We start from the raw sequence: 56,110 nt of genomic DNA, 5'->3' as shown, positions 1-56,110 counted from the left end.
TCTCGCTCGTGAAGGACACCTCGCTCGCGTCGGTGATCCTCGTCACCGAGCTGACCCGCACCGCCCAGCAGATCGCCGCATTCACCTTCGAGTTCCTGGCGATCTACCTCGAGGCCGCGCTCATCTACTGGCTCTTCTGCCTCGTGCTCTCGGCCGGGCAGAGTGCGATCGAACGGAGGCTCGACCGCTATGTCGCCCACTGACGCCCCCGGCGACGACGCTCTCGCCCCGCCCACTCCGGGCGATGACCGGCCGCTGCTGCGGGTCAGCGGCCTGACCAAGAGCTTCGGCGCGAACACGGTGCTCCACGGCGTCGACTTCGACGTGCGTCGCGGCGAGGTCGTGGCGCTGATCGGACCGAGCGGGTCGGGCAAGACCACCGTGCTGCGCTCGCTCAACGGCCTGGAGATCCCGGAGGCAGGGATCCTCGCGTTCGAGGGCGGACCGGAGATCGACTTCGCGAAGCCGGTCTCGAAGGCGGGCCGCATCGCCCTCCGTGACCGCTCGGCGATGGTGTTCCAGCACCACAACCTGTTCCCGCATCGGACGGTGCTCCAGAACGTCATCGAGGGTCCGGTGCACGCGCACAAGGTTCCGAAGGCCGAGGCGATCGCCCGGGCGGAGGCGCTGCTCGATCGCGTCGGGCTGACCGAGAAGCGCGACGCTCTGCCGTTCGAGCTGTCTGGCGGTCAGCAGCAGCGCGTCGGGATCGTGCGCGCCCTCGCGCTCCAGCCGTCGCTGCTGCTGTTCGACGAGCCGACGAGCGCACTGGACTCCGAGCTGGTGGGCGAGGTGCTGCTCGTGCTCAAGGAGCTGGCGGAGGAGGGCTGGACGATGGTCATCGTGACGCACGAGCTCGCGTTCGCCCGGCAGGTCGCCGACGAGGTCCTGTTCTTCGACGACGGCGTCATCCTCGAGCGGGGTGCTCCGAAGGACCTGTTCACGGCACCGACGCACGAGCGCACCCGTCGCTTCATCGATCGGATCCTCCGCCCTTTCGAGGAGTAGTAGGCCGCCTACCCGGTCGGGCGCACCTCGAAGGACCGGTCGCCGGCGGGCGGGGCATCCGTCACCGTCGCCTCGGCGACCCGCGAACCGGGCGGACCCTCGGCCATCCAAGCGAGCACCTCGTCGACCTGCCCGTCGTCGCCCTCGACCTCGGCTTCGACGGTGCCGTCGCGGCGGTTGCGCACCCAGCCGGTCACGCCCGCCTCACGGGCGACCATTCGCATCGTGTATCGGTAGCCGACGCCCTGCACGTCGCCGCGCACGACCACGTGGACCCGTCTCATGCCTCCATCGTGCCGTGGCCGGGGTGCCGATCGCGAGGGGAGGGTGACAGGATGCCTGCATGGGAACCGTCGACGACCTCCTCGCAGACCTCGACCCGGCCGACCGCGAGCCGATCGCGCACCTCTACGCGATCGCGCGCCAGGAGGTTCCCGACGCCGAGCAGGGACTGGGCTACGGGATGCCGGCGCTCGTGTACCGCGGGAAGCCGCTGATCTCGGTGATGCGCGCCAAGAAGCACATCGGCGTGTACCCCTTCAGCCCGGCCGCTGTGTCGGCGGTCGCAGACGCACTGGCGGACCACCCCGGGATCGGGCTCGACAAGGGCACCATCCGCTTCCAGCCCGATCAGCCGCTGCCGGACGACGTCGTGCGCGCGCTCGTGAACGCCCGCAGGGTGCAGATCGAGGGCTGAACGTCAGTGGGGGAGCACCAGGCTGACCCCGAGGCCGATCATCACGACGGCGATCACGGCGTCGAGGATCCGCCAGGCGCGGGGCGTGGAGAGCCACCGGCCGAGGTAGCGCGCGCCGAACGCCAGGCCGAAGAACCAGATGACGCTGGCCGCCATCGCGCCTGCGGCGAAGATCCAGCGCTGGTCTCCGTGGGTGCTGGCGACCGTTCCCAGCAGGAAGACCGTGTCGAGGTACACGTGAGGGTTCAGCCACGTCAGCGCGAGGCAGGCCAGCACCACCGGCAGAAGGCGCGTGCGGGTCGTGGTGGCGGCCCCCGGCGTCGTGGCGCCGGCGGAGCCGGGGGACGCGGCATCCGTCACCGTGAGCGCCTGGTCGGACGGGCGCCACGCGCGCCGCGCCGCGAGGAGCCCGTACACGACGAGGAAGGCGGCGCCGGCCCAGCGGACGACGTCGACGAGCCACGGCACGGCCTGCAGCACGAATCCGATGCCCGAGACGCCGAGGGCGATGAGGACCGCATCGGATGCCGCGCAGATCGCCGCGACCACGAAGACGTGCTCCCTGCGCAAGCCCTGGCGCAGCACGAACAGGTTCTGCGCGCCGATCGCGATGATCAGCGAGAAGCCGAGGCCGAGACCGGCGAGGAGAGTGGGGAGCACCCTTCGACGGTAGGCGCGACATCTGATTCAGTCCAGCTCATCATTCTTCAGGTGCATTAGCCTGACTGTTGATGCGCATTCCGTTCGAACTCGCCGAGACCGTGGCCGTCGTCGTGGACGAAGGCACGCTGGATGCCGCAGCCCGCCGTCTGCACATCACTCCGTCCGCGGTCAGCCAGCGCATCAAGGCGCTCGAGGAGCAGCTCGGGCGGGTCGTGCTCGTGCGGTCCAAGCCGGTCCGGGCGACGGAGGCCGGCGCGGCGGTGATCCGGCTCGCACGCCAGGCCGCCCTGCTCGAGCACGACACGCTCGCCGAGCTGGGAGCCGATCCCGACGACCGGACCCGCACGTCGGTGCCGCTCGCGGTGAACGCCGACTCGCTCGCCACGTGGTTCCTTCAGCCCCTCGCACGGCTGTCGCAGCGGCATCCGGTCGTCTTCGAGCTCCACCGCGACGATCAGGACTTCACCGCCGGACTGCTCGAGGCGGGCACCGTGATGGGCGCGGTCACCTCGCGCGCGACGCCGGTGGCGGGATGCCGCGTCAGCGGCCTGGGAGCGATGAGGTACGAGGCCGTCGCGACTCCGGGCTTCGTCGAGCGATCGCTCGACGGCGACCTCCCGACCGCGCTCGAGACGGCGCCGCTCGTGGACTTCGACCGCAGGGACGACCTGCAGAACGAATGGCTGGCCTCGCAGGGGGTCGATCCCTCGCGGCCGCCCCGGCACTACGTCCCCGCGTCGAGCGACTTCGCGACGTCGGTGCGGCTCGGCCTCGGGTGGGCGCTGCTGCCGCGGTTCCAGTCGCACGAGGCCCTCGCACGCGGCGAGCTGGTGCTGCTGGGCGGCCCGCCGATCGACGTGCCGCTGCACTGGCAGCAGTGGAACCTCCGGTCGCCGCTGCTCGACGCGATCGCCGACGAGATCGTCGCGGAGGGCCGCAGGGTGCTCACCCCGTCGCCGGCGAGCTGACGCTCGGGTCGGTGCGGCGCGCCCCGGGGCGGCCGTCGCCCGCGTGCGGAACGCGCCGCGAACGCCGGCCCGGACGATCAGTCGTCGCTGACGCGGAGCACGATCTTGCCCCGCGTGTGGCCCTCCTCGAGCATGCGATGCGCCGCCGCGGCATCGCCCAGGTCGAACACCCGGTCGATGTAGACCTGCACGGCGCCGGAGTCGAGCAGCCGCCCGACGGTCGCCAGCGCCCCGCCGTCGGGGATGACCTTGTAGTTCGTGGCGCGGACGCCCGCCGCGGCCGCCGCCTCCGCGTACCCCGGCCATGACCCGGTGGGCACCACGATGTAGAGCCCGCCGGGGCGCAGCACGCTCAGCGAGCGGCCGCCGATGCGGTCCTGCAGGTTGCCGACGAGGTCGATGACCACATCGACGTCCGCGATCACCTCCTCGAAGCGCGTGGTCGTGTAATCGATGACCACGGCCGCGCCGAGCTCGCGCAGCCACGAGGCGTTCCGTGCGGATGCCGTCACGGTGACGTGCGCCCCGAAGTAGGCGGCGAACTGCACGGCGAAGTGGCCGACCCCGCCGCTGCCGGCGTGGATGAGGATGCGCTGGCCCTCGTGCGCGTGCGCCGTCTCGACCACGAGGCCCCACGCCGTCAGCGCCGCGAGCGGCACGCCGGCGGCCTCGACGTGCGAGAGCGACGCGGGCTTGCGCGCCACAGAGAGCGAGGGGACGACGGCGTACTCGGCATAGGTGCCGCCCGAACGGGGGAAGGCCGCCATGCCGAACACCGGCGTGCCCGGTGCGAACGGGTGCGAGTCGTAGGGGCTCTTCACGACGATCCCGCTGAAGTCGAACCCGAGGGTGGAGGGGAACGCCGGGATCTGGCCCGAGACGCCCGCCCCGGAGCGGGTCTTCGCGTCGATCGGGTTCACGCCCGCCGCCACGACGCGCACGAGCAGCTCGCTGATCACGGGCGAAGGGACGGGGACCGATGCCGTTCGCAGGGCTTCGGGACCGCCGGCGGCGGGGAACACGACGGCGTCCATCGTGGCGGGCGGGTCGACCACCGTCACGCGCTCGGTGTCGGGGGCGGGGGCTGATCGCAGCGGCCGGAATCTCATCGGTCGCTCCTTCCGCTTGCGCGTCTGCACCGACGGCACTCGTTGCCCCCGATGAGGCCAGTCAACCCCGCGATTGTCTCGCCCGTGTTACGCGGGTGCTACCGGGTCGAGAATCCCGGATCCGCCCGAATCAGCCCCGAAACGGCGGAAGGCCCCCGGGAACCGGTCCCGGGGGCCTTCCGCGTCGCGACTCTCCTACGGCGATTCGCCGGCGGTGAGCGCATGCAGCAGACGCGACAGATTGCGGATGTCGTCGATCGGCCACTCCGCCAGAGCGTGGATCAGCGTGGCCTCCTGAGGCTCCCGCGCCTGCGCCAGCCGTTCCAGGCCGAACGCCGTCGGCGACAGCAGGCTGGACCGCCCGTCGTCGGGGTCGGGAGTGCGTTCGACGAGCCCGAGCTGCTCGAGTTCGCGCACCGTGCGGCTGATCTGCCCCTTGTCGGACATCAGCGCCTCAGCGAGCGTCGAGAGGGTGACCGACTCCCGGCGCACGATCGTGGTGAAGACCTTGTACGCGCCCGGCAGCATCCCGGGGCTCACGCGGTGCGCGTTCTCCGTGATGATCCGCCGGAATCGGTTGATCAGCTCGCCGAACTCCGCCTCCAGGGCGCGCACCGCCTCGGTACGCGCCTCGGGGGTGTCGTCGGAGATCATCGGGATCGACACTAGCGGGAGGGGGTGGATGCCTCGTCCCGCGCGGCGGCGGAGTCCGCGTCCGCGGCATCCGTCGTCGGCACGGTGCCGGTCGCCTCGAGGACCGCCATGCCCTCGCTGACCGAGACGGTGGCGAGGTCGGCCTCGCTCGCCGCGACGCGCTCGCTCGTGGTCATGCGGGTGAGCGGGATGTTCGGCAGGAACAGGATCGCGATGAGGCTGACGACCGCGACCGGCACGGCGATCAGGAACGAGTGCGCGATGGCCTGCGCGTAGATGTCCTCGATGATGACCCGGATGCCTTCGGGCAGTGCCGAGACCTGGGGGATGGTGCCCGACTGCAGTTGCTGGCCGATCGCCGCTCCCTGCTCGCCGAGCTTGGCGAGCGCCGCGCCGATGTCGGCCTTGCGGTCGCCGAACAGCGTGGTCGCCGACGAGGCGAGCGCTGCGCCCATGACCGAGACGCCGATCGTGCCGCCGAGGCTGCGGAAGAACGTGACCCCCGAGCTCGCGACGCCCATCTCCGACGGATTGGCGGTGTTCTGCACGATGAGGACGAGGTTCTGCATCGTCATGCCGACACCCGCACCGAGCAGGAACATGTAGAGCGAGACCAGCGCGAAGTTGGTGTCGTAGTGGATCGTCGACAGCAGGAACGAACCGGCGATGAGCAGCACGCCTCCCACGATGAGCCACGGCTTCCAGTGGCCGTGACGCGAGATCAGCCCGCCGATGACGATGGAGGAGAGCAGCAGGCCGGCGATCATCGGAATCGTCATGATGCCGGCCTCGGTCGGCGTCGCGCCGCGCGCCATCTGCATGTACTGACTGAGGAAGACCGAGGTGCCGAACATCGCGATGCCGGTGGCGATCGACGCGATCACCGCGAGGGTGAAGGTGCGGTTCTTGAACAGGGTCAGAGGGACGAGGGGCTCCTTCGCCCGCAGCTCCGTGACGATGAACAGCGCGATGCCGAGGAGTGCGCCGCCGACCATGAGGATCGTCTCTGTGCTCCACCAGTCGTAGGAGTTGCCCGCGTTGGTGACCCAGATCAGCAGGAGGGAGACCGACACCGAGAGCAGGACGATGCCGAGGTAGTCGATGCGCGCCTTCTGCTTGGGGCGGGCGGGGAGGTGGAGCGTGCGCTGCATGATGATCAGGGCGACCACGGCGAACGGGATGGCGACGAAGAAGTTCCAGCGCCAGCCGAGCGTGTCGGTGATGACGCCGCCGAGCAGAGGTCCGCCGACGGTCGCGACGGCCATGACGGCGCCGAAGAGGCCCATGTAGCGACCGCGCTCACGGGGGCTGATGATGTCGGCCATGATGACCTGGCTGAGTGCGGCGAGCCCGCCTGCGCCGATGCCCTGCAGTGCGCGGAACGCGATGAGCGTGCCGGGGTTCTGCGAGAAGCCCGCTGCGGCGGTCGCGAGGACGAAGATCACGATCGCGAGCTGGATGAGCAGCTTGCGGTTGAACAGATCGGCGAGCTTTCCCCAGATCGGAGTCGAGATCGCGGTGGTCAGCAGCGTGGCGGTGATGACCCACGTGAACGCGGCCTGGTCGCCGTCGAGGTCGTGGACGATGACCGGCAGCGAGGTCGAGACGACGGTCGAGGCGAGCATCGAGACGAACATGCCGAGCAGCAGGCCCGAGAGCGCCTGCAGGACCTTGCGGTGCCGGCGCTTCTCGTCTGCAGTGGCGACCGTGCCGGTCGCCGTGGTGGACGTAGCCATGAATGTCCTTCGGAGAGATGAGGAGGGGATGCGGCGACGTTGGCGCGAGGATCAGTTGACTCAGGTCAACAGTTGAAGTAGGTCAACTATATACCCAATCGTTGACATGGATCAACTATTCCCCGCGCTGCGGCCCGGCGTCGCCGATGAGGCGTCCGCCAGGGCGGGGCGACGGGTCAGTCGGCGAGGGCGAGCGCGCGGAAGGGCTGGCGGGGCGCCGGAGGCTGCGGCATCCGCTCGGCAGGCCGGCCCTTCGTCGTGCGGTGGTACAGCTCGTCGATGAGAGCGGTGGCGAGACGCACCAGCTTGGCGATCTCGGCGTCGTCGCGCTCGACCCACGCGCAGCGCGGCTCGTCGCCGACGGGCACGAAGGCGTCGTGCTGCTCCCACGCGACGAGCGTCCGCTCGGCGCCGAGCACGTGCTGCTGCCACCACACCTGACGCAGATAGGAGCGCGGGATGCTCCGCCACGACTTGTTCGTCGTCTTGATCTCGCACAGGGTGACGCGGCCGCCGACGTCGACCGCGATGCCGTCGGGGGTCGCGAGGTGGCGCTTCTCGACCACGGCGTGGAACAGTGCCGAGGATGGCTCGATGCCGTGCGTCGCCGCGACCCACGCGGCGATCTCGGGCTCGCGTGCGCGGCCATGGGCGGTGTAGGCGTTGCCCGAGAAGCCCGAGCCCATGAGCTTCGCGTCGGCCGCGCGGGCGATCGCGTTCTCGGAGGTGAGGGTCGCGACATCCGTCGCCGTGATCCCGCGCGAGCGCGCCCGCACCCAGGCCACCCGGTCGCGGGAGTCCGCGACGATGCGGGCGGCGAGTTCGGGAGTCACCTTCCGAGGTTACGCCGCCGCGAGGACATGCATCGGCCGCGACCCGCCTGGCCGAGGCATCCCGCGTCCGTTCTCAGGCGTGGCGGTCGAGGAACGCGTACACCTCGTTGTCGTCGACCCCCGGGAACGCGCCGCGGGGGAGCGGCGAGAACATCTGCATGTGCACGCGCGCGCTCGGCCACGCCTTGCCCGACCACCGTGCCGTCACCTCGGACGGGGCCCGGCGGCAGCACGACTCGTCGGGGCAGGTCGAGGTCGCGCGCTTCTGGGTCTCTCGCCCGCGGAACCAGCGGGCGTCGTCGAAGGGCACTCCGACCGTGATCGAGAACTCGCCCTCTGACGTCGTGCCGGTCTGCGTCGAGCACCAGAACGTGCCCGCCGGGGTGTCGGTGTACTGGTAGTGCTCGGTCGTGCGGTTCTGCTCCGAGAACGCCGATCGGGCCGAGAATCTGCGGCACGCGATCTGGCCGTCGACCGCGCCGGTGACGTCCATCGGGAGCGGCAGGTCGTCGTTCTCGTAGACGCGGGTGATGGCGCCGGAGCCGTCGACGCGGAGGAAGTGCAGCGGGATGCCGAGATGCCGCGTCGCAAGGTTCGTCAGGCGCATGCCGGCCGACTCGTGGGTCGTGCCGAACGCGTCGCGGAAATCCTCGACGGCGAGGTTGCGGTCCTTCTTCGCCTGCTGGAGGAACGCCACCGACGCGGTCTCGGGCATGAGGCAGCAGGCCGCGTAGTAGTTGATCTCGAGGCGCTGCTGCAGGAAGTCGGCGTAGTCGGTCGGACGCTTGTGCCCGAGCAGGCGGTGCGCCATGGCCTGCAGGGCCATCGACCGGAGGCCGTGACCGCCGGGGATCGATGCCGGCGGGAGATAGATGCGGCCGTTCTCGAGGTCGGTGACCGAGCGGGCCGAATGGGGGAGGTCGCTCACGTAGATCAGCTCGAAGCCGAGCCGCTCCGCCATGATGCTCACGGTGCGGTGCGTGAGCGCTCCTGACACGTGGCCGGCGGCCTTGAGCTGCTTCTCGGCGAGTCGCTCGATGTCGGGCAGGTAGTTGTCGAGCGCGCGCATCTTCAGCCGCAGCTCGGTGTTGGCGCGCCGCGCCTCCTCCGGTGTGGCGATCGCCTCGCGCTCGCGGCGCTGGAGTTCGCGGTGCAGACCCAGGATCGACTCGAGGGTGTCGTCGGCCATCCCCTTCGTGACCTTGACGGGCGCGATCCCGAGCTGGCGGAAAACCGAGCTCGCCTGGGCGCGCTCGAGCTCGATCTCGAGCGCCGCGCGCCGGTTCGGGGGCTCGGCCGACAGGAGGTGGGCGACCTCGACTCCCGTGGCGGTGGCGATCGCCTGCAGCAGCGACAGCTTCGGCTCGCGCTTGCCGTTCTCGATGAGGCTCAGCTGGCTGCCTGCGACCCCGACCAGCTCGCCGAGCTCGTCCAGCGTGTACCCGTGCGAGATGCGCTGGTGACGGATGCGGTGTCCGAGCGTGGACAGTTCCAACGGCGTAGGCGGCATTCCTTGAGGATAGCGAAAGAATCGCAACTCTTGACGCCCCGATTGTACGGAAGAGGCGGCCGTTGGCGACGAAAGTGGAGGAAGACCACAGATCTGAACGTCGAATCGAGGAGGAGCGACCACCATGGCCCTTGCCGACATCTTCACCCGCCCCGAAGGCTCTGCCCCCGCGCGGCCGGCGGTGACGCGCACCTACGGGGACCGTCCTGCCATCCAGGGCGCCGGGATGGCCGAGCTCGTGGCATGGGTCGGCGAGATCGCCGCGCTCACGCAGCCGGACCGCATCCACTGGGTCGAGGGCACCCGCGCCGAGAACGACGCGCTCCTTCGCGACATGGTCGACGAGGGCAAGCTCATCAAGCTCAACCCCGAGTGGCGGCCCGGGTCCTACCTCGCCCGCTCGCACCCGAGCGACGTCGCCCGCACCGAGGGACGCACCTTCATCGCCTCCGAGCGCGAGGAGGACGCGGGACCGACCAACAACTGGCTCGCCCCCGACGAGATCCGCGCGACGATCACCCCCCTGTTCGAGGGGTCGATGAGGGGTCGCACGATGTACGTCGTCCCCTTCTCCATGGGACCTGTCGGCGGACCGCTCTCGCACATCGGCGTGCAGGTCACCGACAGCGCGTACGCCGTCGCCTCGATCGAGATCATGACCCGCGTCGGCACCGACGTGCTGCGCGAGATCGCCGGCGGGGCGCCGTGGGTCAAGACGGTCCACTCCGTCGGTGCTCCGCTCGAGCCGGGCGAGCAGGACGTCGCCTGGCCCTGCAACGACGAGAAGTACATCGTGCATTTCCCCGAGACCCTCGAGGTCTGGTCTTTCGGCTCCGGCTACGGCGGCAACGCGATCCTCGCAAAGAAGTGCTTCGCCCTGCGCATCGCGTCGGTGATCGGCCGCAACGAGGGCTGGCTCGCCGAGCACATGCTCCTCATCCGCGTCATCGACCCGGCCGGACGCGCGTACCACCTGGCCGCGGCGTTCCCGTCGGCCTGCGGCAAGACGAACCTCGCGATGCTGCGCCCCACGATCCCCGGCTGGCGCGTCGAGACGCTCGGCGACGACATCGCGTGGCTGCGCCCCGGCGACGACGGCCGCCTCTGGGCCATCAACCCCGAGGCCGGCTTCTTCGGCGTCGCACCCGGCACCGGAGAGTCCACGAACGTCACGGCGGTCGAGACGCTGTGGGGCAACACGATCTTCACGAACGTCGCGCTCCGTCCCGACGGCGACGTCTGGTGGGAAGGCCTCACGGACGAGCCGCCGGCAGAGCTCACCGACTGGGAGGGCAAGCCGTGGACCCCGGCATCCGGTCGTCCTGCCGCGCACCCGAACTCGCGCTTCACCGTGCGTGCCGATCAGTGCCCGCAGATCGCCGAGGACTGGGATGCCCCGCAGGGCGTGCCGCTCGACGCGATCCTGTTCGGCGGACGCCGCGCCACGAACGTGCCGCTCGTCGTCGAGGCGACGGACTGGACGCACGGCGTCTTCATGGGCTCGAACATCTCGTCCGAGCGCACCGCCGCCGCCGAGGGCACCGTCGGCGAGCTGCGCCGCGACCCGTTCGCGATGCTCCCGTTCTGCGGCTACAACATGGCCGACTACTTCGGGCACTGGCTCAAGGTCGGTCAGAGGCTGCGCTTCGACCGCGCGCCCCGGGTCTTCCAGGTGAACTGGTTCCGCAAGGGCTCGGACGGCCGCTTCCTGTGGCCCGGCTTCGGCGACAACTCGCGCGTGATCGACTGGATCATCCGACGCCTCGACAACGAGGTGGGTGCCGTCGAGAGCCCGATCGGGCGTCTGCCGCGCACGGAGGACCTCGACCTCGACGGCATCGAGGTGCCGCAGGCCGACCTCGACGAGCTGTTCGCGATCGACCCGGCCTCGTGGCTGCGTGAGGCCGATCTCACCGAGGAGTTCTACCGCACGTTCGACGGCCGCGTTCCGGCGCCGCTGTGGGCGGAGCTGGCCGCGCTGAGGTACCGCCTGCAGCGCGCCTGACGTCTTCGGCGGATGCCCCGGACCCGCGCTGTGCGGCGGGCCGGGGCATCCGTCGTTCCGTGCGTCGCCGGGTGTGCTGCAACTGCGCCTGAGCGGCGGGCCGGGGCATCCGTCGTTCCGTGCGTCGCCGGGTGTGCTGCAACTCCGCCTGTGCGGCGGCCGGGGCGCGCCGCCGGCGGCGTGTCGGAGCGAGGGTGGCGGAGCAGGCGGAGTTGCGGCACGCCGTCGCCTGCGTGTCAGACCAGCAGCTGGTGCTTCGCGAGGTCGCGATAGAGCGGCGTCGAGGCGACCAGTTCGGAGTGCGTGCCCTGGCCGACGACCTGGCCGTGGTCCATCACGACGATGTGGTCGCTGTCGACGACCGTCGACAGGCGATGTGCGATCACGATGAGCGTGCGTCCGGCGGCGACGGCATCGATGGCGTCGCGCATGCGCTGCTCGTTGAGTCCGTCGAGCGACGACGTCGACTCGTCGAGCAGCAGGATCGGGGGAGCGGCCAGCAGAGCCCGGGCGATCGCGAGGCGCTGGCGCTCGCCGCCGGAGAGCATGACGCCGCTCTCGCCGACCGGTGCGGCGAGGCCGAGCGGATTGCGGTCGAGCACCTCGCCGAGGTTGACGGCGCGCAGCACCTCCTCGCATTCGGCGTCGGTCGCCTCGGGCGAGGCCAGGCGCAGGTTGTCGCCGATCGTTCCGGCGAGGGTCGGGGCATCCTGCTCGACGTAGCCGAGGCGTGCGCGCAGGTCCGCGCGGTCGAGGGCGCGCACGTCGGCGCCGTCGAGGAGGATCGCGCCGCCGGTCGGGTCGTAGAAGCGCTCGATGAGGGCGAGCGTGGTGCTCTTGCCGGCACCGGAGGGCCCGACGAGCGCGACGCGGGCGCCACGGGGAACCGAGAACGACACTCCTCGGAGCACCTCGCCGTCGGCTTCGTCGATCACGAGATCGGCGGATGCCTCGTCCCGCACGATCGACGAAGAGTCGACGTGCGCGTTCTCGAGCACCGCGATGGCCTCCGACTCCGCCTTGCGGCGGGCGGCGACGACGGCCTCGGGGTAGCGGAACCGCACGTCGCGGAACTCGATCGCGGGAGTGCCGGCAGAGGACGAGGCATCCGCTCCGCGCTCGATGCTGCGCGCGATGGCCTCGTCGTCCTGGGACTCGGTGGGGAGGTCGAGCACCTCCTGGATGCGGCCGAGCGCGCCGAGCGCCTGGTTCACCGAGGTGATCGCGCCGAAGAACGAGCCCAGGGGGGCGATCAGCATGAAGAGGAACATGATGAAGGTCACCAGGCTCGCGATCGGGATCGCGCCGATCGCGACGCGGTATCCGCCGAACCCGATGACCACGAGCAGAGAGACCTGGAGCGCGATGCCGGCGATCGGCACGACGAGGGCCGAGACCTTCGCGATGCGCACGCCCACGACGTAGGCGTCGGTGGCGCGCTCGGTCACCTCGGCGACCTCGCGTTCGGTCGCGCCGGACGCCCGCACGGTGCGGATGGAGCCCACGGCCCGTTCGACGCCGGAGGCCAGCTCGCCGACCTTCTCCTGCTGCTCGGTCGACGCGGTGCGGATGCGCCCGCTCAGCGCGACCACTCCCAGCACGGAGATGCCGATCACGACGACGATGATCGCGAGGAGGATCGGGTCGATGATCGCCATCGCGATGAGCGCGCCCACGAAGAGGAGCGCGTTGCCGATCGCATCGGCGAGACCCTGCGTGAGCACGGCGTAGAGCAGCGTGGTGTCGCTGCCGACCCGCGAGACGAGGTCGCCGGTGCGGCGCGCGTCGAACTCGCTGATCGGCAGGTGCAGGATTCGCGAGATGAGCTTGCGGCGGCTCGAGTAGACGACGGCCGTGCCGGTGCGCTGCAGGAGGTAGTGCTGCCATCCCGAGATGAGCGAGCCGATCACCACGAAGCCGACCAGGGCCCACAGCAGCATCCCGAGGTCGAGATTGTTCTGCACGCGGTCGATGACTTGCCCGACGAGCAGCGGCTGGACGAGCATGGTGATCGCGCTGAAGACACTGAGCACGGCGACGACGACGAGCGTGCCCTTGTGCTCGAAGAGGAAGGGCAGCAGCTGCCCGAAGCTCGCGCGAGGACCGTCGTCCTTCGTGCGGCGACGGCCGCGGGGCGGTCGATCCGGCGCGGCGCCGGTCGCGGGGGCTTCATCGAGTTCGGCGGAGGGCATGGGCGTACCTCGTTCGTGCGTGGGGGTCACCTTCGACCGTACTTCCTGTGGACGGCCTGCTTGGTCACGCCGAGGGCCCCGGCGATGGCCTGCCAGGAGAAGCCCAGGTTCCGGGCGCGTCGCACCTGCACCTCTTCGGCGCGGGCGAGCTCGCGCCGGACGTCGGCGAGCCGTCGCAGCTCGGCGATCGGCTCACGCCCGGGGGCCGAGCCGATGAGGGTGCTGAGATCGTCGCCGCTCATGTTCCTCCTTCGGGACCGGATGCCGCGGCCCGCGGCATCCGGTCGTCAACAGTAGTTGACGCCGTCCCTCCTCGTCAACAATCATTGACGTCCGCCCGTCGCCTCCCCGAAGAAGCGCCGAAAGCGCACGATTCACGATTCGCCCGGCATCCGCTCGGTGATTCGTGCGCGTTCGGCGTCGGCCGGCCGGATGCCGCCGACGTCGACCGTGTCGACAGGCGGCGTTAGGGTTGTCCGGTGCCCGCCCCCGTGATCGATGCGAAGAACCTCGTCAAGGCCTACAAGGTCAAAGGCAAGCCCGACTTCCTGGCCGTCGACGGCCTGTCCTTCGAGGTCGCGCCCGGCGAGTCGTTCGGTCTCCTGGGGCCCAACGGCGCCGGCAAGTCCACGACGATGAAGATGATCGGCGCCGTCTCGACCCGCACCGCCGGAGACCTGTCGATCCTCGGGCTCGATCCGGATCGCTACGGGCCCGAGATCCGCTCGCGGCTCGGCGTCGTGCCGCAGCAGGACAACCTCGACGGCGAGCTCAACGCGCGGGAGAACCTCTACATCTACGGCCGGTACTTCGGTCTGCCGGGCAAGGTGTGCGCGCAGAAGGCCGACGAGCTCCTCGCGTTCGCCGCGCTCGAAGACAAGGCGAAGAGCAAGGTCGACGCGCTGTCGGGCGGCATGAAGCGCCGGCTCACGATCGCACGGGGCCTCATCAACGACCCGCGCATCCTCCTCCTCGACGAGCCCACGACCGGCCTCGACCCTCAGGCCCGCCACGTGCTGTGGGACCGCCTGTTCCGGCTCAAGGAGCGCGGCACGACGCTCGTTCTGACGACGCACTACATGGACGAAGCCGAGCAGCTGTGCGACCGGCTGATCGTCGTCGACAAGGGCCGGATCATGGCCGAGGGCACGCCCGCGTCGCTCATCCGTGAGCACTCCAGCCGCGAGGTGCTCGAGGTGCGCTTCGGCTCCGATCGCAACGAGCAGGTCGCGCCGCAGCTGCAGGGCATCGGCGAACGCGTCGAGGTGCTGCCCGACCGCGTGCTGGTCTACGCCGGCGACGGCGAGGCGGCGCTCGAGCAGGTCATCGCACGGGGCCTCCACCCGGTCACGAGCCTGGTGCGGCGCTCGAGCCTCGAGGACGTGTTCCTGCGCCTGACCGGAAGGTCGCTGATCGAATGAGCGGCGTCATCCCCTCCGGCGACGGCGAGCGGATGCCTCAGCCCGCCGCCGGCGCAACCGTCGACGACGGACTCGACGAGCTCCGCGCGGAGGCGATGGAGTGGGGTCGGAAGCCCCGTGGCCTCGGTTCCCTCTACGTCACCGAGCACATGGTGCGGGCGATGCGCGCGTACGGCTGGACGATCATCGTCGGTGCGCTCGGACAGCCGGTGCTCTACCTGCTCGGCCTCGCGGTCGGCCTCGCGGCGCTCATCGACGCGCCGATCGACGTCGGTGGCGAGCAGGTGCCGTACCTCGTGTTCGTCGCGCCCGCGCTGCTCATGACCTCGGCGATCGCGGTCGCGTCGGAAGAGTTCACGTACCCGGTCATGGCAGGTTTCAAGTGGCGCCGCTACTTCTACGGCTTCAACGCGTCGCCGCTGTCGTCGGGTCAGATCGCGAACGGCGTGGTGGCCGGCGCAGGAGCGCGCATGGGCGTGACGGTCGTGCTCTACTTCGTGTTCATCGTGCTGTTCTTCGCGTGGCTCCAGCCCGACGCCACCCGCCCGGGCACCGCGTGGATGGCGATCTTCATCGGATTGCTCGCGGGGCTCTCGTTCGGCATTCCGCTCATGGCATACGCCGCCTCGATCGAAGACGACAAGGGCCAGTTCGCCCTGGTGCAGCGGTTCATCTTCATGCCGATGTTCCTCTTCTCCGGCACGTTCTACCCCCTCGCGACACTCCCGCTCTGGCTGCAGTGGATCGGCTGGATCTCGCCGCTGTGGCACGCCACCGAGCTCGGCAGGGTGGTCACCTACGGCCAGCCGACCCCGCCGATCATGATCGTGGTGCACGTCGTGTACCTGCTCACGCTCGCCATCGGCGGCCTGGTCATCGGCCGGCGCCTGTTCGAGAAGAGGCTCGCCAAGTGAGCGCGGCGACGACGACGGATGCCCCGACCCGCGTCGGCGGCGTGCGCGCACTCTGGGCCGGCAACCCGCAGTCGGTGGTGCAGCGCGGCCTCATCGCAGCGCGCTCCTCGAGCTGGATCGTGGTGCTGTCCGGGTTCTTCGAGCCGGTCTTCTACCTCGCGTCGATGGGTATCGGCCTCGGCTCGATCATCGGCGACGTGCAGACCTCGAGCGGGGTCGAGGTGTCTTACGCCGCGTTCATCGCGCCGGCGCTGCTCGCCGTCTCCGCCATGAACGGCGCGATCTACGACTCCACGTGGAACGTCTTCTTCAAGCTCAACTACGGCAAGCTCTACGAGGGCATGCTCGCGACATCGCTGGGCCCGCTCGACGTCGCGCTCGGCGAGATCCTCTACGCGCTGCTTCGAGGTCTGCTCTACGCGACCGGGTTCATGATCATCATGCAGATCCTCGGTCTCAATCTGGCGTGGACCGCGATCCTCGCCATCCCCGCGGTGCTGCTGATCGCGTTCGGCTTCGCGAGCCTCGGCATGGCCGTGACGAGCTACATGAAGACCTTCCAGCACATGGACTGGATCAACTTCGTGCTGCTGCCGATGTTCCTGTTCTCAGCGACGCTGTACCCGATCTCGGTCTACCCGGAGTGGATCCAGCACATCATCATGGCGTTCCCGCTGTGGCACGGCGTCGAGCTCGTGCGCGGCTTGACGACAGGCATCCTGAGCCCCGAGATGTGGTGGCACGTGGTGTATTTCGTCGTCATGATCGCGATCGGCCTCGTGTTCACCACGAAGCGGCTGCGCGCGCTGTTCCTCGACTGACGGTCTTGCGCGAGGTGCGCAGGTCACCGCAGCCGAAACGGCCTCGGTCGGGCAGAGCCGCGCGGATGCGGATCTCGTCGAAGGGGAGCCGCGGCTGAAGGTCCGAGGGCAGGTCGCCGGCCGGACCCGCGGCGGTCGTGACGCCCTCGGCGAGCATCCGCGCCTGCGCTTTGGCGACGAGCGGCACCGTCATGGTCCACTCGCAGACCTGGGCGAAGACCCGATGGAAGGCGACCGGCGCAGGCAGGACGAGCACACGTCGATCGACGGCCGCCGCCACTCGCCGCACCGCGTCGCTGAGGAGGAGGGTCTCCCCGCCGGTCACGGCGACGGTCTCGCCTGACAGCCGCCCGTCGATCGCCGCGACGACAACGTCGACGAGTTCGTCGATCGGCACAGGACTGATCGACTGCTCCCGCATGCCGACTGTCGCGGCGAAGGGGATCGTCTGGGCGAGCCGACTCAGGTGGTCGATCATGTGGTCGCCACGACCGTAGATCATCCCCGCCTTGAGCACGGTGTAGTCGAGCCCGGAGGAGCGGACGATCTGCTCCGCCTCCCATTTCGACTCGTGATACCCGGAGCCACACGACGGCCTGGCGCGGAGGAAGCTCAGCATGACGATCTTCTGCGCGCCCGCCCGGCGGGCAGCGTGGATCACGGCGGCCGTGCCTCGTACGTGCACCCGGTCGAACGTCTGGTCGCCGAGCTCACGATTGATGCCCGCGCAGTGCACGACGACGTGGCAGCCCGTCATCGCGTTCGCCAGCGCATCGACGTCTTCGACGTCGACGCCCGTGCGGCGCGAGAGGACGACGGCCCGTCCGCTGCCGATGCGCTCGGCGACATGCCGACCGACGAATCCGGTCCCTCCGGTGATCGCGACTTTCGATGCCTGTGTCTCGTCAGAGTTGAACATGTTCAGATCGTACGGTACTTTCTGAACATGTCCAGTTCTGAAGTCGCCGTCCCTACGAAGAGCGAGCGGACCCGGGCGCTGATCCGAGACGTCGCCCTGCGGTCGTTCCGTGAGCGCGGTTACGACCAGACCACGATCCGGCTCATCGCGCAGGAGGCGGGTGTGTCGGTCGGCACGACGAACTACCACTTCGCGTCGAAGAACGATCTCGTGCAGGAGCTCTACCTCGACGTGCAGGAGGCTCACCGCGCGGCCGCCGAGCCGCTCCTCACGACGAGCGACGACCTCGTCGAGCGGCTCGGGATCGTCTTCCGCACGGGCCTGGCGCAGCTCGGCCCCTATCACCCGTTCGCGCCGGAGTTCCTCTCGGCGGCCGTCTCGCCGCGCTCCTCCCTCAACCCTCTGTCGGCGGATTCCACGGAGTCGCGCGACATCGTCGTCGGCTTGTTCCGCGAGGCCGTCGCCGGAGCGAAGGACCGGCTGCCTGCGGAGTTCCATGAAGACCTGCCATCGGCGCTGATGCTCGCCCACCTGCTGCTCGCGCTGTTCTGGGTCTACGACTCATCGTCCGGCCAGGCGCGCACTGAGCGACTCCTCGACCGCGGACTGCGTCTGCTGAAGCTCTCGCTGCCGCTCGTGCGCTCGCGCCTTCTCCGGCGTCCTCTCCGCGAGCTGCTCGATCTGGTCGCGGAGGTGCGCGCATGAGCACGGGTGCGGCAGCCCTCGGACCTGTGCAGCCCGTTGAGGCGCAGGCGCCCGACGTCGGGCTCTGGCGCGTCAAGTGGTTCCGGATCCTCACCGTCGTGAACTCGGCACTGGTCGCGGTGTCGGCCGCAGTCGCCGTGATGCGGTCGACGGGGGTGGGCCATGAATTCACCTCATGGGCCTTCATCGCTTTCCCGGTCGTCGGTGCAACGCTGGTGATGCCGTGGGCTTCAGCGTTCGTCATCGGGCTGGCAGCAGCGTTCTCCGCGTTGAATGCCATCGGCGGGACGCACAAAGGCGCGCGGTTTCTGCGAGCGATGACGGTCTGGGGAACGATCGTCCTCGGTGTTCCGGTGGCGTTCACCGCGTTCTGCGGGATCATGTCGGCGATCGGCGCGATCGTCTGACGGCGATGATCGACGAGACGACGGATGCCGCGACCCGTTCGGGCCGCGGCATCCGCTCGTGCCTTCCCCGCGGTCAGAGCGACGCGGTTTCTCCGATGCCGAGGTCGGCGTCGTAGTCGACGTCCTTCGTCTCGGGAGCGAGGAGCAGCGCGATGAAGGTCAGCACGCCCATCGCCGAGAGGTAGACGCCGACGAGCCACGGGTTGCCGCCCGACCCCGCCCACAGGGCGACGGCGACGATCGGCGCGAGGGCGGCGCCGAGGATGGACGACAGGTTGTACGAGATCGCCGAGCCCGTGTAGCGCACGTTCGTGGGGAAGAGCTCCGGCAGAACCGCGCCCATCGGCCCGAACGTCGAGCCCATGAGGACGAAGCCGAAGATCAGGAACGCCTGCGTGAGTGCGCCGGTGAACTTCGGATCGGCGTGGGGCAGCAGGAACAGATTGAACGTCAGGCCGAAGACGATGATGAGACCGGTGACCCACAGCAGCAGCTTGCGGCGCCCGATGGCATCGGCGATCGGGCCCGACAGCAGCGTGAAGATGCCGAAGAACACCACGCCGATGATCTGCATGATGACGAAGTCGGTGTAGCCGAAGCCGAGGCCCGGGTAGAACTGCGCTGCGAACGCGGCCGCGTCGAAGGGCTGCCCCGCGGCTTCGGCGGCCGCCTGCGCCGCGGCTGAGGCGGTCTCGAGGCTCGCGGCCTTCGTGCCGTACGAGAGCGTGAAGTTCGTCATCAGGTAGAACAGCACGTAGGTGGCGAGCATGATGAACGTGCCCAGGATCAGGTGCCACCAGTGCTTGCGCACGACGGTGCCGAGCGGGAACTTGCGGATCGCGCCCTTCTGCTCCGCCTTGACGAACGTCTCGGACTCGACGAGGCGCAGGCGCACCCAGAGCCCGATGATCACCATGACCGCCGAGAAGAGGAACGGCACGCGCCATCCCCAGGCGAGGAAGTCGGCCGAGCGCTGTCCGGCGCCGTCGGGGTGGGGGAGCAGGAAGTTGATCGCGAGGAACACTGTGTTCGCGATGATGAAGCCGAGCGGGGCGCCGAGCTGGGGGAACGTGCCGTACCAGGCGCGCTTGCCGGCCGGAGCGTTCTCCGTCGCGACGAGAGCGGCGCCCGACCACTCGCCGCCGAGCGCGAAGCCCTGCGCGAGGCGAAGGAATAGCAGGAGCAGGGCGGCCCACCACCCGATGTCGTCGTACGTCGGGAGGCAGCCGATGAGGAAGGTCGCAATGCCCATCGTCAGGAGCGACGCGACGAGGGTCGCCTTGCGGCCGAAGCGGTCGCCGAAGTGCCCGAAGACGATGGCGCCGAGGGGGCGCGCGATCATCGCCGCGCCGAAGACGCCGAACGACGCCAGCAGTGCCGTGGTGTCGTTTCCGGTGGGGAAGAAGAGGATCGGGAAGACGAGCACCGCGGCGGTCGCGTAGACGTAGAAGTCGTAGAACTCGATCGTGGTGCCCACCAGGCTCGCGGTGATGACGCGCGAGCGGGGATTGGCGGGGACGGTCGTCGGGGAAGGGGCGGATGCAGTGGGGGAAGACATTCAGTACCTGTAAAACGCGTGGCGGAGCATCCTTGTGGGACGTGCGGTGGGCGGTCGCTGACGCGGGGTGACGCGTCAGGCGGCACTGCGCTGGGTCACCGGGCACACGGGTTCGTTCACCCGGGCACGAGGATCGAGTCTACTCCCGGGCGTGCACGCGGGGCCCGGCCGACGCACGACGAGCGGATGCCGCGACCCGGGCCGCGGCATCCGCTCGTCGTTCTGCGTGGGGCCGTCAGCGCCAGAGCACGGCGATCGCCGCGTTCGCGAGCGTGAGGACGCCGATCGACCAGAAGATCGCCGGCGGCACCGAGCCGGACTTGCGCTGGCGGCCGGCGCCGATGCCGAGCAGTGCGCCGATCGCGATCAGGATGACGAGCTTGGTGCCGATCTTGACGTAGTTCAGCTCGTAGTCGATGCCCCAGGGGGCGGCGAGGATGAGGCCGGCGACAGCGGCGATCGCGAGGCCCCAGTTCATGAGGCGGGTGACGCCGCGGTGGCCGTTGACGGCCTCGACGACCCATGCGCCGAACAGGATCGCGAACCCGACGAGGTGGAAGAGCAGGACGAGATGACGCAGGAACTCCATGGACGTCACGGTAGGCCTGTTCTCGCCGCTCCGCCAGGAAGGCGGCCCTCACCGGGGCGATGCGCTCCGGCGATTCAGCCGGCGCGCAGGTCGCGCACCACGAGCGCGGTGCGGATCGCGGCATCCGCGGCCTCGTGGCCCTTGTCCTCGATCGACCCCGGGAGTCCCGCGCGCGCGATGCCCTGGGCTTCGTCGTCGAGCGTCAGCACGCCGAACCCGACGGGCTTGCCCGTATCGAGCGCGACACGCGTCAGGCCGTCGGTGGCCGCGGCGGAGACGAACTCGAAGTGCGGCGTTCCGCCCCGGATGATGACGCCGAGCGCCACGACCGCGTCGGCGCCGGACTCCAGCGCCGCCTTCGCGGCGACCGGCAGCTCGAACGATCCCGGCACGCGGACGAGTCGCCGGCTCGCACCGGCGGCGTCGAGGGCGCGCTCGGCGCCGGCGATGAGACCGTCCGTGATGACCTCGTGCCACGTGCCCGCGATCACGACGACGTCGAGTCCGGTCGCGTCGACCGGTCCGGTGACCTGAGGTGCGCCCTTGCCGCTCAACGCTCTGCTCCTTCGGACATCTGCGCGAGGGCGTCGGCGAGGTCGTCCTCGGCGATCAGGTGGCCCATGCGGTCGCGCTTGGTGGCGAGATACTGGTGATTGTTGGGTCCGACGCCGACCAGCAGCGGAACCTGCTCGACGATGTCGAGCCCGAACTCGCGCAGCTGGTTCACCTTGTCGGAGTTGTTCGTCAGCAGGCGCACCTTGCAGACGCCCAGATCGGCGAGGATGCCCGCTGCCGCGGCGTAGTCGCGGGCGTCGGCGGGCAGGCCGAGGGCGAGGTTGGCGTCGACGGTGTCGAGTCCCCGCTCCTGCAGCGAGTAGGCGCGGAGCTTGTTGATGAGGCCGATGCCGCGGCCCTCGTGGCCGCGCATGTACACCACGACGCCGCCGTCCTGCTCGATCGCCTCGAGCGCGGCATCCAACTGGGGTCCGCACTCGCACTTGAGCGAGTGGAAGGCCTCGCCCGTCAGGCACTCCGAGTGGACGCGGACGAGCGGCGCGTCGCCGAGCTCTCCCGAGACCACGGCGAGGTGGTCGGTGCCGGTGACGCGATCCTTGTAGGCGAGGAACCGGAACTCGCCGTGCGACGTCGGCACGTGCGCCTCGGCGCGCAGGCTCACCCGCCGCCGGTGCTGGCCGTGGGCCTGCTCCTGGGCGTCGATCGGCTCGGTCTCGTTCAGATAGCCGATGAGCTGCTCGATCGTGATGACGGGGATGCCGTCGCGCTCGCCGAGCTCCTGGAGCCCCGGCAGCCGCATCATCGAGCCGTCCTCGGCGACGACCTCTGCGATCGCCCCGACCGGGTGCACGCCCGCGAGCCGCATGAGCTCGACGGCTGCCTCGGTGTGGCCGCCGCGCTCGCGCACGCCGCCCTCGACGGCCCGGAGCGGGAGGACGTGGCCCGGGCGGATGACGCTCGTCGGAACCGAGTCCGGGTCGGCGAGCACGTTGAGCGTGTGCGCCCGGTCAGTGGCGCTGATACCCGTCGACACGCGGTCGGCGGCGTCGACGCTGACCGTGTACGCGGTCGAGCGGGCATCCTGGTTCACCTCGACCATCGGCGGGAGGTCGAGGCGGTCGGCCCACTCGGCCGGCATCGGGGCGCAGATGAAGCCGCTCGACCAGCGGACCGTCCACGCGATCCACTCGGGGGTCGCGAGCTGGGCGGACAGCACGACGTCGCCCTCGTTCTCGCGGTTCTCATCGTCGGCGACGATGACGGGCTTGCCGGCGCGAATCGCGTCCAGAGCCTCGGGGATCGTGGAAAGGCTCATGCTGAGCCTCCTTCCGTCGGTGCGGCTGCGGCCGCGAGGAGTTCGGGGGCGGCAGCGGGGCTGAACGCCAGAAGGCGCTGCACGTGGCGCGCCAGGATGTCGGTCTCGAGGTTGACGCGATCGCCGGGCACGCGGCGGCCGAGGGTCGTGGCCTCCAGGGTCTCGGGGATGAGCGACACCTCGAACCAGTGGATGCCGTCCGCCGGGGCGGCGGGGCTCGCGTCGCTCACAGTCAGCGAGACGCCGTCGACCGCGATCGAGCCCTTGTCGACGACGAGGGGGGCGAGGTGTGCGGGGAGGGCGATGCGCAGCACGCGCCACTGGGCACCGGGACGCACCTCGAGCACCTCGCCGGTGCCGTCGATGTGGCCCTGGACGATATGCCCGCCGAGGCGTCCGTGCGCGACGGTCGCCCGTTCGAGGTTGACGGGCCGTCCGGCGCCGACGCCCTGGAGCGTCGACATGTCGAGCGTCTGGCGCATGACATCGGCGGTGAACCAGTCGTCGCCCTGGTCGACGACGGTGAGGCACACGCCGCTGACCGAGATCGAGTCGCCGTGCGCGGCATCCGACACCGCCTTCGGCGCATGGACGGTCAGGCGCACGCCGTCGCCCGACGGCTCGACGGCGGTGACGTCGCCGATCTCCTCGACGATTCCGGTGAACATCAGCTGTCTCCTTCGGGGACGGGCGTGGCGACGATCAGCAGGTCGTCGCCGAGCTTCTCGACCGACTCCACGGACAGGCGCAGGGCTTCGTCGATGGTCGTGACGCCGACGTCGCGCAGGGCGAGTTTGTCGCCGCCGAGCAGCGCCGGTGCGACGTAGACGAGGTATTCGTCGGCCAGGGACTCGCGCACGAACGAGGCGGCGACGGCGGGTCCGCCCTCGACGAGCACCCGGTGGACACCGCGTTGGCGGAGGTCGGCGAGGGCGGGGGCGAGGTCGCCGGGGTACTGCAGGAAGGGATGGGGATGCCGGCGCACGGCCGCGCTGTCGGGCACCGCGCGCTCGCCGAGGACGACGGGCACGGGCTGGTTCGCATGGAGCGAGCCGTCGCCGGCGCGCGCGGTGAGGGCGGGGTCGTCGGCGAGCAGGGTGCCGGTTCCGACGACGATCGCGTCCGCCTGGGCGCGGCGGCGGTGGACGTCGGCGCGCGCGACAGGCCCGGTGATCCACTGGCTGGTGCCGTCGGATGCCGCGGCCCGGCCGTCGAGGCTCTGGGCCCACTTGACGGTGACGTGGGGGCGGCCGAGACGCTGCACGGTCAGCCACGAGTCGAGGAGGTCGTGGGACTCGTCGGCGAGGAGGCCCTGCTCGACGTCGACGCCGGCGGCGCGGAGCCGCTGCCCTCCGCCCGAAGACACGTCGTTTGGGTCGGCGATCGCGTAGACGACGCGGCTCACGCCGGCGTCGATCAGGGCCACGGCGCACGGGCCGGTGCGGCCGTGATGGTTGCAGGGCTCGAGGGTGACGATCGCGGTCGCTCCCCGGGCATCGCCCGGCTCGAGGCGCGAGAGCGCGTCGACCTCGGCGTGGGGTGTGCCGGCGCCGCGGTGCCAGCCCTCGGCGAGGACGTCGCCCGAGGGGGAGAGGATCACGGCCCCGACCTGCGGGTTCACGCCGCGCGGGCCGCGGCGCGCGAGGTCGAGCGCCCGACGCATCGCGTCGTGCTCAGCCAGTGTCGCCGTCATCCGTGTCCTCCGTGTCCACCTCGCGGTGTTCCGGGGCACGGGAATCGGGCGGCGCGCATGACGCCGCCCGTGCTGCCTCCCATCCGGACTAGCGACCGAGCTCTTATCCAGACCTCTGTCGCATCACCGTCGGTTCCGGATTTCCACCGGATCAGCCGGGGCGGCATCTGTTCGGATGCTGGTGCCTTGGCTCGCGGACTGTCACCGCCGGTTCGGATTCACACCGACCCCGGAGCACGTTGATGCTCTCGATTGTAGTCAACGCGGCATCCGTGCATTCATTCCATGTCTCTGCATGAAACAGGAGGTGCGCTCACTCGGCCAGAGCGCGCGCCACCGCCTCGTCGACGACGAGGTCGGTCGCGAGGCCCGCGGCGAGGGCGCCCCGCAGGCTGGCGACCTTCGAGACACCTGACACGACGCACAGTCGTCGCGCGACGGCGCGCAGCACGTCGAGGTGCGGGCCCGTCGCACGCTCGTTCAGGGGGATGCCGTCGCTCGAGCCGTCGGCGCGGAAGAACACGGTCGCGACGTCTCCGACGACTCCTTCGGATTCGAGCGCCGCCAGCTCCTGCGCCTCGAGGTACCCGCCGGAGTAGACGTGACTGGGCACCGTGGATCCGGCCGAGCCGGTGCTGAAGACGACGAGGTCCATGGCCGACTGCATGGCGAGGATGCGGCGTGTGCTGCGCTCGCGCCACATCGCGCTCTTCGTCCGCGGGTCGTCGAAGAACGCGGGCACCGGGAACTGCTGCGCGCTGCCCCCGTACGCGGCCGCGAAGCGGCTCAGGATCTCGCTCGCATAGAGGAGGCCGGTGGTGTGCGTGTTGCCCGAGCCGTTGAGCTGCACGAATCTCGTGCCGTGCACCGCCTTCGGCACGAGGCGTCGGCTCATCGCTGCCGTCGTCGACCCCCAGGCGACGCCGATCGTCATGTCCTCCGCGACGAGGTCGCCGAGGAGGTGGGCCGCCGCGACGGCCACGCGCTCGAGGCGCTCGACCTCGTTCGCGTCGTCGGGGACGGGAACGACGTGCGCGGCGACGCCGAAGCGCTCGGTGAGGCGCTCCTCGAGGAGCTGGGGCGCGGCGAAAGGGGAGCGGATGCGGATGTCGACGATGCCGGTCGCCCGCGCGTGCGTGAGCAGCCGTGACACCGTGGAGCGCGACGTGCCGAGTTCGCGCGCGATCGCCTCCATCGTGCGGTCCTGCACGTAGTAGAGATGCGCGGCCGTCAAGGCGCGCTGCACTCCGCGTTCGTCGACAGGCTCGTCCATCCCGACATCTTTGCACATATGTGCATTCGCTCTGCAAGAACGTCCACAAGTGCCATCATGGACTCACGAACGACCACGAGCACGACAGGGGATCGCGATGACCGGGGCCATGGAACGAGGGTTCGACGCACTCGAGGGGCGGCCGTACGCGGACGTCCTCGTCGTGGGCGGAGGCATCAACGGACTCGCGACGTTCCGCGACCTGGCCATGCAGGGCGTCGATGTCGCCCTCGTCGAGCGCGACGACTTCATCAGCGGCGCCTCGGCCGCCTCGTCGCACATGATCCACGGCGGGATCCGCTACCTCGAGAACGGCGAGTTCCGACTCGTGGCCGAAGCAGTGACCGAGCGCAACGCGCTGCTGCGCATCGCGCCCCACTACGTGCGCCCGCTGCAGACGACGATCCCGATCTTCTCCACGTTCTCCGGCGTGCTGAGCGCGCCCCTCAAGTTCCTCCGCCACGGCGGCGGCACGCACACCGAGCGCGGCGCGGCTCTCATCAAGATCGGGCTCGTCATCTACGACTCGTTCTCGCGCAGCGGCGGGCGGGTGCCGCGCCACGCGTTCCGCGGCCGCAAGCGCTCGCTGCAGGAGCTCCCCGAACTGAACCCGGGCATCAAGTACACCGCGACCTACTGGGATGCCTCCCTCCACGACCCCGAGCGTCTGGCGATCGACGTGCTGCGCGACGGACGCAAGGCCGGCGGCGACAAGGCGCGAGCGGCGAACTACACCGCCGCGGTCGGCGTCGAGGAGGGTCGCGTCGTGCTGCGCGACATGGTCTCGGGTCGCGACGTGGCGTTCGCGGCATCCGTGGTCATCAACGCGTCGGGCCCGTGGACCGACCTCACCAACCTGGCGCTCGGCGACCCCACCCGCTACATGGGCGGAACCAAGGGATCCCACATCGTGCTCGATCACCCCGACCTGCTTGCCGCTACGGGCGGGCGCGAGCTGTTCTTCGAGAACGCCGACGGCCGGATCGTCCTCATCTACCCGCTGAAGGGCCGTGTGCTCGTGGGCACGACCGACCTCGAGCACGACATGGGAGACGCGGTCGTCTGCACCGAGGCCGAGGTGGACTACTTCATCGATCTCATCAGCCAGGTGCTGCCGAAGATCCCCGTCGACCGGTCGCAGATCGTCTACCGCTTCGCGGGGGTGCGTCCGCTGCCCGGCCACGGCGACGTCGCGCCCGGATTCGTCTCGCGCGACTACCGCGTCGAGGCTGCTCCGCTCGTGGGCGGGGATGCCACCGTCCTGAGCCTCGTCGGGGGCAAGTGGACGACGTTCCGCGCCTCAGCCGAGCACCTGGCGGACCGCGCCCTCGACCTGCTCGCACGTCCGCGTCGACGGTCTACGAAGGGACTCGCGATCGGCGGCGGGAGCGGCTTCCCGACCACCGAGCGCACCCGGCAGCAGTGGATCTCCACGCATGCCGACGGACTGCCCGCCGATCGCGTCGCGACGCTCCTCGACCGCTACGGAACGGTCGCGACCGATGTCATCGCGGCGATCGCCGACGATGCCGAAGACGAGATGCTCGTGCACGTGCCCGGCTACTCCACCGCCGAGCTCCGGCTCCTTACGCAGAGCGAGGACGTCGTCCATCTCGACGACCTGCTGATGCGCCGAACGAGCATCGCCTTCATCGGCGGGGCCACCGAGCAGGCGGCGGCCGAGATCGCCGCTGCGGTCGCCCCGGTGCTCGGATGGGACGCCTCCCGCATCGCCGCGGAGACCGCGCGCGGGCTGACCGCGGTGCATGCCGCAGACCCGTCGTGGGCAGGCGCATCAGCGGCCAAGCGATAACCTGACCGGAGCCCGGCGCGAGCGCGCCGGGCGACGCACGCGGGCGCAGAGGCCCGTGAAGGAAGGAGCCGGCGTTGGCCGATCACGTTCTGGCGATCGATCAGGGCACGACCTCGACTCGGGCCATCGTCTTCGACACCGCGGGCGCCGTCGTATCGGTCGCCCAGCGCGAGCACGAGCAGATCTTCCCGCGCGCGGGCTGGGTCGAGCACGACCCGGTGGAGATCTGGACCAGCACCGAGTGGGTCATCGCCTCGTGCCTGTCGCGGGCGGGGGTGGCGGCATCCGATGTCGCGGCCGTCGGCGTGACCAACCAGCGCGAGACGGCGATCGTGTGGGACCGCCGTACCGGACGCCCGGTGTACAACGCCCTGGTGTGGCAGGACACCCGCACCCAGCCGCGCATCGACGCCCTCGCCGGCGACGAGGGCACGTGCCGGTTCGCCGAGGCCACCGGCCTGCCGCTCGCGACGTACTTCTCCGCCTCGAAGATCGCCTGGATCCTCGACGAGGTGCCCGGTGCCCGCGCCGCGGCGGAGGCGGGCCACCTCGTCTTCGGCACGCCCGACACGTGGGTGATCTGGAACCTGACCGGCGGCGCGCGCGGCGGCATCCACGTCACCGACGTGACGAATGCGTCGCGCACCCTCCTGATGGACCTGCGGACGCTCGACTGGTCCGACGAGCTGCTCGCCGTGTGGGGCATTCCGCGCGCGATGATGCCCGAGATCCGCTCGTCCTCCGAGGTCGTCGGCACATCGCAGCTGCCGGACGTGCTGCACGGCACGCCGATCGCCGGGATCCTCGGCGACCAGCAGGCCGCGACGTTCGGCCAGGCCGCGTTCGACGCGGGCGAGTCGAAGAACACCTACGGCACCGGCAACTTCCTGCTGGTGAACACCGGCACCGAGATCGTGCGGTCGGACAGCGGTCTCATCACGACCGTCGCCTACCGCTGCGGCGACGAGCCCGCCCGCTACGCGCTCGAGGGCTCGATCGCGGTCACCGGATCGCTCGTCCAGTGGCTGCGCGACAACCTCGGCATCATCCAGCGCTCCGAAGACGTCGAAAGCCTGGCGGCGACCGTTGACGACAACGGCGGCGCCTACTTCGTGCCCGCCTTCTCGGGCCTGTACGCCCCGTACTGGCGGCCGGACGCGCGCGGCGCCCTCGTCGGGATGACCCGCTACGTCAACAAGGCGCACATCGCCCGGGCTGCGCTCGAGTCGACGGCGTTCCAGACCCGCGACGTCATCGAGGCCGTCGTCGCCGACACCGGCCGCGCACTCGACGAGATCCGGGTCGACGGCGGGATGACGCGCAACGACATCCTCATGCAGTTCCAGGCCGACATCCTCGGCATCCCCGTCGTGCGTCCGAAGGTCGTCGAGACGACGGCGCTCGGCGCCGCCTACGCCGCAGGTCTCGCCACGGGCGTGTGGACGAGCCGCGACTCGCTGCGCGCCCACTGGCAGGAGGACGTGCGCTTCGAGCCGCGGATGCCGGAGGACGAGCGCGAGCGCCGATACCGCCTGTGGAAGAAGGCCGTCACGAAGTCGCTCGACTGGGTCGACGACGACGCCCGCACACTCATGGGCACGACCGGTCACTGAGGGCTACTTGAGCAGTCGCGACAGCCGCCGGTCGGCGAGGATCTTGCCGCCCGTCTGACACGTCGGGCAGTACTCGAGCGAGTTGTCGGCGAAGAAGACGCTCCGCACCTCGTCGCCGCAGACCGGGCAAGTCTCACCGCGGCGGCCGTGCACCTTCATGCCGCGACGCTTGGCGTCCTTGAGCTCCGCCGGTGGCTTGCCGGATGCCTCGGCCACCGCCTCGGCGAGCGTGTCGGTCATCGCCGCGAAGAGCCGGTCGACGTCGGCGTCGTCGAGGCTGGAGGCGAGGGCGTACGGCGACGTCTTCGCCGCGTGGAGGATCTCGTCGGAGTACGCGTTGCCGACGCCTGCGATCGTCGCCTGATCGCGCAGCACGCCTTTGATCTGGGTGCGCCGGCCGGCGAGGAGCCCGGCGAGGGTGTCGCGCGTGAACGACGGATCGAGGGGGTCGGGCCCGAGCCGGGCGATGCCGGGCACGTCGACGGGGTCGCGCACGACGTAGACCGCGAGGGACTTCTTCGTGCCCGCCTCGGTGAGATCGAAGCCGGAGCCGTCGGACAGTGCGACGCGGAGGGCGATCGGCGTCTTGCCGGGGCGGATGATCGTGGCGGGGAGCTGCTCGTAGAAGCGCAGCCAGCCGGCTTTGGCCAGGTGGAAGACGAGGTGGGGCGAGGCATCCGTCCCTGTCGTCGCGATGTCGACGAATTTGCCGTGCCGGGCGACGGCGTCGATGCGGGCGCCCTTCAGCGCATCCACGGGAGGATCGTAGGTCTTCAGGGCGGCGATGTTCGCGACGGAGACGCGCGTGACCTCGAGCCCCGTCACACGTCCGCGGAGGAACTCGACGAGGCCCTGCACCTCGGGCATCTCGGGCATGGGGTCATCCTGCCACGAGGTCGGGACGCGAGGTCAGTCCTCGAGCACCGGCCAGGGCTGCGGCATCCGATCGTCCGTCCTCAGGAGGGCCGCGATCCAGCCGTCGTCGCGGTGCTTCGCGTTGACGAGCGACTGGCGCAGCAGGCCCTCGTAACGGAAGCCGAGCGTGCGGGCGACCTTCGCGGACGCGACGTTTCCCACGACCGCCCGCCATTCGATGCGGGTGAGGTCGAGGCCGTCGGTGGCGAAGCTCCAGCCGATCACGGCGTTCGCGGCCTCGACGAGCCGACCGCCGCCGCGCGCGGACGGCGCCATCCAGAACCCGATCTCGCCGTTGCCCATGTCGTCGAGGCGGTACATGCCGATCGTGCCGACGAGCGCACCCTGCTCGTGGATGCCCCACGTCAGGTTCTTGCCCGCCTCCCAGTCCTGCGGGACCTGGGCGACGAACTTCTCCGCATGGCTGCGCTCGTACGGGTGGGGGACCGGCGTGAAGCGCTGGATGCCGGCGTCCTGGCACGCCTCGAAGATCGCGTCGACGTCGGCCTCGACGGGCAGGGACAGTTCGAGCCGCTCCGTGTGCAGGGTCACCGGTTCCATCGGCTCAGGCTATCGGTCGCCGTGCGGTGGGGCGCGGCGGGCGAGGTGTGGTGTTCGGCGGCGGGCGCGGCGTGCGGGCGAGGTGTGGGGTGCGGCGGGCGTGCGTGCGGTGTGCGTCGACGGGATCGGCGGCCCTGGTCGGGGAGCGGGTTCGCGGACCGGGGGTGTGCGTGCGCCAACTCCGCCTGGTTCGGCGGGCGGGGCCGGAATCACGGTCGGCGGCGACCCGGCGCGTGAGTGTGGGCGGAGTTGTGACACGGGACGCCGCCCTCGGTTCCTCCCCATTCACGCAGCGCCATGCGGTGTGAACACCTTCTCGCCGGGCGGCGGATGCTGTCGGCGTGGAGGGTCAGAGTCGCAGGATGCTGCAGGACCGCGAAGTCGCGACGCGCGGCGAGTTGATGTCGAAGGGGATGACGCGACGTGGACTCGCCCGCGCGCTCGAGTCGGGTGATCTGATCCGCGTGCGACGCGACCGTTACGTCGCGCCCACCGCGCCGGCCGACATCGTTCAGGCGGTCCGCGTCGGAGGTCGCCTCGCCTGTCTCTCGCTCCTGAAGATGCTGGGTGTGTTCGTCTTCGGCTGCGACCGCGTTCATCTCCATGTGCTCCGCGGCGCGAGCCGACTGAGGTCGCCGACGGATCGCTCCGAACGCCTTCCGAACCGGAGGGATCGGACCGTGCGGCTGCATTGGCTGCCGCTGATCCGCCCTGCGGCGGTCACGAGCTCCTGTGTGGGGGTCATCGACGCGCTCGCGCAGGCCGTTCTGTGCCAGCTTCCCCGTCACGCCGTCGCGACCCTCGACAGTGCTCTCAACAAGGGACTGATCGTGCGCGGCCAGCTCGGGGAGGTATTCGCGGCGCTGCCCGCTCGGTTCGGGGCCCTGATCCCGCTCGTGGACGGACGAGCCGAATCCGGACCGGAAACGCTGGTGCGGCTGATGCTGCTCGCTCTCGGCTGCTCGGTGGAGCTCCAGGTGGCGGTCGACGGCGTCGGCCGCGTCGACATGATTGTGAACGGGTGGCTCGTCGTCGAGTGCGACAGCCGAGCGTTCCACTCGGGTTGGAGGGAGCAGCTGAGAGACCGGCGACGCGACGCCGCGCTCGCCGCGCTCGGCTACCCCACCCTCCGTCTGACGGCCGAGGACATCATGTACGAGCCCGAGTCGGTGCTCGCAGCGTTGAAAGGCCTCGTGACATCCCGGCAGGGTGTCGCAACTCCGCCTGTCTGAGGGGGCCGGCCGAGGATGGCCGGGCAGGCTGTTGCGGGCGGCCGGTGGCCGCCGCCGTCAGGCGGAATTGTGGCACGCGGACGGGAACAGCAGGCGGGCTCGGATGGCCGCCGCCGGCCGATGGCCGCCACCGTCAGGCGGAGTTGTAGCACGCAGCCGGCACAGCAGGGGAGGCTCCGAGGGTCGCCGTCGGGCGGACTTGCGGCACGCGGGCCGGCCCCTTCAGGCGCGTCGGAGGAGACCGACCCTGTCGTAGACGTCGCCGAGGGTGCGCTCGGCGACCTCGTCGGCCTTGGCCGCGTTCGCCGCCAGCACTCGGTCGAGCTCGGCGGGGTCGTCGAGCAGCTCGAGGGCGCGCTGGCGCACCGGGCCGAACTCCTCGACGACGACCTCGGCGAGGCCCTTCTTGAAGTCGCCGTAGCCGCGGCCCGCGTACTCGTCCTCGATCGCCGGGATCTGGCGTCCGGAGAGGGCTGCGTAGATCACGAGGAGGTTCGAGACGCCGGGCTTCTCGTCGCGGTCGAAGCGCACCGAGCCCTCACTGTCGGTGACGGCGCGCATGACCTTCTTCGCGTTCTTCGACGGCTCGTCCAGAAGCCACAGCACGCCGGCGTCGGACTCGGCCGACTTCGACATCTTCGCGGTCGGGTTCTGCAGGTCGTAAATGCGCGCCGTGTCTTTCTGGATCACCGGCATCGGCACCGTGAAAGTCTGGCCGTATCGGCTGTTGAAGCGCTCGGCCAGATCCCGCGTGAGCTCGACGTGCTGCTTCTGGTCGTCGCCGACGGGCACGATGTCGGTCTGGTAGAGCAGGATGTCGGCCGCCATGAGCACCGGGTAGGTGAACAGCCCGACCGACGCGACGTCGGCGCCGTAGCGCTGCGTCTTGTCCTTGAACTGCGTCATGCGCCCGGCCTCGCCGAAGCCCGTGATCGTCGACAGGATCCACGCCAGCTCGGCGTGGGCCCGGACGTGCGACTGCACGTACAGCGTGGACTTCGACGGCTCGATGCCGGCCGCGATGTACTGGGCGGCCGTGCGGCGCGTCTTCTCGCGCAGCTCGGCCGGATCGTTCGGCTGAGTGAGGGCATGGAGGTCGACGACCGAGAAGAACGCGTCGTACGACTCCTGCAGGTCGCGCCACTGCATGAGGGCCCCGATGTAGTTGCCGATCTGCAGAGAGTCGGCCGAAGGCTGCATGCCGGAGTACAGGCGGGGTTTGCTCATCCGACAATCCTAGGGGTGACGGATGCCTCGACCACCGGGGATGCGGCGGCCACGACCCCTCAGTCTCCGACGGTGTAGTCGGCGACGACGGGAGAGTGGTCGCTCCACCGGGTGTCCCACGACGGCGCCCGGACGACCTGGTAGTTCGTGGCGCGCGCCGCGAGCCCGGGCGTCGCGAGGTGGTAGTCGATCCGCCAGCCGCTGTCGTTGTCGAACGCACGCCCGCGCATCGACCACCAGGTGTAGGGGCCGTCCACGTCGCCGTGGGCGACCCGCCCGACGTCGACCCAGCCCAGGCCGGTGCCCGTCGACCCGTCGACTCCGGCGACCTGCTCGCCCGCGGCCCCGAGGAAGCGGTCGAAGTAGGCGCGCTCACGAGGGAGGAAGCCGGCCTTCTTGACGTTGCCCTTCCAGTTGCGGATGTCGAGCTCGCGGTGGCCGACGTTGAGGTCGCCCATGATCAGCGCGAGCGGAGACGACTGCTCGAGCTGCGGCATCCGCTGCTCCATCGCGTCGAGGAAGGCCCACTTCGCGTCCTGCCGGGGCGTCTCGGCCTCGCCGGTGTGGACGTAGGCGCTCACGACGGTCAGCTTCTCGCCGTCGATGTCGAAGTCGGCTTCGATCCAGCGCCCCGCGGAGTCGAGCGGCTCGGGGCCGAGCACGCGGCGCACGTCGACTGCGGGCATCCGCGTGGCGATCGCGACCCCGGCGCGGCCCTTCGCGAGCGCCTCGTCGTTGACGAGCTCCCAGCCGGGCAGAACCGCGCCGAGCTCGTCGAGCGTCGCGCGCACCTCCTGCAGGGCGAGCACGTCGACGTCGGCGACATCGAGCCAGTCGATCATGCCCTTGCGCGTCGCAGCGCGGATCCCGTTGACGTTGACAGAGGCGATGCGGACTCGGCGTGGCACGCCCGCCAGCCTAACCGCGAGCGCCGACACCGGCCGCGCCGAGACCGGGTGTCAGGTGAGGTCGCGGTCCTTCCCCCCGACGGCGGTCTTCGCCGTGCGCTTGGACGGCGTCCGAGGGACCTTCGGGTTGGGGGCGAGCGGCGACAGCGGCGCGGGCGGCGGGGGAGGAGCGGATGCCTCCACCTGCCCGAGCTCCTCCTCGGCGTCGCGCAGCGCACGTTCGGCGACCCAGGCCCGGTACCACGGCGCCTGGTCGCGCGCGTCCTTCGCCGTGCGGACGCGCACCTGGGCGGCGAGGAGCAGCGCGGCGTGCTCGGCGGCGATCCGCTCGGCCTCCGTCTGGGGCAGCAGGACGACGTCGCGGTCCTTCGCGGCGACCGCGATCCACGCGGCGGCGACCAGCATGACGATGCCCATCAGGCGGAACCACAGCAGCATGCCGATGAACACCGCGAACGTCGCGAGCAGAGGGTTGGAGGGCGTGTAGCTGAGCAGCAGGCCCGCGCCCAGCTGCAGAACCGAGATCCCGAGCCCGCCGAGCATGGCGCCGGGCAGGATCCGGCGCCAGGGGAGCTTCGTGCCGGTGAGGAAGCGGAAGAGGGCGGTGAGGGCAGCTGAGGTGATGATGAAGCCGACGAAGATCGACCCGACTTTCACGCTGATCTCGGTGAGCGTCCCGGCGTTCGACCATCCGAGCAGCGAGAAGAGCCAGGTGAGGGTGAGACTTCCGATCGAGCTGAGCGCGAAGCCGACGATGAGGGCGGCGCCGAAGATGAGCGCGGCGACGAAGTCGCGCGCCTTGAGCAGGAAATAGCTGCGTCTGTCGGGCGGGATGGCGAAGAGCACCCGGACCGCGCGCCGTGAGTAGGTCACCCAGTCGATCGCCGTCCAGATGAGGGTCGCGAGCGCGATGATGCCCGTCCAGCCCAGCACGCCCGCGTTCTGGGTCGCGATGGCCTTCACCTGCTCGGTCGTCGCGAGACCCCCGCCGGTGTCGGAGATCAGGCCGGGGATGTAGCTGTTGATGAGGTTGATGAGCCCGTCGACGGCCTGCTCGCTCCCACCGAGCCACAGCCCCGTGATCGCGAAGGCGACGTAGATCGCGGCGAAGCACGCGAACAGGGCGACGTAGCTCACGCCGGCCGCCAGAAGGAAGCCGTTCTCGATGAGGAAGTGCCTCCACACCCGCACCGGGAACCACTCCATCGTCGCCCGTGTGATCCGAGTCGCCCTGCTGAGCGGTGCGTCGAATCGATGCCGGAGGCTCGCCTCCGTCTCCTCCCACCGCTCGCGAAGCGTCTCCTCCTCGCGCTGCGCGGCATCCGCCGCCGCACGGGCGTCGGGCGGGGGAGAGTGCGTCACGCTGTCAGATTAGCGACTGCGACCCGTGTCGGGAGGGAGCACGGCTCCGGCGCCGGCTCGTGCGACCGAGGGGGTCGAGCGGAACCGCGGGACGGCGAACAGGATCGCCGCCAGCGCGACCGCAGGGATGAGGAATGCCGGCCCGAGCCCGGGCCCGTCCGCCAGCAGCCCGATCACGACCGCGCCGAGGATGGCCCCGGCGTAGTTGAAGAGGTTCACGCGTGCGATGACCTGGTCGTTGTGCTCGGGCGCGAGCTCGCCGGCGGCGCCGAAGGTGACCGGGATGAGGACGCCGGCGCTCACACCCGCCAGCGCGAACCCGATGATCGCGGCCGACGGGAACGGCAGAAGGGCGACGACGAGGCATCCGACCGCCGACACGCTCGCCGCGATCGCCACGAGCCGGCGGCGCCCGACGGCCGGGATCAGGCGGTCCGTGACAAGGCGGGTCAGCAGCACCACGGCCTGATAGGCGGCGTATCCGAGGGGAGCGACCCAGGCGAGGGTGTCCAGATCGACCTGAAGGTACTGCGTGCTCCACGTGCTGACGGCCGAGTCGGCGACGAACACGGCGAGGATCACGAGCCCGAAGACCCAGATTCCTGCGCGCGGGAGCTGCGCGCGCTCGGCCGGCGGGAGCGCCTCGTCGATCGGCACCTCACGGGCGAAGAAGCGGATGCCGATCACGGCCACGCCCAGGGCGATCACCGCTGCGCACGCCAGCGCGACGCCGACCGCTGCGGCAGAGAGCGCCACGCCCGAGACGAGGAGCGCGCCGCCGATGGCTGCAGCCGTGGCTGCGGCGAAGAAGCCGCCCAGCAGGTGCCGGCCGTAGGCGCGCTGCACCGCGACGCCCTGCATGGCGGCGGCGGCGTCGACACAGCCGAGCCCGATGCCGAAGATCGCGAACGCGGCGGCGAACAGCGCGAACGGCGTCGGGATCGCGATGAGGGGGAGGGCGACGGCCTGGATGATCAGACCGAGCGCGAGCGCGGTGCGGCTGCCCCACCGGACAGCCACGACGTTGGCGACCACCGACCCGACGGCCGCCGCCACGGCGACGCCGAGGATCAGCATCGAGATCACGAAGCTGTCGTCGATGCCCTGGCGAAGCTGCAGCGCGGGCAGAGAGGTCACGATCACGGCGTAACCGAGACCCTGCGCGACGTACGCGGCCGTCACCGCGCCGCGGGCGCGGCGGAGGGCGGGATCGATCTGAGCGGCGGGCGCGTCGTTGCGCTGGGGCTCCGTCACCTGCGGGCCGCTACGCGCGTCCGCGGAGAACCGCTTGCTTGACCTCGGCGATGGCCTTGGTGACCTCGATGCCGCGGGGGCATGCCTCGGTGCAGTTGAAGGTCGTGCGGCAGCGCCACACGCCCTCCTTGTCGTTGAGGATGTCGAGGCGCACGTCGCCGGCGTCGTCGCGCGAGTCGAAGATGAAGCGGTGCGCGTTGACGATCGCCGCCGGGCCGAAGTACTGGCCGTCGGTCCAGAACACCGGGCACGACGAGGTGCACGCGGCGCACAGGATGCACTTGGTGGTGTCGTCGAACACCTCGCGGTCGACGATCGACTGGATGCGCTCCTTGCCGGCCTCGGGCTTGGAGTTCGCGATGAGGAAGGGCTGCACCTCGCGGTAGGAGGCGAAGAACGGCTCCATGTCGACGATGAGGTCCTTCTCGAGCGGCAGGCCCTTGATCGCCTCGACGTAGATCGGCTGCGAGATGTCGAGGTCCTTGATGAGCGTCTTGCACGCCAGACGGTTGCGCCCGTTGATGCGCATCGCGTCGGAGCCGCAGATGCCGTGGGCGCACGAACGGCGGAAGGTCAGCGAGCCGTCGACCTCCCACTTGATCTTGTGCAGCGCGTCGAGCACGCGGTCGGTGGAGTACAGCTCCACGTCGTAATCGACCCAGCGCGGCTCCTCATCGACCTCGGGGTCGAAGCGGCGGATGATGAAGGTGACCAGGAACGACTGGATGCCGGTGTCCGCCGGGGTCTCGACCTCGGTGGTCGCCTCGGCAGGCGCGTCCACTGCGACGAGCGTCGCCATCAGTACTTCCTCTCCAACGGGGGGTAGCGCAACTCGCCGGCCTCGTTCTTCGTGAAGACGACGGGCTTCCAGTCGAGCCGGATGTGATCCTCGGAGTGCGAAGAGCCGGCATCGCCCGACAGGTACGCCATCGTGTGCTGCATGTACTTCTCGTCGTCGCGCTGGGGGAAGTCGTCGCGCATGTGACCCCCGCGGCTCTCCTTGCGGTTGCGCGCCGTCACCACGACGACCTCGGCGATGTCGAGGAGGAAGCCGAGCTCGACGGCCTCGAGCAGATCGGTGTTGTACCGCTTGCCTTTGTCGTCGACGTGGATGTTCTTGAAGCGCTCGCGGAGCTCCTCGATGACGTCGAGGACCTCGACGAGCGACTCGTCGGTGCGGAACACCTGCGCCTTGCGGTCCATCTCGTCCTGCAGTCGCTTGCGCAGGACCGCGATGCGCTCGGTGCCCTGGTTGCTGCGCAGGCCCTCGATGAGGCCGCGCACCTCGCCGGCCGGGTCTTCGGGCAGCGGCACGAAGTCGGCCGTCTGCACGTACTCGACGGCGTTCTTGCCGGCGCGCTTGCCGAAGACGTTGATGTCGAGGAGCGAGTTCGTGCCGAGGCGGTTGGAGCCGTGCACCGACACGCACGCACACTCGCCGGCGGCGTAGAGCCCGGGGACGACGGTCGTGTTGTCGCTGAGGACCTGGGCGTCGTTGTTGGTCGGGATGCCGCCCATCGCGTAGTGCGCGGTCGGCATCACGGGCACCGGCTCGACCACGGGATCGACGCCGAGGTAGGTGCGGGCGAACTCGGTGATGTCGGGGAGCTTCGTCTCGAGCACCTCGGCGCCGAGGTGCGTGCAGTCCAGCAGCACGTAGTCGCGGTGGGGACCGGCGCCGCGGCCCTCGGCGACCTCCTGGACCATGCACCGACTGACGATGTCGCGGGGCGCGAGGTCCTTGATGGTCGGCGCGTAGCGCTCCATGAACCGCTCGCCCGAGGCGTTGCGCAGGATCGCGCCCTCGCCGCGGGCGCCCTCGGTGAGCAGGATGCCGAGTCCGGCGAGGCCGGTCGGATGGAACTGGAAGAACTCCATGTCCTCCAGCGGCAGGCCCTTGCGCCAGACGATGCCGACGCCGTCGCCCGTGAGGGTGTGGGCGTTGGACGTCGTCTTGAAGATCTTTCCGAACCCGCCGGTCGCGAAGATGACGGCCTTCGAATGGAAGACGTGGAGATCGCCCGTGGCGAGCTCGTAGGCGACGACGCCCGCGACCTCGGTCTTGCCCGCGGCATCCTTCACCGTGATCAGGTCGAGCACGTAGAACTCGTTGAAGAAGTTGATGCCCAGCTTGACGCAGTTCTGGAACAGCGTCTGGAGGATCATGTGGCCCGTGCGGTCGGCGGCGTAGCACGCACGGCGCACCGGCGTCTTGCCGTGGTCGGCCGTGTGGCCGCCGAAGCGACGCTGGTCGATCTTGCCCTCGGGCGTGCGGTTGAACGGCAGTCCCATGTTCTCGAGGTCGATGACCGCGTCGATCGCCTCTTTCGCGAGGATCTCCGCCGCGTCCTGGTCGACGAGGTAGTCGCCGCCCTTGACGGTGTCGAAGGTGTGCCACTCCCACGAGTCCTCTTCGACATTCGCGAGGGCCGCGGCCATGCCGCCCTGGGCTGCGCCCGTGTGCGAGCGCGTCGGGTAGAGCTTCGAGATGACCGCGGTCTTCGCGCCCGGCCCCGCCTCGATGGCCGCGCGCATCCCGGCACCGCCGGCTCCGACGATGACGATATCGAACTGGTGGTAGTGGACGCCGTCCTTGACGTAGCTGTCGATGCTCTGCGTGGTCACTCTCAGTGCTTTCGGTGTGGGGAGGTCTCGGTCGTCGCCCCGGCTAGGACGAGCAGGTCTCCAGCAGCCATTCGGCGCTGGTCTCGCTCAGGCCCAGGCACGGGTCGAAGGTGAACACGACGAGCGTGCCCAGGAGGATGAGGAAGCCGGCCGAGAGCCACAGCGCCCACACCAGCACGCGACGCGTGCGCTCGTGGGTGACGTAGTCGTTCACGATGGTGCGCATGCCGTTCGCGCCGTGGATCAGTGCGAGCCACAGCATGATGACGTCCCACCACTGCCAGAACGGCGTCGCGAACTTGCCGGCGACGAAGGCGAAGTCGATGCCGTGGATGCCCTCGCCGAGCATGAGGTTCACGAAGAGGTGCCCGAAGATCAGGATCACGAGGAACACGCCCGAGACGCGCATGTAGATCCAGCCCCACTTCTCGAGGTTGGGACCCTTGCGACGGACGGCGACGCGCGGAGCGCGGGGATCGGCGATGGCGGTCATCAGTGCCCCCCTCCGATCTCGGAGAAGACATTGATGAGGTGACGCGGCGTGAAGGCCAGCATGGTCACGACCCAGAGTCCGAGCACGCCCCACCAGAGCTGGCGCTGCATCCGCGTGGCCCACGTCCACATGTCGACCGCGATGATGCGCAGGCCGTTGAACGCGTGGTACGCGATGGCCCCGACGAGCGCGACCTCGCCGATGCCCATGATCGGGTTCTTGTACGTGCCGATCACGGCGTCGTACGCCTCGGGCGACACGCGGATCAGAGCCGTGTCGAGCACGTGGACCAGCAGGAAGAAGAAGATCGCGATGCCGGTGATGCGGTGCAGCACCCACGACCACATTCCCTCGTTCCCGCGGTACAGAGTGCCGCGGGGGACTCGGGACGTGGTTTCGGATACCGACGGTGTGACGCGTGCTGGTGCAGACACGGCCGTCCTCCCTGGATCGAACATGGCGGGGCGGAAACGATGCCCCTGAGGTGGCCCGGCACACAGGACTCGAGCCATCGGCGTCACGCGGGCGCTGGATCCATCCTATTCCCGCTTCTCGCGTGCGGGCGACGAAGGCGTGCCTTAGTCCCCTCCTTCCGGAGGGGTTCTTCGCAGGCGCCGAGAACGAGGGTTCTTTCGGATCTCATCCGGGCGGCGACGGGGGACGCGGATACCCTGGGCACATGCCTGAACCGATCGATGACTTCTACGCCGTGATCCCCGCCGGCGGCGTCGGCAGCCGGCTGTGGCCGCTGTCGAGGGCGGACGCTCCCAAGTTCCTCCACGACCTCACCGGCTCGGGCCAGACTCTCCTGCGCGACACGTGGGACCGACTGGAGCCGCTCGCCGGCCACGACCGCATCTCGGTGGTCACGGGGCGCGCGCACCGCGCCGCCGTCGAGAAGGAGCTGCCGGGCATCCCCGACAAGAACGTGTTCCTCGAATCCGAGCCCCGCGACTCGGCCGCCGCGATCGGTCTCGCCGCGGCCATCCTCGTCAAGCGCGAGCCGAACGTCATCATCGGGTCGTTCGCCGCCGACCACGTCATCCGCGTGCCGCACCTGTTCGACTGGGCCGTGAGGCAGGCGGTCGCGACGGCGCGCGAGGGCTACATCTGCACCATCGGGATCCAGCCGTCCGAGGCGGCGGTCGGCTTCGGCTACATCCGCACCGGCTCCGGGCTCGTGATCGACGGGGCCCCGGAGGCGGCGCTCGTGGACAGCTTCGTCGAGAAGCCCGACCTCGAGACGGCGAAGGAGTACTTCGCCGACCGGTCGTACCTCTGGAACGCGGGCATGTTCATCAGCCGCGCCGACGTCCTGCTCGGTGAGATCGCCGAGAACGAGCCGCACCTCTACGCGGGACTGATGGACCTCGCCGAGGCATGGGACGACCGTGAGCTCCGTGGCCCGGTCGTCGACCGGGTGTGGCCCACGCTGAAGAAGATCGCCATCGACTACGCCGTCGCCGAGCCCGCGGCCGCCCGCGGCCGCCTCGCGGTCATCCCCGGCCACTTCGACTGGGACGACGTGGGCGACTTCGCCAGCCTCGCCAAGCTCAACTCGCACGGCCGCAAGAACGACCTCGCGATCCTCGGCGAGAACGCGCGCATCCTGTCCGACGCGGCAAGCGGGATCGTGGTCAGCCAGACCTCGCGCGTGATCAGTCTGATCGGCGTGCGCGACATCATCGTGGTCGATACCGAGGACGCCCTCCTCGTGACCACGAGCGAGCACGCGCAGCGGGTCAAGGGGGTCGTCGACGCCCTCAAGCTCAACGGGCGCGGCGACGTCCTCTGATTCCGCGGCCGTGACGCCGGTGTATCGACACATTGCGTCTTTGTAACCATTCGGCCCCGGGACCCTGCCATGACTGCAAGCACGGCGTCACAGTGGGTAACTTTGTGCAGTCCCCGTGAAGGACGCGGGGCGGTACTAGTGGAGGCTGAGTTGACCATCTCACGCACCAAGAAGCTCGTCGGTGTCACTGCCGCAGCGGGCCTTCTCATCGCCCTGGCGGGCTGTGGAACCGCCCCGGAGGCGTCCCCGAGCGCTTCCGAGTCGGAGGGCCCTGTCGCCGTCGAGGGCTTCACGCCCTGCCTCGTCTCCGATGACGGCGGCTTCAACGACAAGTCGTTCAACCAGTCGGCCCTCGAGGGCATGGAGCGCGCCGCCGAAGAACTCGGCGTCGAGCCCATCGAAGTCGAGTCCGCCTCGGCGAACGACTACGCGCCGAACCTCGAGAACCTGATCGCCGAAGGCTGCACGTTCATCGTGTCCGTCGGCTTCAAGCTCTCGGCCGACACCATCGCCTCGGCGACGGCCAACCCCGACGTGAGCTACGCGATCATCGACGATTGGGCCGACGCGGACGCGGACGGCACCACCGACGCCGACAACATCAAGCCCCTCATGTTCGACACGGTCCAGGCCGCGTACCTCGGCGGCTACGCCGCGGCGGCATGGTCGGCCGAGCAGGGCGTCAACAAGGTCGGCACCTTCGGCGGCATCCCGATCCCGCCGGTCACGATCTTCATGGACGGCTTCATCGACGGCGTCGCGAAGTACAACGAGGACAAGGGCGGCAGCGTCGAGACCTTCGGGTGGGACGTCGAGGCCCAGGACGGCTCGTTCACCGGTGGCTTCGCCGCCAACGACACGGCCAAGCAGACCGCGCAGAGCATCCTCGACCAGGGTGTCGACGTGATCCTGCCCGTCGGCGGACCGATCTACCAGAGCGCGGGCGAGGCCATCGCCGACGCCGGCTCCGACACCGTCATGATCGGCGTCGACTCCGACCTGGCCGTCACCGACCCGTCGGTCGCCGACATCGTGCTCTTCTCGATCATGAAGCGCATCGACATGGCGGTCTACGAGGCCACGATGCAGGCCGCCACCGGTGAGTTCGACACCACGCCGTACGTCGGCACGCTCGAGAACGAGGGCGTCGGCCTGTCCGGCTTCGGCGTCTTCGAGTCGGAGCTGCCGGAGGGCCTGGAGGACGAGCTCGCAGCGCTGCAGGAGCAGATCATCTCGGGCGAGCTCGAGGTGACCTCGCCCAGCTCGCCGTAGTCGAGCAGACTGTGACCGCGGCCGGGTGGATGCCTCCACCCGGCCGCGGTTCTTCCAGCCCGATGGAGACAGTGGATAAGGTGCACATATGAAGCTCGAGCTCCGTGGGATCACGAAGCGGTTCGGGTCCCTCGTCGCGAACGACCACATCGATCTCGTGGTCCAGCCCGGTGAGATCCATGCCCTCCTGGGCGAGAACGGCGCAGGCAAGTCGACGCTGATGAACGTCCTGTACGGCCTCTATCAGGCCGACGAGGGCGAGATCCTCCTCGACGACGCGGTCCAGCATTTCCGCGGTCCCGGCGATGCCATGGCCGCGGGGATCGGCATGGTCCATCAGCACTTCATGCTCATCCCGGTCTTCACCGTCGCCGAGAACGTCATGCTCGGCCACGAAGACACCAAGGCGCTCGGCGCCCTCGATCTGGCCAAGGCCCGGCAGCATGTGCGCGACGTGGCGCAGCGCTTCGGGTTCCAGGTCGATCCCGACGCGATCGTCGGTGATCTGCCCGTCGGCGTGCAGCAGCGTGTCGAGATCATCAAGGCTCTGTCGCGAGACGCGAAAGTGCTCGTGTTCGACGAGCCGACCGCGGTGCTCACGCCCCAGGAGACCGACGAGCTCATGGCGATCATGCGCCAGCTCCGCGACGAGGGCACCTCCATCGTGTTCATCACCCACAAGCTCCGCGAGGTGCGCGCCGTCGCCGACCGCATCACCGTGATCCGGCTCGGGAAGGTCGTGGGCGAAGCATCCCCCACCGCCACCAACGCCGAGCTCGCCTCGCTCATGGTCGGCCGCGCGGTCGAGCTGACCGTCCACAAGGACGCGCCGAAGATCGGCGCGGGCGCAGGGCTGTCCGTCAAGGACCTCCGCGTGCTCACGCCCGCCGGCGCGGTCGTGGTCGACAGCGTCAGCTTCGACGTGCGTCCCGGCGAGGTCGTCGCCCTGGCCGGTGTGCAGGGGAACGGCCAGACCGAGCTCGTCGAGGCCATCGTCGGCCTCGCCGACCGGGCGACCGGATCCATCTCGCTCGACGGCGAGGAGCTCGTCGGCAGGAGCGTCCGCAGCATCCTCGACGCCGGCGTCGGCTTCGTGCCCGAGGACCGCACCGAGGACGGGCTCGTCGGGGCATTCTCGGTCGCCGAGAACCTCATCCTCGACCGGTCGGGCGACCCCGCCTTCGTGCGCGGCGGCACCGTCCGGCGCAGCGTGCTCGAGGACTTCGCCAAGGCCCGCATCGCGGAGTACGACATCCGCACGCAGGGCCCGGACGTCCCCGCGGGGACGCTGTCGGGCGGCAACCAGCAGAAGGTCGTGATCGCGCGCGAGATGAGCCGCGAGCTGAAGCTCCTCGTCGCCGCCCAGCCCACGCGCGGCGTCGACGTCGGGTCGATCGAGTTCATCCACACGAGGATCGTCGAGACGCGGGATGCCGGAGTGCCGGTGCTCGTGGTCTCGACCGAGCTCGACGAGGTGGCGGCGCTCGCCGATCGCATCGCCGTGATGTATCGCGGCGCGATCGTGGGCATCGTGCCGGGAGACACGCCGCGCGACGTACTGGGTCTGATGATGGCCGGCGAGACGCCGGGAGACGGGGTGGCCGCGTGAACGACGACGCCAAGGGACTGACGCCGGGCGCGCCTGATTCGAGCAAGGGCCTCCCGCCCGAGCAGCTCCCCACGGTCTCCGGACCCCTGACGGGAACTCCGGATGCCTCGCCCGCCCCCGCTCCCGCCCCCGCCCCCGAAGGCGAGGTCGCACCGCCGCCGCGGCAGAACGTGTTCGTCAAGGATCTGCTGCGCAGCAACTGGGTCACCACGGTGCTCGCCATCGTCGCCGCCATGATCGTCGGCGGCATCCTCATGGCGCTGACCGACGAGGACGTGCGTGCGGCATCCGCCTACTTCTTCGCCCGCCCGGGCGACACGTTCGTCGCGATCTGGAACTCGGTCTACGGCGGCTACGAGGCTCTCTTCCGCGGGGCGGTCTACAACCCGCGCGCGGCCGACTTCCTGACGCAGATCCGCCCGCTGACGAACACGCTCGGCTTCGCCGCACCGCTGATCGCCGCCGGTCTCGGTGTCGCGCTCGCTTTCCGCGTCGGCCTGTTCAACATCGGCGGACGCGGCCAGATGCTCATCGCGTGCGCGGTGGCGGCCCTGTTCACCTTCAACCTCGACCTGCCGATGTTCATCCACCTGCCGCTCACGCTGGCGGCCGGAATCGCCGGCGGTGCGATCTGGGGCGGCATCGTCGGGCTCCTCAAGGCGCGCACCGGCGCGCACGAGGTCATCCTCACGATCATGCTCAACTACGTCGCGTTCTACCTCGTGGCGTGGATGGTGCGCACGCCGGGCCTGCTGCAGCGCCCGGCCGGAGACCAGCCGATCTCGGCCCCGACTCCGGCCAGCGCGCAGTTCCCCGAACTGTTCGGGCCGCGGTTCCCGCTGCTCGACTGGGGCTTCATCATCGTGATCGGCGCCACCGTGTTCGTGTGGTGGCTGGTCGAGCGGTCCAGCCTCGGCTTCCGCCTCCGCGCCGTCGGCGAGAATCCGCACGCCGCGCGTGCGGCGGGCATCTCGGTGCAGCGCATGTACATCTACGCGATGCTCTTCGCCGGTGGTCTCGCAGGCCTCGCGGCCATGAACCAGATCCAGGGATCGGTCACGAGCGGCTTCGACGGCTACATCGACGCCGGCATCGGCTTCGACGCGATCACCGTGGCCCTTCTCGGCCGCAGCCGGGCATGGGGAGTGTTCGCGGCGGGCATCCTGTTCGGCGCGCTCAAGGCAGGGTCGTTCACGATGCAGGCGTCGCAGGGCATCCCGGTCGACATCGTGCTGGTCGTCCAGTCGCTGATCGTCCTGTTCATCGCGGCGCCCCCGCTGGTGCGCACGATCTTCTTCCTTCCCAAGACCGACGCCGAGAAGGCCGCCAAGGCGCGAGCCAAGGCCGCGAAGAAGGCGGTGGCCGCATGAGCTCGCTCGCCCCCGCCGTCGCCGCCGACGGAACGATCCAGCTCGCGACCGTCAAGGTGCGCCAGTGGAAGATGGCGATCAGCCTCGGCATCGCCACCCTCCTGCTCTTCCTGCTCTTCCTGCTGGTGCCGCGCGACGGCGTGAGCACGTTCCGCCTCGGCGACCCGTCGTCCTCGATCGAGCTGCCCAATGTCAGCGTGCCGACGGCGGCGACCAGCTGGGGCGTGCTCATCGTGCTGTTCCTCCTCACGCTGTGGGCGGTGTGGGATGCCTGGTCCTATCGCCGCACGGGGGTGTGGCTGCCGATCGTCTACGGCGTGCTCGCGATCTTCGCGTTCCTCACGTGGGCGGCCGCCGGCGGTCTCGTCCCGGTCACCGGCCTGCTGTTCGGCTCGCTGTCACTCGCGATCCCGCTGATCTTCGGCGCCCTGGGCGGCGTCATCGGCGAGCGGGTCGGCGTCGTGAACGTCGCGATCGAGGGCCAGTTCCTCCTCGGCGCATTCAGCGCGGCGCTGCTCGCGAGCATCACGGGCAACCCGTTCGTCGGGCTCATCGGCGCGATGATCGGCGGGGTGCTCGTCGCCTTCGTGCTCGCGGCGTTCTCGATCAAGTACCTGGTCGACCAGGTGATCGTCGGTGTCGTGCTCAACGTGCTCGTCACGGGCCTCACGGGATTCCTCTACGGCGCGCTCCTCGTGCCGAACGAGACCACGCTCAACCGCCCGGTGCGCTTCACGCGCTGGGAGATCCCGGTGCTCGGCGACATCCCGATCCTCGGACCGGTGCTGTTCAACCAGACCTTCATCGTGTACCTCATGTACTTCACGGTCGGCATCGTGGCCTGGGGCCTCTACCGCACCCGCTGGGGTCTGCGTCTGCGGGCCGTCGGCGAGCATCCGCAGGCCGCCGACACCGTCGGCATCAAGGTCAACACCAGCCGGTTCTGGAACGTCTCGCTCGCGGGAGCGATCGCCGGCATCGGCGGCGCGTACTTCACGCTCGTCTCGGTCGGGCAGTTCACCAAGGAGATGACCGCGGGCCTCGGCTTCATCGCCCTCGCCGCCGTCATCTTCGGACGGTGGGACCCGATCCGTGCGACCCTCGCGGCGCTGCTGTTCGGCTTCGCCACCAACCTGCAGAACCTGCTCACGGTGCTCGGCACCCCGATCCCGAGCGAGTTCATGCTGATGCTGCCGTACCTCGTCACCATCATCGCCGTCGCCGGTTTCGCCGGGCAGATACGCGGTCCCGCCGCGGCGGGCAAGCCGTACATCAAGGGCTGAGATGGCCGCGCGCTCGAACGACGACGGATGCCGCGGCTCGGCCGCCGGGTCGAAGCCCGGCACCGGCCGGGCCGAGGCATCCGACCCCCCTGATACCGCTGTGAAGAGAGGCCGTTCGTGACCGACATCGACTGGGATGAGCTGCGCGCGGCCGCGACGGATGCCATGCGGCGTGCGTACGCCCCGTACTCCCGCTACAAGGTGGGCGCCGCCGCACTGGTGACCGACGGGCGCATCGTGACCGGCTGCAACGTCGAGAACGCGTCGTACGGCGTGACCCTGTGCGCCGAGTGCGGGCTCGTCAGCGAGCTCGCGATCACCGGCGGCGGCAACCTCGTCGCGTTCGTGTGCGTGAACGGCGAGGGTCACACGATCATGCCGTGCGGGCGCTGCCGTCAGCTGCTGTACGAGTTCGCGATTCCGGGGATGCTGCTCGAGACGGTGTCGGGCATCCGCACGATCGACGAGGTGCTGCCCGACGCGTTCGGACCGCGCGACCTCGAGGAGGCCGCCCGATGACCGAGGTCGAGCCGTACGACGCCGTCGACGTCATCCGCACGAAGCGCGACGGGGGAGCCGTCCCCGAGGGGGCGCTGCGGTGGATGGTCGACGCCTATACGCGCGGCTACGTCGCGGACTCGCAGATGGCGGCGTTCGCGATGGCCGTGCTGCTCAACGGCATGTCGAGGGACGAGATCCGCGTGATGACCGACGCGATGATCGCGTCGGGCGAGCGCATGAGCTTCGCCGGGCTCGGCAAGCCCACCGTCGACAAGCACTCCACCGGCGGCGTGGGCGACAAGATCACGCTTCCCCTCGCGCCGCTGGTGGCCGCGTTCGGCGTCGCGGTGCCGCAGCTGTCGGGCCGTGGCCTCGGGCACACCGGTGGCACGCTCGACAAGCTCGAATCGATCTCGGGCTGGCGGGCCGCGCTCACGAACGACGAGCTGTTCGACCAGCTCGCCGGCGTCGGCGCCGTGATCTGCGCAGCCGGTTCGGGCCTCGCGCCCGCAGACAAGAAGCTCTACGCGCTCCGCGACGTCACCGGCACGGTCGAGGCGATCCCGCTCATCGCCTCGAGCATCATGTCGAAGAAGATCGCCGAAGGCACCGACTCGCTCGTGCTCGACGTGAAGTTCGGCTCCGGCGCGTTCATGCGCGACGTCGAGAAGGCGCGCGAGCTCGCCCGCACGATGGTCGCGCTCGGCACCGATTCGGGGGTCGCGACCACGGCGCTCCTCACCGACATGAACACCCCCCTGGGCCTCGCGATCGGCAACGCGAACGAGGTCCGCGAATCGGTCGAGGTGCTCGCCGGCGGCGGCCCCGCCGATGTCGTCGAGCTCACGGTGGCGCTCGCCCGCGAGATGCTCGCCCTGGCCGGGCAGCCCGATGCCGACGTCGAGGCCGCTCTCGCCGACGGCCGGGCGATGGACCGGTGGCGCGACATGATCCGCGCGCAGGACGGCGATCCGGATGCTCCGCTCCCCGCTCCCCGCGAGACGCACGTCGTGACCGCGACCGAGGCCGGCTTCGTCGCCCGCATGGAGGCGCTGCCCTTCGGGATCGCCGCCTGGCGTCTCGGCGCCGGACGCGCCCGCGCCGAGGACCCGGTCCTCCACGCGGCCGGCATCGATCTGCACGTCAAGCCCGGCGACGCCGTCGCGGCCGGACAGCCGCTGTTCACCCTGCTCGGGGAGGATGCGACGAGGTTCGACCGCGCTCTCGACGCGCTGGAGGGCGCGTGGGATGTCGGGGCGGACGCCCCGGCGCCGAGCCCGCTCGTGCTCGAGCGCATCACCGCCTGACGCGCAGGCATCCCCGCCCGCTCCGCCACCGAAACCGCCGATCTCCGAGGAGAACACCAATGCCCATCGACCAGCACGGAGATGCCGTCATCGACGGAGTGTCGATCCGGAGCCTGCCGAAGGTCTCGCTGCACGACCACCTCGACGGAGGGGTGCGCCCGGCGACGATCATCGAACTCGCCGACGGGATCGGCCTGGACGTGCCCGAGTCCGACGCCGACGACCTCGCGGACTGGTTCTCCGAGAAGAGCGACTCCGGATCGCTCGTCGAGTACCTCAAGACGTTCGACCTGACGACGGCGGTCATGCAGACCCGCGAAGGGCTCACGCGGGTCGCGCGGGAGTTCGTCGAGGACCTCGCGGCCGACGGCGTCATCTACGGCGAGGTGCGGTGGGCTCCCGAGCAGCATCTGGCACGGGGTCTGTCGCTCGACGAGGTCGTCGCGGCCGTGCAGGAGGGCATCGAGGAGGGCGAGGATGCCGCGGAGCGCGGCGGTCGCGACATCCGCGTCGGCCAGCTCATCACCGCGATGCGCCACACCGACCGTTCGCTCGAGATCGCGAAGCTCGCGGTGGACTGGCGCACGCGCGGAGCCGTGGGCTTCGACATCGCCGGTCCCGAAGACGGGTTCCCGGCCTCGAACCACCGTGCGGCGTTCGACTACCTCGCGTCGGAGTTCTTCCCCTCGACCGTCCACGCCGGCGAAGCGGCCGGTCTCGACTCGATCCGCTCGGCGCTCCTCGACGGCCGGGCGCTGCGCCTGGGTCACGGTGTGCGCCTCGCCGAAGACCTCGAGGTCGTCTCGCGCGCCGGCGAAGAGGTGCTCGTGCAGTTCGGAGACCTCGCTCGCTGGGTGCGCGACCGCGAGATCACGCTCGAGCTCTCGCCGTCGTCCAACCTGCAGACCGGCGCGATCGCGGCGTGGGGGACGACGATGGAGGACCACCCCTTCGATCTGCTCTACCAGCTCGGCTTCTCGGTGACGGTGAACGTCGACAACCGCACGATGAGCCGCACGTCGCTCACGCGGGAGCTCGCGCTCCTTGCGGAGACGTTCGAGTACGGCCTCGACGACTTCGAATCCTTCCAGCTCAACGCCGCCGCCGGCGCGTTCCTCCCTGTGGAGGAGCGCGAGGAGCTCATCGAGCTGATCGCGGAGGGCTTCGGCGACTGAGCCGCAGGCGCTGAGGGTGCGGCCACGACCGAACCCTCAGCGCATCGTCACCTGCCGGTGCGCAGGAGACCGTTCAGGCGGCCGTAGTCGACGCCCGGGGCGATCGTCACCCGCCGGTGCGCAGGAGACCGTTCAGGCGGCCGTACTCGACCCCCGGGTCGATCGCGTCGAAGTGCCCTTCGGTAAGGATGTCGACGGCGCTCGCGGCGGCTACCGCCCACGCCTGATGGGCGAGGGCCATGCCTGTGCTGATGCGGCGGACGCCTGCGTCCTCGAGGTCGGCGACGGGTGGCGAGCCGGCGGCGACCATGACGTTGAGCGGCACGGTGATCGCTCCGCTCAGCACGCGCATCGCCTCGAGGTCGGCGAGCCCGGGAACGAAGATGCCGTCGGCTCCGGCGTCGACGTAGGCGGCGCCGCGTTCGAGGGTGGCGTCGAGCGCGTTCTCGACGCCGAAGAGGTACGTGTCGATCCGGGCGTTGACGAAGAGATCCGCTCCGGCGCCGGCGGCGACCTCTCGTACCGCGATGATCCTCTCTCGCATCGTCGCGGGGTCGACGAGCGCGCCGCCCTCGGAGTCCTCGAGATTGATGCCCGAGACGCCGAGCGCGATGATGCGTGCGACCGTGGCCGCGGCATCCCCATACCCCGCCTCGATGTCGGCGGTGACCGGCACAGGGGAGACTGCGACGATGCGCGCGAGCGCGGCGATCATCTCGTCGATCGGAGCGCCCTGACTGTCCTGGTACCCGAGCGACCAGGCGACCCCGGCGCTCGTGGTGGCGATCGCGGGGGCGCCCGCGGCGGCGAAGAGGGCGGCGGATGCTCCGTCCCACGCGTTGGGCAGCACCAGCGTGCGTTCGTGGAGGCGGCGGAAGGGGGAGGGGTTCTGCGTCATCACACCATCCCACCGCACCGCGACGACATCCACCGGCGGGAATCGGACCTCACCGGCGCCGCTTGTGCGTCGCGACAGCCCGGCGTTCGGCAGAACTCCACTCATGCGGGCGTGGTCTGGCCGCAGGGCGCCGCCGTCCGGCGTTTGGCGCCTCGTTTGGAGGAGTTCTGCGTTGCAGACGGCCGCGGACCATGCGCCAGGATCGACTTCACATCGTCGAGTGTCTGCTCTCGGTGGAAGAGGATGTCCTCGGCCAGAGGACGGATCGTCGTGTAGCCTGCGCGGGCGGCGGCGATGTCTCGGCGTCGATCGCGGCGCTGCGCGTCCCACCCCTCGTGATGCGCCTTGCTGTCGCACTCGATGATGAGCCAGCCGTCGACCACGAAGTCCACTCGCCCCACCCCAGCTATCTCCACCTGCACATCGAAGGAGCACCCGAGCCCGCGGAGGATGAGCCGCATCAGCGACTCCGGACCGGACTCGCTCCGCGGATCGAGCAGCGATCGGAGCGGTCGATATCTCTCCGGCAGCCGCGCGAAGACGGCCGCGAGGTCGGACTCGTCGATGAGCCCCTGATGCCATGCGCTGTCAAGTGTGGCGACGGCGTCGCGGGGCGCCTGGCATCGCACGGATTGGGCGAGCGCCTCGATGAGATCGGCCGTCAGTGCCGCACGAGCTCGGCGTGAGCGCCGCCAGTGCGCCACGGTCGCTGCGGGGCGAACCGGCAGCCGGCTCGTTCCTCGCTCGAACTGCACGTGGAGGATGGAGCGGTCGACGACGAAGACGCCGATCGCGCCCAGCAGCGAGACGCAGTCCAGGCGCCCGCCTATCCGCCCGGCGCGAACGAGGGCATCGCAGGCACCGCGCCGCACGTACCTGCCGTTGCGGAGTCTCACCAGCTCGCCCGCCTCGACGAGCCGGCGTGCGGCATGTCGGTCGACTCCTCTCTCCTGCAGCTCGCGCGGGCTGAGAAACGTCTCCGAGAGAAGGGAGGTCGCGAGGGCGTTCGGTCTCTGCACCCGCTCAGTCGATCGTGCTGGTCGGGCGGACGCGGCCACATCAGCCGACGCGTGGACGGACCCCGCGTCCGCACGGGCAGGGGAGGAATCGGCGGTCGTCGGGCCGGTTGCAGAACTCCTCCGGCTCGACCCCGGACCGGGGCAGTCCGGGGCGCACGGCCGCGGTTCACCCCGGATTGGAGGAGTCCTGCCGAGTCCACCGGCCCGCACCGCCCCAGCCAGCACCGCCCCAGCCCGCACCGCCCGCGCCGGCGGATTCCCGCGACTAGTCCCGTGCGACGCCGGGGTGCGTCCCGAGGTAGGCCTCGAAGGCCTCGGCCGAGGTCTTCGACGGAGTGAAGCCGAAGTCGCGCTTCAGCGCGTCGTTCGCAAGCACCGGGCGATAGCGGAGGAAGCCGACCTGCTCCGGTCCGTGGACGGTGAGGCGCAGCATCCGCCCGGTCCGCAGTGCGAACGCGAGGACTCCGGCCGGCACGGTGAGCAGGGGCTTGCCCAGGCGCGCCGCGATCTCCTGCACCGTGACCCGGCCGTCGCCGGCGACGTTGTAGATCCCCGCCGGGCCGTCGGTGGCCGCGCGGGTCATGGCCGCGGCGACGTCGTCGACCCAGACGAACACGAAGGGCGAGTCCGAGCCGCGGATGGCCAGGATGCGGCGCCCGTCCCAGAGTGCGGTGATCTGGTTCTGCACGGTCGGGCCGAGGATGGTGCCGATGCGGAACACGACCTGCTCCAGGTCGGGGTCGGTCTCGCGACGTTCGGCGAGCATCTCCTCGACGAGCCGCTTGTGCCTCGCGTAGGGGAACTCGTCGTTCCCGCGGACGGCATCGGTCTCGTGAAGCCACTCCGGGCTGTCGGGGTGGTACCCGTAGGCGGCACCCGACGACGACACGACGATGCGGCGCACACCCGTGGCGACGCAGGCATCGAGGATGCTGCGCGTTCCGTCCACGTCCACCCGGTACTCCAGGTCGTGGTCGCGCCCCGGGTTCACGATCGCGGCGAGGTGGACGACGACGTCGATCTCATGACGCTGCAGCAGGGGCACGAGCCCCGCCGGACGTGTGACGTCGCAGTCGTCGTAGACGACCCCCTCGATGGGATGCTCCGGCCGGCGCACGTCGCCGGCGACGACGAGGTCGACGTCGGGGTGGGCGACGAGCGCCGCCGCGACGTGCGAGCCGAGGAAGCCGGCGCCGCCCGTGATCAGGACCCGGACGCTCACGAGGCAGGCCCCGCGGCCGCGTCGGGGGCCGCGGCATCCGTCCCGCCCGCGCGGAGCGCATGACGCGACGCATCGCCCTTGGGCGATCCCGTGCGCCTGCGGGTGTGACGGGCCCAGAGGCCCGCGACGATAAGCCCGGCGATGATGTCCCAGATGCCCCACCAGCCGGCGACGATCGCCATGCCGCCGAGGCCGCCGAAGAAGGCGAAGATGAGGCCGAGGCCGAGGCCCGCGTTTCGGATGCCGACCTCGAACGTCATCGCCTTGCGCTCGCGCGTGCCGAGACCGCCGACGACAGCCGTGCTGTAGCCGATCGCGAGGGCGACGGCGTCGTGGATCGTCACCACCACGATGATGATGCCCAGGAACGCGACGAAGTACGCCCAGTTGCCCGCGAGGGCGGCGACGATGAACCCGACCAGCGCGAGGAGCGAGAACCACTTCACGTAGGGCTGCACGCGACCGGCGAAGACCGGGAACCGATTGCGGATGAACAGGCCGGCGGCGAACGGCAGGCCGATGATCAGGAAGATGTCGAGCAGCATCGCCCAGGCGTTGAGCTCGACGGCCTCGAGCAGCGTCGACGCCGTGGGGTGCAGAGAGCCCCAGAACGCGACGCTCAGCGGCAGGGCGAAGATGTAGATGACATTCGAGACCGCGGTCATCGAGACGGACAGGGCGACGTTGCCGCCGGAGCGGTGGGTCAGCACCTGCGAGATGTTGCCGGGCGGGCAGCATGCCACGAGGATCATGCCGAGCGCCATCGAGGGCGTGACCGGCAGGATCAGGGTCAGCCCGAACGTGACCGCGGGCAGCACGATCAGCTGCGCGAGGATCGCGATGACGAACGGCTTGGGCTTTCGCGCCACGACCTTGAAGTCGTCGACCGTCGTGTCGAGCGCGATGCCGAACATGATCAGCCCGAGCACCACGTTGAGGATGACGAGCGTCCCCGGGTTGAAGTTGAGGACGATGTCGTCGGGATTCATGCGGAGACCTTCCGGGCGGAGCGACGGCGGGAGCGGATGCCCCGGCCCGGCGCGCCGGACGGTGCATCGCCGTGCAGGCCGGCGGTGGCGTCGCGGACGGCGCGGCGGTAGGCGTCCTTGTTGACGTAGTACGACATGCGCTCGAGCCCGAGGTACTTGTAGCCGCCGGTCAGGTCGGGCCAGGGCCGGCCGGTCGCGCGGGCGCGGAACTCGGCTGCGCGCTCCGGGCGGCGCTCGAGGGCGGTGAGGTAGGCGGCGATGAGCTCGGCCTGCTCGTAGCGCCCCTGCCAGCCGATCCCGGATGCCTCGATCATGCCCATGACATACAGCCCGTTGAACGACGGCGGGAAGACGTTGAGGAAGAGCTTCGGCGACCAGCCGGTCCAGTTCAGCTCCTCGCGGGCGACGAACGGGTAGTCCAGCGTGTAGCCGGTCGCGAGCAGGACCATGTCGTACTCGCCGCTCGAGCCGTCGTGGAAGTGCACCGTGCGGCCGTCGAAGCGGTCGATGTCGGGCCGGATGCCCAGGTCGCCTTGCCCGAGGTGGTTGAGGATCAGCGTATTGACGATCGGGTGCGACTCGTAGATCTTGTAGTCGGGCCGGGGGAAGCCGAAGCGCACCGGGTCACCGGTGAACGCCCGGAGCACCCGCTTGTCGACGAACTGCTTGATCGGAGCGGGGAGGGGCTTGCCCTGGTTGAGGGTGTCGCTCGGCCGGCCGAACAGGTAGCGCGGCACGAAGTAGTACCCGCGCCGCACGCTCATGTCGACGGACGCCGCATGGTGCACGGCGTCGACCGCGATGTCGCAGCCGGAGTTGCCCGCTCCTATGATGAGGACCCGCTTGCCTGCGAGCTGGCTCGCACTCTTGTACGCGCTGGTGTGGAGCAGTTCGCCGGAGAACTCGCCGCGGAAGTCGGGGATGTTGGGCTCGGCCAGCGTGCCGTTGGCGAGGATGACGCCGTCGTAGCGGTGCTCTGTCGACCCGGCGGGGCCGTCGGCGCGCAGCATCCAGCCGCCGTCGTCCGTCTTCTCGACCGCCGTGACCTTCGTCTCGAACCGGAAGCGGTCGGTCAGGCCGAAGCGGTCCGCGAAGTCGCGGAAGTAGCGGATGAGCGTGCGGTGGCTCGGGTAGTCCGCAGCGGTGTCCATCGGGAACTCGCTGAACTCGGTCGTCGTTCGTGACGAGATGAGGTGCGCCGACTCGTACATCGTCGAGCGCGGATTGTCGATGTCCCAGAGGCCGCCGACACCGCGGGATGCCTCGTACCCGTCGAACTCGATGCCCGCCTTCTGCAAGGCGCGCGCGGCCGAGAGTCCGGACGGACCCGCGCCGATGATGGCGTAGCGAAGCTCGCTCATTCGTCTCCCACACGTCGTTGTGGCGGCCTGGCGACGCCGCACCCCAGGGAAGAACCCTAAGCGTTACTCGGCATTAACCGAAAATCAGGGCCGACCTGCGTCGTTGACGTCAGGACCAGAGTGCCAGGATGCCTCGCACCAGCACCACTGTCGCGCCGGCCCACGCGATCGCGAGCATCGCGATGCGGGCGATGCGGGGCGAGACGTTGCGGCTCAGGATCGTGCCGATCGCGATGCCGGCCGCGGTCGCGCCGATGAGCAGCCAGATGTCCTCGACCGGAGACGCCGGAAGCCCGCGCAGGGCGACCGAGGCGATGCTGAACGTCGCGAAGATCACCTGCACGCTCGCCGCGAACCGGCGCTGCGCCCACCTGTCGCCGACGGCGTAGGCGGCCAGCGGTGGGCCGGACAGCCCGCTCGCCACGTGCATGAATCCGGCGGCCGACCCGGCGACGATCGCGCCCGGCTTGCCGCGCAGCGACGCGGACAGCGCCGGGATCCAGCCGGCGACCAGTGCGGAGTACGCCATCGCGGCGATGAGGAGCAGCAGGGCGGCCTCGGGAAGCAGCCCCACGAGCAGGGCGCCGAACGGGGCCGCGATCAGCCCGGGCCAGATGAGCCACCAGGTGCGACGCCACTCGATGTGCTTCCACACCAGCGGGATGGCGGTGAGCGAAGCCACAAGGGCGAGAAGCACCCCGATCGTGACGCCCTCGAAGGGTCCGTACAGCAGGACGATCGGACCGACCAGGACGAGCACGAACCCGAGGCCCGTGATGCGCTGGATGACCGCGGCGACG

At 70.0% G+C, this 56,110-nt stretch carries 54 protein-coding genes and 1 riboswitch (2 of these 55 running past the window's edge); of the genes, 21 read left to right on the top strand and 33 right to left on the bottom strand.

Going from position 1 to position 56,110, the window contains the following annotated elements; translation table 11 throughout:
* Positions 1 to 203, top strand: partial view of an amino acid ABC transporter permease gene (locus EER34_RS02085; RefSeq protein WP_127472921.1) — the 3' end only. Its footprint begins 529 nt before the window's first position; 203 of the gene's 732 nt are visible here — the last part of the coding sequence; its start codon lies off the left edge, out of view; the stop codon is at positions 201 to 203.
* Positions 190 to 1,008, top strand: a complete 819-nt coding sequence (locus EER34_RS02080; protein ID WP_127472920.1) for an amino acid ABC transporter ATP-binding protein — start codon at positions 190 to 192, stop codon at positions 1,006 to 1,008. Before EER34_RS02085 ends, EER34_RS02080 begins: the two co-directional genes overlap by 14 nt.
* A gap of 8 nt (positions 1,009 to 1,016) precedes the next feature.
* Here the strand turns inward: EER34_RS02080 and EER34_RS02075 are convergent, their stop codons facing one another.
* Positions 1,017 to 1,292, bottom strand: a complete 276-nt coding sequence (locus EER34_RS02075; RefSeq protein WP_127472919.1) for an acylphosphatase — start codon at positions 1,290 to 1,292, stop codon at positions 1,017 to 1,019.
* A gap of 59 nt (positions 1,293 to 1,351) precedes the next feature.
* Between EER34_RS02075 and EER34_RS02070 the strand changes: the two genes are divergently transcribed.
* Positions 1,352 to 1,705 carry an iron chaperone gene (locus tag EER34_RS02070; protein WP_127472918.1) on the top strand — a complete coding sequence of 118 codons (354 nt, stop codon included), beginning with the start codon at positions 1,352 to 1,354 and terminating at the stop codon, positions 1,703 to 1,705.
* 3 nt (positions 1,706 to 1,708) lie between these two features.
* Here EER34_RS02070 and EER34_RS02065 read toward each other — a convergent pair whose 3' ends face one another.
* Positions 1,709 to 2,365 carry a LysE/ArgO family amino acid transporter gene (locus EER34_RS02065; RefSeq protein ID WP_127472917.1) on the bottom strand — a complete coding sequence of 219 codons (657 nt, stop codon included), beginning with the start codon at positions 2,363 to 2,365 and terminating at the stop codon, positions 1,709 to 1,711.
* A gap of 71 nt (positions 2,366 to 2,436) precedes the next feature.
* On the opposite strand from EER34_RS02065, the gene EER34_RS02060 reads away from it, so the two are divergent.
* The gene (locus EER34_RS02060) at positions 2,437 to 3,336 is read left to right on the top strand and encodes a LysR family transcriptional regulator ArgP (protein ID WP_164743418.1); all 900 of its coding nucleotides are present in this window, start codon (positions 2,437 to 2,439) and stop codon (positions 3,334 to 3,336) included.
* A 77-nt stretch (positions 3,337 to 3,413) separates the two neighbouring features.
* Here the strand turns inward: EER34_RS02060 and EER34_RS02055 are convergent, their stop codons facing one another.
* The 5 genes from EER34_RS02055 to EER34_RS02035 form a co-directional block, all read right to left on the bottom strand.
* Positions 3,414 to 4,445 (bottom strand): NADP-dependent oxidoreductase, encoded by a 1,032-nt coding sequence (locus EER34_RS02055; RefSeq protein ID WP_127472915.1) that lies wholly within the window; start codon positions 4,443 to 4,445, stop codon positions 3,414 to 3,416.
* Positions 4,446 to 4,640: 195 nt separating this feature from the next.
* Positions 4,641 to 5,099, bottom strand: a complete 459-nt coding sequence (locus EER34_RS02050; RefSeq protein WP_205791321.1) for a MarR family winged helix-turn-helix transcriptional regulator — start codon at positions 5,097 to 5,099, stop codon at positions 4,641 to 4,643.
* Positions 5,100 to 5,110: 11 nt separating this feature from the next.
* The gene (locus tag EER34_RS02045) at positions 5,111 to 6,835 is read right to left on the bottom strand and encodes an MDR family MFS transporter (protein WP_127472914.1); all 1,725 of its coding nucleotides are present in this window, start codon (positions 6,833 to 6,835) and stop codon (positions 5,111 to 5,113) included.
* A gap of 176 nt (positions 6,836 to 7,011) precedes the next feature.
* Complete coding sequence (locus EER34_RS02040; RefSeq protein ID WP_127472913.1) at positions 7,012 to 7,668, bottom strand: YqaJ viral recombinase family protein; 657 nt, start codon at positions 7,666 to 7,668, stop codon at positions 7,012 to 7,014.
* Between the two features lie 73 nt (positions 7,669 to 7,741).
* Positions 7,742 to 9,178: an XRE family transcriptional regulator gene (locus EER34_RS02035; protein ID WP_127472912.1), complete on the bottom strand. Its 1,437-nt coding sequence runs from the start codon at positions 9,176 to 9,178 to the stop codon at positions 7,742 to 7,744.
* A 124-nt stretch (positions 9,179 to 9,302) separates the two neighbouring features.
* Here EER34_RS02035 and EER34_RS02030 point away from each other — a divergent pair, with 124 nt between their 5' ends.
* Positions 9,303 to 11,183 (top strand): phosphoenolpyruvate carboxykinase (GTP), encoded by a 1,881-nt coding sequence (locus EER34_RS02030; RefSeq protein ID WP_127472911.1) that lies wholly within the window; start codon positions 9,303 to 9,305, stop codon positions 11,181 to 11,183.
* Between the two features lie 236 nt (positions 11,184 to 11,419).
* Here the strand turns inward: EER34_RS02030 and EER34_RS02025 are convergent, their stop codons facing one another.
* Complete coding sequence (locus tag EER34_RS02025) at positions 11,420 to 13,375, bottom strand: ABC transporter ATP-binding protein (protein ID WP_127472910.1); 1,956 nt, start codon at positions 13,373 to 13,375, stop codon at positions 11,420 to 11,422.
* A 26-nt stretch (positions 13,376 to 13,401) separates the two neighbouring features.
* Positions 13,402 to 13,617, bottom strand: coding sequence for an AsnC family protein (locus tag EER34_RS02020; protein WP_127472909.1), 216 nt, complete (start codon positions 13,615 to 13,617; stop codon positions 13,402 to 13,404).
* A 237-nt stretch (positions 13,618 to 13,854) separates the two neighbouring features.
* Between EER34_RS02020 and EER34_RS02015 the strand changes: the two genes are divergently transcribed.
* From EER34_RS02015 to EER34_RS02005, 3 genes are read left to right on the top strand one after another with little or no spacing between them, the layout of a single operon-like run.
* Positions 13,855 to 14,796 carry an ABC transporter ATP-binding protein gene (locus EER34_RS02015; RefSeq protein ID WP_127472908.1) on the top strand — a complete coding sequence of 314 codons (942 nt, stop codon included), beginning with the start codon at positions 13,855 to 13,857 and terminating at the stop codon, positions 14,794 to 14,796.
* A 32-nt stretch (positions 14,797 to 14,828) separates the two neighbouring features.
* Complete coding sequence (locus EER34_RS02010) at positions 14,829 to 15,710, top strand: ABC transporter permease (protein WP_127474238.1); 882 nt, start codon at positions 14,829 to 14,831, stop codon at positions 15,708 to 15,710.
* On the top strand, positions 15,707 to 16,531 hold the full coding sequence (locus EER34_RS02005) for an ABC transporter permease (RefSeq protein WP_127472907.1): 825 nt from the start codon (positions 15,707 to 15,709) through the stop codon (positions 16,529 to 16,531). Before EER34_RS02010 ends, EER34_RS02005 begins: the two co-directional genes overlap by 4 nt.
* On the opposite strand, the gene EER34_RS02000 is transcribed toward EER34_RS02005, so the two are convergent.
* Complete coding sequence (locus EER34_RS02000) at positions 16,494 to 17,450, bottom strand: NAD(P)H-binding protein (protein ID WP_127472906.1); 957 nt, start codon at positions 17,448 to 17,450, stop codon at positions 16,494 to 16,496. The genes EER34_RS02005 and EER34_RS02000 overlap by 38 nt on opposite strands.
* 27 nt (positions 17,451 to 17,477) lie before the next feature.
* Between EER34_RS02000 and EER34_RS01995 the strand changes: the two genes are divergently transcribed.
* Positions 17,478 to 18,155: a TetR/AcrR family transcriptional regulator gene (locus EER34_RS01995; protein ID WP_127472905.1), complete on the top strand. Its 678-nt coding sequence runs from the start codon at positions 17,478 to 17,480 to the stop codon at positions 18,153 to 18,155.
* A complete protein-coding gene (locus EER34_RS01990) occupies positions 18,152 to 18,562 on the top strand; it encodes a hypothetical protein (protein ID WP_127472904.1) in 411 nt (136 codons plus the stop codon). The genes EER34_RS01995 and EER34_RS01990 overlap by 4 nt, the downstream gene beginning before the upstream one ends.
* Before the next feature lie 73 nt (positions 18,563 to 18,635).
* On the opposite strand, the gene EER34_RS01985 is transcribed toward EER34_RS01990, so the two are convergent.
* The 7 genes from EER34_RS01985 to EER34_RS01955 form a co-directional block, all read right to left on the bottom strand.
* Positions 18,636 to 20,120, bottom strand: a complete 1,485-nt coding sequence (locus EER34_RS01985) for an MFS transporter (protein WP_127472903.1) — start codon at positions 20,118 to 20,120, stop codon at positions 18,636 to 18,638.
* A gap of 235 nt (positions 20,121 to 20,355) precedes the next feature.
* Positions 20,356 to 20,709, bottom strand: a complete 354-nt coding sequence (locus tag EER34_RS01980) for a Fe-S protein (RefSeq protein ID WP_127472902.1) — start codon at positions 20,707 to 20,709, stop codon at positions 20,356 to 20,358.
* A 74-nt stretch (positions 20,710 to 20,783) separates the two neighbouring features.
* Positions 20,784 to 21,263 (bottom strand): 6,7-dimethyl-8-ribityllumazine synthase, encoded by a 480-nt coding sequence (gene ribH / locus EER34_RS01975; protein WP_127472901.1) that lies wholly within the window; start codon positions 21,261 to 21,263, stop codon positions 20,784 to 20,786.
* On the bottom strand, positions 21,260 to 22,540 hold the full coding sequence (ribA, locus tag EER34_RS01970) for a GTP cyclohydrolase II (RefSeq protein ID WP_127472900.1): 1,281 nt from the start codon (positions 22,538 to 22,540) through the stop codon (positions 21,260 to 21,262). Before ribA ends, ribH begins: the two co-directional genes overlap by 4 nt.
* Positions 22,537 to 23,208, bottom strand: coding sequence for a riboflavin synthase (locus EER34_RS01965; protein ID WP_127472899.1), 672 nt, complete (start codon positions 23,206 to 23,208; stop codon positions 22,537 to 22,539). The genes ribA and EER34_RS01965 overlap by 4 nt, the downstream gene beginning before the upstream one ends.
* A complete protein-coding gene (gene ribD, locus EER34_RS01960) occupies positions 23,208 to 24,233 on the bottom strand; it encodes a bifunctional diaminohydroxyphosphoribosylaminopyrimidine deaminase/5-amino-6-(5-phosphoribosylamino)uracil reductase RibD (protein WP_127472898.1) in 1,026 nt (341 codons plus the stop codon). Before ribD ends, EER34_RS01965 begins: the two co-directional genes overlap by 1 nt.
* A gap of 67 nt (positions 24,234 to 24,300) precedes the next feature.
* Positions 24,301 to 24,473: riboswitch (FMN riboswitch) on the bottom strand.
* A gap of 73 nt (positions 24,474 to 24,546) precedes the next feature.
* Positions 24,547 to 25,506 carry a sugar-binding transcriptional regulator gene (locus EER34_RS01955; protein ID WP_127472897.1) on the bottom strand — a complete coding sequence of 320 codons (960 nt, stop codon included), beginning with the start codon at positions 25,504 to 25,506 and terminating at the stop codon, positions 24,547 to 24,549.
* Between the two features lie 97 nt (positions 25,507 to 25,603).
* Here EER34_RS01955 and EER34_RS01950 point away from each other — a divergent pair, with 97 nt between their 5' ends.
* Positions 25,604 to 27,319, top strand: coding sequence for a glycerol-3-phosphate dehydrogenase/oxidase (locus EER34_RS01950; protein ID WP_127472896.1), 1,716 nt, complete (start codon positions 25,604 to 25,606; stop codon positions 27,317 to 27,319).
* 74 nt (positions 27,320 to 27,393) lie between these two features.
* A complete protein-coding gene (gene glpK, locus EER34_RS01945; RefSeq protein WP_127472895.1) occupies positions 27,394 to 28,932 on the top strand; it encodes a glycerol kinase GlpK in 1,539 nt (512 codons plus the stop codon).
* A 3-nt stretch (positions 28,933 to 28,935) separates the two neighbouring features.
* Here the strand turns inward: glpK and EER34_RS01940 are convergent, their stop codons facing one another.
* Positions 28,936 to 29,808 carry an Fpg/Nei family DNA glycosylase gene (locus tag EER34_RS01940; RefSeq protein WP_127472894.1) on the bottom strand — a complete coding sequence of 291 codons (873 nt, stop codon included), beginning with the start codon at positions 29,806 to 29,808 and terminating at the stop codon, positions 28,936 to 28,938.
* A 33-nt stretch (positions 29,809 to 29,841) separates the two neighbouring features.
* On the bottom strand, positions 29,842 to 30,408 hold the full coding sequence (locus tag EER34_RS01935; protein WP_127472893.1) for a GNAT family N-acetyltransferase: 567 nt from the start codon (positions 30,406 to 30,408) through the stop codon (positions 29,842 to 29,844).
* A 362-nt stretch (positions 30,409 to 30,770) separates the two neighbouring features.
* On the opposite strand from EER34_RS01935, the gene EER34_RS01930 reads away from it, so the two are divergent.
* Complete coding sequence (locus tag EER34_RS01930; protein ID WP_240642072.1) at positions 30,771 to 31,640, top strand: type IV toxin-antitoxin system AbiEi family antitoxin domain-containing protein; 870 nt, start codon at positions 30,771 to 30,773, stop codon at positions 31,638 to 31,640.
* A gap of 222 nt (positions 31,641 to 31,862) precedes the next feature.
* Here EER34_RS01930 and trpS read toward each other — a convergent pair whose 3' ends face one another.
* The 8 genes from trpS to sdhC are packed head-to-tail and all read right to left on the bottom strand — an operon-like array spanning position 31,863 to position 39,943.
* Positions 31,863 to 32,867, bottom strand: a complete 1,005-nt coding sequence (gene trpS, locus EER34_RS01925) for a tryptophan--tRNA ligase (protein WP_127472892.1) — start codon at positions 32,865 to 32,867, stop codon at positions 31,863 to 31,865.
* A 59-nt stretch (positions 32,868 to 32,926) separates the two neighbouring features.
* Positions 32,927 to 33,775 carry an exodeoxyribonuclease III gene (locus EER34_RS01920; RefSeq protein ID WP_127472891.1) on the bottom strand — a complete coding sequence of 283 codons (849 nt, stop codon included), beginning with the start codon at positions 33,773 to 33,775 and terminating at the stop codon, positions 32,927 to 32,929.
* Between the two features lie 51 nt (positions 33,776 to 33,826).
* Positions 33,827 to 35,137, bottom strand: coding sequence for a YihY/virulence factor BrkB family protein (locus EER34_RS01915; protein WP_127472890.1), 1,311 nt, complete (start codon positions 35,135 to 35,137; stop codon positions 33,827 to 33,829).
* 9 nt (positions 35,138 to 35,146) lie between these two features.
* Positions 35,147 to 36,391, bottom strand: a complete 1,245-nt coding sequence (locus EER34_RS01910) for an MFS transporter (RefSeq protein ID WP_127472889.1) — start codon at positions 36,389 to 36,391, stop codon at positions 35,147 to 35,149.
* Between the two features lie 10 nt (positions 36,392 to 36,401).
* Positions 36,402 to 37,190: a succinate dehydrogenase iron-sulfur subunit gene (locus tag EER34_RS01905; protein ID WP_205791319.1), complete on the bottom strand. Its 789-nt coding sequence runs from the start codon at positions 37,188 to 37,190 to the stop codon at positions 36,402 to 36,404.
* The gene (gene sdhA, locus EER34_RS01900) at positions 37,190 to 39,016 is read right to left on the bottom strand and encodes a succinate dehydrogenase flavoprotein subunit (RefSeq protein WP_127472888.1); all 1,827 of its coding nucleotides are present in this window, start codon (positions 39,014 to 39,016) and stop codon (positions 37,190 to 37,192) included. The genes EER34_RS01905 and sdhA overlap by 1 nt, the downstream gene beginning before the upstream one ends.
* 43 nt (positions 39,017 to 39,059) lie before the next feature.
* Positions 39,060 to 39,509 carry a succinate dehydrogenase hydrophobic membrane anchor subunit gene (locus EER34_RS01895; protein WP_127472887.1) on the bottom strand — a complete coding sequence of 150 codons (450 nt, stop codon included), beginning with the start codon at positions 39,507 to 39,509 and terminating at the stop codon, positions 39,060 to 39,062.
* Positions 39,509 to 39,943 carry a succinate dehydrogenase, cytochrome b556 subunit gene (gene sdhC, locus EER34_RS01890; protein ID WP_127472886.1) on the bottom strand — a complete coding sequence of 145 codons (435 nt, stop codon included), beginning with the start codon at positions 39,941 to 39,943 and terminating at the stop codon, positions 39,509 to 39,511. The genes EER34_RS01895 and sdhC overlap by 1 nt, the downstream gene beginning before the upstream one ends.
* A gap of 245 nt (positions 39,944 to 40,188) precedes the next feature.
* Between sdhC and EER34_RS01885 the strand changes: the two genes are divergently transcribed.
* The 8 genes from EER34_RS01885 (at position 40,189) to EER34_RS01850 (ending at position 49,821) form a co-directional block, all read left to right on the top strand.
* A complete protein-coding gene (locus EER34_RS01885) occupies positions 40,189 to 41,304 on the top strand; it encodes a mannose-1-phosphate guanylyltransferase (RefSeq protein WP_127472885.1) in 1,116 nt (371 codons plus the stop codon).
* A gap of 150 nt (positions 41,305 to 41,454) precedes the next feature.
* The gene (locus EER34_RS01880) at positions 41,455 to 42,576 is read left to right on the top strand and encodes a BMP family lipoprotein (protein WP_127472884.1); all 1,122 of its coding nucleotides are present in this window, start codon (positions 41,455 to 41,457) and stop codon (positions 42,574 to 42,576) included.
* Between the two features lie 88 nt (positions 42,577 to 42,664).
* Positions 42,665 to 44,185: an ABC transporter ATP-binding protein gene (locus EER34_RS01875; protein ID WP_127472883.1), complete on the top strand. Its 1,521-nt coding sequence runs from the start codon at positions 42,665 to 42,667 to the stop codon at positions 44,183 to 44,185.
* Positions 44,182 to 45,555, top strand: coding sequence for an ABC transporter permease (locus EER34_RS01870; protein WP_127472882.1), 1,374 nt, complete (start codon positions 44,182 to 44,184; stop codon positions 45,553 to 45,555). The genes EER34_RS01875 and EER34_RS01870 overlap by 4 nt, the downstream gene beginning before the upstream one ends.
* On the top strand, positions 45,552 to 46,838 hold the full coding sequence (locus tag EER34_RS01865; RefSeq protein ID WP_127472881.1) for an ABC transporter permease: 1,287 nt from the start codon (positions 45,552 to 45,554) through the stop codon (positions 46,836 to 46,838). The genes EER34_RS01870 and EER34_RS01865 overlap by 4 nt, the downstream gene beginning before the upstream one ends.
* Before the next feature lie 117 nt (positions 46,839 to 46,955).
* Positions 46,956 to 47,357: a cytidine deaminase gene (locus EER34_RS01860; protein WP_127472880.1), complete on the top strand. Its 402-nt coding sequence runs from the start codon at positions 46,956 to 46,958 to the stop codon at positions 47,355 to 47,357.
* Positions 47,354 to 48,646 (top strand): thymidine phosphorylase, encoded by a 1,293-nt coding sequence (locus EER34_RS01855; protein ID WP_127472879.1) that lies wholly within the window; start codon positions 47,354 to 47,356, stop codon positions 48,644 to 48,646. The genes EER34_RS01860 and EER34_RS01855 overlap by 4 nt, the downstream gene beginning before the upstream one ends.
* 59 nt (positions 48,647 to 48,705) lie before the next feature.
* Positions 48,706 to 49,821 (top strand): adenosine deaminase, encoded by a 1,116-nt coding sequence (locus tag EER34_RS01850; protein WP_127472878.1) that lies wholly within the window; start codon positions 48,706 to 48,708, stop codon positions 49,819 to 49,821.
* 106 nt (positions 49,822 to 49,927) lie between these two features.
* On the opposite strand, the gene EER34_RS01845 is transcribed toward EER34_RS01850, so the two are convergent.
* The 6 genes from EER34_RS01845 to EER34_RS01820 all read right to left on the bottom strand — a co-directional run.
* The gene (locus EER34_RS01845; protein ID WP_127472877.1) at positions 49,928 to 50,719 is read right to left on the bottom strand and encodes an isocitrate lyase/PEP mutase family protein; all 792 of its coding nucleotides are present in this window, start codon (positions 50,717 to 50,719) and stop codon (positions 49,928 to 49,930) included.
* Between the two features lie 101 nt (positions 50,720 to 50,820).
* Positions 50,821 to 51,738: a type IV toxin-antitoxin system AbiEi family antitoxin domain-containing protein gene (locus tag EER34_RS01840; protein WP_164743417.1), complete on the bottom strand. Its 918-nt coding sequence runs from the start codon at positions 51,736 to 51,738 to the stop codon at positions 50,821 to 50,823.
* A gap of 265 nt (positions 51,739 to 52,003) precedes the next feature.
* Complete coding sequence (locus EER34_RS01835) at positions 52,004 to 52,960, bottom strand: SDR family oxidoreductase (RefSeq protein ID WP_127472875.1); 957 nt, start codon at positions 52,958 to 52,960, stop codon at positions 52,004 to 52,006.
* Complete coding sequence (locus EER34_RS01830) at positions 52,957 to 53,949, bottom strand: bile acid:sodium symporter family protein (RefSeq protein WP_127472874.1); 993 nt, start codon at positions 53,947 to 53,949, stop codon at positions 52,957 to 52,959. The genes EER34_RS01835 and EER34_RS01830 overlap by 4 nt, the downstream gene beginning before the upstream one ends.
* On the bottom strand, positions 53,946 to 55,310 hold the full coding sequence (locus EER34_RS01825; RefSeq protein ID WP_127472873.1) for a flavin-containing monooxygenase: 1,365 nt from the start codon (positions 55,308 to 55,310) through the stop codon (positions 53,946 to 53,948). Before EER34_RS01825 ends, EER34_RS01830 begins: the two co-directional genes overlap by 4 nt.
* 109 nt (positions 55,311 to 55,419) lie before the next feature.
* On the bottom strand, positions 55,420 to 56,110 hold the 3' portion of the coding sequence (locus EER34_RS01820; RefSeq protein ID WP_127472872.1) for a TSUP family transporter. Its footprint extends 32 nt past the window's final position; only the last 691 of its 723 coding nucleotides appear in the window; its start codon lies off the right edge, out of view; it ends in the stop codon at positions 55,420 to 55,422.

The sequence above is a fragment of the Microbacterium sulfonylureivorans genome, from assembly GCF_003999995.1.
GTDB classification, from domain to species: Bacteria; Actinomycetota; Actinomycetes; order Actinomycetales; family Microbacteriaceae; genus Microbacterium; species Microbacterium sulfonylureivorans.
The sequence above is the reverse complement of the archived record's forward strand: the minus strand, read 5'-3'. Positions and strand labels throughout refer to the sequence as shown.

Excerpts from the sequence above, each read along its gene's own strand:
- EER34_RS02035 (WP_127472912.1), bottom strand. The coding sequence starts at position 9,178 with ATGCCGCCTACGCCGTTGGAACTGTCCACGCTCGGACACCGCATCCGT.
- EER34_RS01990 (WP_127472904.1), top strand. The coding sequence starts at position 18,152 with ATGAGCACGGGTGCGGCAGCCCTCGGACCTGTGCAGCCCGTTGAGGCG.
- EER34_RS02025 (WP_127472910.1), bottom strand. The coding sequence starts at position 13,375 with ATGCCCTCCGCCGAACTCGATGAAGCCCCCGCGACCGGCGCCGCGCCG.
- EER34_RS01965 (WP_127472899.1), bottom strand. The coding sequence starts at position 23,208 with ATGTTCACCGGAATCGTCGAGGAGATCGGCGACGTCACCGCCGTCGAG.
- EER34_RS02055 (WP_127472915.1), bottom strand. The coding sequence starts at position 4,445 with ATGAGATTCCGGCCGCTGCGATCAGCCCCCGCCCCCGACACCGAGCGC.
- EER34_RS01885 (WP_127472885.1), top strand. The coding sequence starts at position 40,189 with ATGCCTGAACCGATCGATGACTTCTACGCCGTGATCCCCGCCGGCGGC.
- EER34_RS02050 (WP_205791321.1), bottom strand. The coding sequence starts at position 5,099 with ATGATCTCCGACGACACCCCCGAGGCGCGTACCGAGGCGGTGCGCGCC.
- EER34_RS01850 (WP_127472878.1), top strand. The coding sequence starts at position 48,706 with ATGCCCATCGACCAGCACGGAGATGCCGTCATCGACGGAGTGTCGATC.
- EER34_RS01845 (WP_127472877.1), bottom strand. The coding sequence starts at position 50,719 with ATGACGCAGAACCCCTCCCCCTTCCGCCGCCTCCACGAACGCACGCTG.
- EER34_RS01905 (WP_205791319.1), bottom strand. The coding sequence starts at position 37,190 with ATGGCGACGCTCGTCGCAGTGGACGCGCCTGCCGAGGCGACCACCGAG.
- EER34_RS01865 (WP_127472881.1), top strand. The coding sequence starts at position 45,552 with ATGAGCTCGCTCGCCCCCGCCGTCGCCGCCGACGGAACGATCCAGCTC.
- EER34_RS01830 (WP_127472874.1), bottom strand. The coding sequence starts at position 53,949 with ATGAATCCCGACGACATCGTCCTCAACTTCAACCCGGGGACGCTCGTC.
- EER34_RS01940 (WP_127472894.1), bottom strand. The coding sequence starts at position 29,808 with ATGCCCGAGATGCCCGAGGTGCAGGGCCTCGTCGAGTTCCTCCGCGGA.
- EER34_RS02020 (WP_127472909.1), bottom strand. The coding sequence starts at position 13,617 with ATGAGCGGCGACGATCTCAGCACCCTCATCGGCTCGGCCCCCGGGCGT.
- EER34_RS02075 (WP_127472919.1), bottom strand. The coding sequence starts at position 1,292 with ATGAGACGGGTCCACGTGGTCGTGCGCGGCGACGTGCAGGGCGTCGGC.
- EER34_RS01995 (WP_127472905.1), top strand. The coding sequence starts at position 17,478 with ATGTCCAGTTCTGAAGTCGCCGTCCCTACGAAGAGCGAGCGGACCCGG.
- EER34_RS01875 (WP_127472883.1), top strand. The coding sequence starts at position 42,665 with ATGAAGCTCGAGCTCCGTGGGATCACGAAGCGGTTCGGGTCCCTCGTC.
- EER34_RS02060 (WP_164743418.1), top strand. The coding sequence starts at position 2,437 with ATGCGCATTCCGTTCGAACTCGCCGAGACCGTGGCCGTCGTCGTGGAC.
- EER34_RS01895 (WP_127472887.1), bottom strand. The coding sequence starts at position 39,509 with ATGACCGCCATCGCCGATCCCCGCGCTCCGCGCGTCGCCGTCCGTCGC.
- trpS (WP_127472892.1), bottom strand. The coding sequence starts at position 32,867 with ATGAGCAAACCCCGCCTGTACTCCGGCATGCAGCCTTCGGCCGACTCT.
- EER34_RS02045 (WP_127472914.1), bottom strand. The coding sequence starts at position 6,835 with ATGGCTACGTCCACCACGGCGACCGGCACGGTCGCCACTGCAGACGAG.
- EER34_RS02070 (WP_127472918.1), top strand. The coding sequence starts at position 1,352 with ATGGGAACCGTCGACGACCTCCTCGCAGACCTCGACCCGGCCGACCGC.
- EER34_RS01955 (WP_127472897.1), bottom strand. The coding sequence starts at position 25,506 with ATGGACGAGCCTGTCGACGAACGCGGAGTGCAGCGCGCCTTGACGGCC.
- EER34_RS01930 (WP_240642072.1), top strand. The coding sequence starts at position 30,771 with ATGCTGCAGGACCGCGAAGTCGCGACGCGCGGCGAGTTGATGTCGAAG.
- EER34_RS01985 (WP_127472903.1), bottom strand. The coding sequence starts at position 20,120 with ATGTCTTCCCCCACTGCATCCGCCCCTTCCCCGACGACCGTCCCCGCC.
- EER34_RS01935 (WP_127472893.1), bottom strand. The coding sequence starts at position 30,408 with ATGGAACCGGTGACCCTGCACACGGAGCGGCTCGAACTGTCCCTGCCC.
- EER34_RS01825 (WP_127472873.1), bottom strand. The coding sequence starts at position 55,310 with ATGAGCGAGCTTCGCTACGCCATCATCGGCGCGGGTCCGTCCGGACTC.
- EER34_RS01980 (WP_127472902.1), bottom strand. The coding sequence starts at position 20,709 with ATGGAGTTCCTGCGTCATCTCGTCCTGCTCTTCCACCTCGTCGGGTTC.
- EER34_RS01950 (WP_127472896.1), top strand. The coding sequence starts at position 25,604 with ATGACCGGGGCCATGGAACGAGGGTTCGACGCACTCGAGGGGCGGCCG.
- EER34_RS01855 (WP_127472879.1), top strand. The coding sequence starts at position 47,354 with ATGACCGAGGTCGAGCCGTACGACGCCGTCGACGTCATCCGCACGAAG.
- EER34_RS02010 (WP_127474238.1), top strand. The coding sequence starts at position 14,829 with ATGCCTCAGCCCGCCGCCGGCGCAACCGTCGACGACGGACTCGACGAG.
- ribA (WP_127472900.1), bottom strand. The coding sequence starts at position 22,540 with ATGAGCCTTTCCACGATCCCCGAGGCTCTGGACGCGATTCGCGCCGGC.
- EER34_RS02030 (WP_127472911.1), top strand. The coding sequence starts at position 9,303 with ATGGCCCTTGCCGACATCTTCACCCGCCCCGAAGGCTCTGCCCCCGCG.
- EER34_RS02000 (WP_127472906.1), bottom strand. The coding sequence starts at position 17,450 with ATGTTCAACTCTGACGAGACACAGGCATCGAAAGTCGCGATCACCGGA.
- ribD (WP_127472898.1), bottom strand. The coding sequence starts at position 24,233 with ATGACGGCGACACTGGCTGAGCACGACGCGATGCGTCGGGCGCTCGAC.
- EER34_RS02080 (WP_127472920.1), top strand. The coding sequence starts at position 190 with ATGTCGCCCACTGACGCCCCCGGCGACGACGCTCTCGCCCCGCCCACT.